Source organism: Halalkalibacter nanhaiisediminis (assembly GCF_007830185.1).
In the GTDB taxonomy this organism is placed as follows: Bacteria; Bacillota; Bacilli; order Bacillales; family Bacillaceae_D; genus Halalkalibacter; species Halalkalibacter nanhaiisediminis.
Window position 1 is genome coordinate 269,396 of record NZ_VLKZ01000004.1, and the last position, 57,671, is coordinate 327,066.

A 57,671-nucleotide genomic window follows, 5' to 3' on the forward strand; every position below is an offset into this window, starting at 1 on the left:
GAGGAGCATTCCATTTCAGTTTTTTTAAATGGAAAAGAACAGCGTGTAAGAGAAGTGAAAAATGAGATTGCTTCGACACGGGATGAGAAGTTACAAGAGGAGATTGTTGTTCCGCAACCAAGTAATGTCATTGATTTTGGCAAGTTACAAGAAGAACGGAAACGAAATGGACAACCTTTTTGGGATGACGGAAACCGTGAAAAAAGTCCAAAGCTTCCTTTCAAAAGAAAGAAAAAATCGTTTAGTGGAGTGAAAAAACCTCGTATCCCGATGATGCTAGTGGCCGCACTGCTTTCGGCAATAGGTATTGGATTACTCTTTGGATTCACCGTATTAACGATATTCACTGGGGATTCTAGAGGGATTGCAGATAGTGGTGAGCCTGTGAATGGAACGGTTCCAACCTTTTCGGCTGTAGAGACAGGTCTACCTATTCTTTCAGTAGAGGTTGTACAGGGAGGAGCGTTTTCTGATGAGGGGAAAGGAGCAGAAGTAGCTAGGAATCTACAGGAGCAGGGACTGGCGGCGACATTAACAAAGACAACAGAACCGATCTATATGTTTATTGGTGTTGGTGGAGATCGTGCTCAGGCTAATAAGATTGCAGATCTCTATGAAGGGTATCGGCAAGAGACATATCTTAAATCATATCGAATTGATGGGCAATTTCTAACGGAACAAGATGAGAAAGTATCAAATTGGTTTGCGAATGCAGTTGCTCTTTATAAAGAAATCCTACAATTATCAGTTGATGGTTTAGATGGAGGGACAATGATTACAGCTGAAAGAGTGAAGCAGTTAGATCAGTCATTACAGGCGCTCCAAGTAGAAAGAGAACAGGCATTTATGAGGTTACCTACAGAGGCTCAGCCTCATGCTCTTGCAATGGGAGATTCGCTTTTGAATGCGACTGAGAAACTTAGACTTTATGTTGAATCCCCTACGGAAGAAGAATTATGGCAGACACAGCAAGCAATACTTGATGCCCTCGTTCATTATGAACAGGTCATTCAATCATTATCTTGAAAATACCTGGTGAAAATCCAGGTATTTATTTTTGTCATTTTCTTGAATTTAATTGTAGGTATGAAAAGAATTTGGTATTCTTAAGGTGAGCCTGTACAATGAAAGTAAATTTATTGTAGAGGTGACCCTTCATGAACCCTTTCATTTTGGCCTCAGGTTCCCCGAGGCGCAAAGAACTCCTAAAACAAGCACGTTATTCATTTGAGATTCAAACCAGCACAATTGAAGAGAAGATAGAAGTGGGACTGTCCCCAGCAAATGTTGTCGAGCAGTTGGCGCAGCAAAAAGCAGAAGACGTATGGGCTGGTAACCAACAAGCAGTCGTCCTCGGTGCGGATACAGTGGTTGTATTTGGAAATGCCATTCTTGGTAAACCGTCGGATGCTACAGAAGCAAGATCAATGCTTCGCAAATTATCAGGTAACGTTCATCATGTTTATACAGGTGTCGCTATTTGCTCAAAAAAGGGCATAACGACCTTTTCTGAAAAAACGGAGGTAGAATTTTATCCATTATCAGAAGAAGACATAGAAATGTACATTCGTAGTGGTGAATCATTTGATAAAGCAGGAGCTTATGGCATCCAAGGATTTGGCGCATATTTAATCAAACAAATGATTGGTGATTACTTTACTGTAGTTGGTTTGCCGTTAGCCAAAACAATGAGAGCATTAAAAGACGTCGGGATTAGTCCAAAGGTTTAAATGTACGATTTAATTATTGACGTGTGTTTTAAATGCAACACATGAAATTCCTCATATTCGCACAGATTAGAAAGGAGAGTTTCCTTTGCCTCAACATTCACTCCTCATTCGTGATGTTCCCATGCGTGAGAGACCGCGTGAGCGTATGCTTAAAGAAGGTTCTCAGGCTCTAACCAATCAGGAAATTTTAGCTATTTTACTTCGAACAGGTACAAAGGAAGAATCAGTGTTACAACTTTCTCAACGTGTGCTAGCAACCTTTGAAGGGCTGGCTCTATTAAAGGATGCAGCAATTGAAGAACTATGTAATATTAAAGGGATTGGTGAAGCAAAAGCCGTTGAAATATCAGCTGCCATTGAGCTAGGAAGACGTATTCATTGCATGCAAACAGATGAAAGATATGTGATTCGTTCTCCTGAAGATGTTTCAAAGTATGTAATGGAAGATATGCGATTTTTGCAACAAGAACATTTTGACTGTTTATACCTAAACACAAAGAACCAAGTGATGCATCGCAAAACAGTCTTTATTGGAAGCTTAAATGCAAGTATTGTGCATCCTCGTGAAGTCTTCAAGGAGGCGTTTCGTCGTTCGGCTGCGTCTATTATTTGCTTACACAATCACCCATCAGGTGATCCAACTCCGAGCCATGAAGATATTGAAGTGACAAAGAGATTAAATGAATCTGGAAAGGTTTTGGGTATTGATCTACTTGACCATGTTATTATTGGTGACAGGAAATTTGTTAGTTTAAAGGAACAGGGTTATATTGTGTGATTTTATCATTCCTTTGACCCCTAGCAATTTGAGGATAGCCGCATAATGATTAGAATGGTAACATGTAACATAAGGGTAGTATGAGAAAGTATAGGTTAAATTTAATGGATGATTCGATCAAAGTATTAGTTGTCTTCATTTAGACGATTTTCAAGATTATAGGCTTGTTTTTTAAAAATTAAGGTGCTCACCTGAAAAATTTATTGTTTTAGGGATAACTTTGGGGAACTTAAGGCTATGTTTTTGATCAATTATTCGATATAATAAAGGTTATGATTTCGGTTCAGGATGAAGGGAGATACATAGATGTTTGGTGGGTTCTCAAAAGATATAGGAATTGATTTAGGAACAGCGAATACGCTTGTTTATGTAAAAGGTAAGGGTATCGTTGTTCGTGAACCATCGGTTGTGGCACTTAGAACAGATACAGGATCAATCGAAGCAGTTGGAAACGATGCGAAGAATATGATTGGGCGTACGCCAGGAAATATTGTTGCGGTTCGCCCAATGAAAGACGGTGTGATTGCTGACTTTGATACGACAGCAACGATGTTAAAATATTTTATTCGTCAAGCTCAAAAAAATCGTTCTATTTTTACTCGCAAGCCTTCTGTTATGGTATGCGTACCAACAGGAATTACAGCTGTTGAGAAAAGAGCGGTTGAAGATGCAACTAAGCAAGCAGGCGCAAAAGAGGCTTACACATTGGAGGAGCCATTTGCAGCAGCAATTGGGGCTGAACTACCTGTATGGGAACCAACGGGGAGCATGGTCGTTGATATTGGTGGTGGAACAACAGAAGTAGCGATTATTTCACTTGGTGGGATCGTTACAAGCCAATCGATTCGTGTTGCTGGTGATGAGATGGATGAAGCGATCATTTCATATGTGAAAAAGAACTATAATTTAATGATTGGTGAAAGGACAGCAGAGGCACTAAAGCTGGAAATTGGTTCTGCTGGTGCACCAGATGGCGTTGATGATATGGACATCCGTGGTCGTGACCTGGTAACTGGCTTACCAAAGACTCTTACAGTGACTGCTGAGGAGATTGCTGGTGCTCTAGCTGATACGGTTACAACGATTGTTGAAGCGGTGAAGAATACACTTGAACAATCACCTCCTGAGCTTGCAGCAGACATTATGGATCGTGGAATTGTCTTAACAGGTGGAGGAGCTCTTCTACGCAACTTAGATCGTGTTTTAAGTGATGAAACAAATATGCCCGTGCTTGTAGCTGAAAATCCACTTGATTGTGTAGCAATTGGAACAGGAAGAGCGCTTGAAAATCTTCATCTCTTCCGTTCGAAGGCTGGGATTACTTCGCGCTCGGATAGAAAAATGTAAGTAGGTGTAAGCATGCCATCCTTCTTTTCAAACAAAAAATTAATTATACTTCTCGTCAGCATTATTATTTTGATGGCACTAATTGGCTACTCACTTAATGATCGTGAGCGAGTAACTGGGCCAGAACAAGTCGTCAGAGATGCTGTTGGATGGGTGCAAACTATTTTCATGAAACCCGCATACGTCGTTGCGGGTTTCTTTGAAAATGTCCAAGATATTCAACATGTGTACGAGGAGAATAAGCTACTAAAATCTCGACTTGAAGAATATGCACAAATTTCGGTAGAACGTACTACGCTACGAAACGAAAATGAAACTTTAAAAGATATGCTTGAACTTGAAGAAAGTTTAAATGATTATCTGATTCGAACGGCTGTTGTTATTCACCGAAGTCCAGACCGTTGGACAGAGTATATTGGCTTAAATAAAGGGTCGGAGCATGGTGTAGAGCCGAATATGGGAATTGTTGATTCACAAGGTGGCCTCGTTGGAAAAGTAAAGCAAGTGAGTGAGTTTTCCTCTGTTGTTCAGCTTCTATCCGATAATGATCGTACAAATAGAGTTTCGGCGATGGTCTCAATGGACCAGCCAGAGTACGGTTTTATTGAAGGGTATGATGAGGATAGAGGCTTACTGATTATGAGAAAGCTTAATATTGAAGCAGAGATTGAAGAAGGGCAAATGGTTACAACATCTGGGAAGGGTGGCGTATACCCAAGTGGTTTGCTTATCGGGGAAATTGTTCAAATTGAACCAGACGAATATGGTTTAACATTAAATGCTTACATTGAGCCGACTGCTGACTTTCAGGCGTTGGATTATGTATACATTATTGAACGAACGAGTACATCACTCGATCCAGCATTGCTTGAGGAGGATGCGTCGTGAGCCGGATCTATATTCCAGCAGCCGTATTCATCTTGCTTGTTCTTGAAGGAACCCTTTTTCAAATTTTAATCTCGTTTAATCATACAATTGAGATGACCCTTGTACCGCGTTTTCTTGTCGTAATGATTATTTTGATCGGAATTCACTTTGGTCGTCAGAGTAGTATCGTGTATGGCATGATATTTGGTTTCTTCTATGATGTTGTCTATACGCAATTGCTTGGGGTATATACATTTGGTATAGCATTCATTGGCTATGTGTTTGTTTATTATCACAAGCGTATTCAAGACTCGCTTTTGATTCAACTGCTGATCATCGTCGGCGCTATTACGTTCTTTGAATATTATCAATTTGGTTTATACCGATTAATTGGTATAACGGAAATGGCTGCACCGTTATTTGTGCTAGAGCGTTTAGTACCTAGCATTGTCTTAAATAGTGTATTTGCGATCTTGATTTATTACCCAACGAAAAAACTGTTCGATTATGTGAAAAGGCAAGAAAACCTTCGTGAACGTTAAAGGTATGGAACTAGACCGTTGATCAATATTGAGAAGCAATTGAATTTTTTTATCTTTGTTCTTGTCGTTAAAAAAGGGTTTGTACAACATTTTGTTGAATAAACGTATTATGACTGTTTTCTCGTATGACTCAGGTCTCATTAGAAAATGGACAAGCAACGAGCAACAGAGTGAGTGAGGCTGAGGTGAACACACTTATGGCGCAGAAAAAGCAATATGTCACAATAAAAGGCACGAAGGAAGGGCTTATCTTTCTATTAGATGATCGCTGCTCTTACGAAAGTTTAGTTGAAGAGCTGATGGAGAAGCTCTCTTCTAAACACTATCAAGATTCAGAAGGACGGGATATTCTAGTTAAGGTAGATGTGGGATATCGTTATCTTCAAAAGAATCAGAGAGAAGAGCTTGAGCACATTATAACAGATGGTCGTAACCTCGCTGTGGATCAGTTTGAGTCTCATGTTCTTTCCAAAAAAGAAGCAGAGCAAATGCGTCAGGAATCACAAACAGTGACCTTAACACGTATTATTCGGTCTGGACAAATTATTAAAGTGAATGGGGACGTCTTACTCATTGGTGATGTTAACCCTGGTGGGGCCATAATGGCAACAGGAAACATCTGTGTATTAGGGGCTCTGCGGGGCATTGCTCATGCAGGGTTTCAAGGCAATGAACGTGCGGTTATTACTGCTTCTCTTATGGCGCCAGCCCAGCTAAGAATTGCTGAGATTATAAAGCAATTTGATGCAGATCAAGATAGTGAGCAGTTGATGGCAAGTGCTTATTTAGATGAACGGGTTTCCTTGCAGATAGGACGAGTTCAACAGCTTGTGCAAACACATCCAGAGCTGGCGAAGTTTGAGGAACAATTGCTAGACTAAGAAAGTGATAGAAAGGGGTCATCAATGTGGGAGAGGCAATCGTCATTACAAGTGGAAAGGGTGGCGTTGGGAAAACAACAACGTCAGCTAATATTGGCACTGCCCTTGCGCTGTCGGGGAAGAAAGTATGCTTAGTGGACACAGACATCGGACTCCGTAATCTTGATGTTGTCATGGGTTTGGAAAATAGAATCATATATGACCTCGTTGATGTAGTAGAAGGACGCTGTAAGCTAAAACAAGCTCTTATTAAAGATAAGCGATTTGACTGTTTGTATTTACTTCCAGCTGCACAAACAAAAGATAAGTCAGCAGTCGAACCAGATCAGATGAAGGAAGTCATAGATGAATTGAAGCAAGATTATGACTACGTGCTTATTGATTGTCCTGCTGGTATTGAACAAGGTTTCAAAAATGCAATAGCAGGTGCAGATAAAGCCATCGTTGTCACCACACCTGAAGTTCCTGCTGTGCGCGATGCTGACCGTATTATCGGTTTATTAGAACAGAAAGATATTGAGTCGCCAAAATTGATTGTAAACCGCATACGAGGCCATATGATGAAAAATGGTGAAATGCTTGATGTGGATGAAATTGCATCTATTTTAGCAATTGATCTACTTGGAATTGTCGTTGACGATGAAGAAGTCATTAAGCATTCTAATAAAGGCGAACCAATTGCCCTTCATACAACGAGTAAAGCTTCGATTGCATATCGTAATATTGCTCGTCGGATTCTTGGTGAAACAGTTCCGCTGATGTCTTTTGAAGAACAAAAAGGAATGTTTGCAAAGATCAAGCAATTTTTCAGTGTAAGATAAGGATACTATTTAGCAGTGAAAAAGCTCCTAATCTCTGACTCTATCAGAGAATTAGGAGCTTTTTTTCTGTGTGAAAGTTGGTTCGTTTCTAGTTAGATAGAAAAAGAATCATGCTTTTTCATTCTAGGTTTAGAGTGAAGCACATGAAAGTTTTATTATTTTAAACTGATAAATTATATAGTGATCAATGTATCATCTAAAAATGCTGAGACGGACTGACGAAATTTATGTATAGAAAAAGGCTTATGCAAGTACTCGATGGTTATAGTTGTTGTTTGAACTCGTTCTTGACGGCCAGTCGTCATAATTAGCATAGGCACTGAGCTTCGTTTTTCGAGTTCACTGACAAAGTCTGTAATCTGCTCAGCATAAATTTGATCACTAATGATAACTAGCTGATTTGAAAAAGTATCCATTTCTTGGAGGTAAGCCTGTCCACTTGTATATAAGTGGACAGTGACACCGATTTGCTTCAAGTGATAGTCCATTAATGTCGCATGACTTGGTTCATCTTCAATTAATGCAACCGTTAATGAGTTCATGATGTCCCCCGTTCTTGTAAACTAAGTGTAAATTCTATTTTTTATAGTAAATTTTTATTTGAATCATTGCAAGGGATTTACTATCTATTTGTGTTGATTGTTTGAATGATAGTAATCGTCTGGATAACAGCAAGGCCTTTTGATGAGAGAAATCGTTAAAGATAAATAGAGTATGAGAAAGAAGAGAGGTTTACCTGATGTAGGTTTCCCTCTCATTTTCATTAGCTTCGATGTTGTTCGTATTTATTTGGCTTGGACACGCGTGCTAACCATTCTTGCTCGTTTTCTGTTAACGGTTCGTCGTTAACAGCTTCTATGCTTTCTTCAATTTGCTGCGGATTACTTGCCCCAGCTACAACCGATGCAATAACGGAAGAGGATAGACAGTACTTTAGAGCGGCTGATTGGAGGGTACGTTTGCCCTCTAGTCCTTCTTCTAATTGGTTGCGGAGGGTGATTAGCTCATCAAACGAATAATCAAGATAGCCATTTGCAGCAATCGCTTTAGATAGTTGAGTAAGTGGACGTTCGGTTAGTATTCCTTTAGCAAGTGGACCACGTGCGACGACACTTACCTTATGCTGCTCTAGCAATGGAAACAGCTCTTCTGGTCTGCGATCAAGAAGGCTATATTGCATCATAATACTAATAATGGATGAACGTTTTACGTATTCTTTGATCACATTTGGACGAATGGAAGAAATACCGTAGTAGCGAATAATGCCTTCTTGCTTCAATTCTTCAAACGCTTCAATTGTTTCGTCGATATTATCTTCAATGGTTCCGCCGTGAAGCTGATACAAATCAATGTAATCGGTTTTCAAGCGTTGTAGGCTATCTTTAACAGCTGCTTGAATATGTTTTTTTGAAGGATCCCATGTCCAACCTTCATTTCCTTTTTCAAAACGATTCCCAGCTTTAGTCGCAATAATTAATTCTTTTCTCTTGGATTTAATGATGTCCCCGATCATTTCCTCGTTCATACCTTGATCATATAAATCAGCCGTATCGAGATAGTTGATTCCTCCGTCAAGTGCAGTATCAATGATTTTGGCCGCTTCATTTTTATTTGTCCCAATACTCATGCAACCTAAACCAATTTCACTAACATATAAATCAGACTGGCCTAATTGGCGTTTTTTCATCTCATTATCTCCTCTCAAGTATTATCTCTTCCTCAATCCCTATTATGTCATATAGAAAACGGACAAGTCATATAGTGAAACAAATGAGCTCGTAAAAAGGGTGGGGATCTAATGTCCAAGCGATTAAATAAGGTGCGTAAAGAATTAGAAATGAGAAGAAGACAAATTGATTATAACGTAAAAAAGCGTGAGAGACCGGCTCCGCTGCTTATGAATCGTCACGAAGAGGATAGAGGAGAATTTGATTTTCTTGATCAGAAAGAAGACCATCGTTTTGATGCACCAAATGTTAAATCACATGATTTCTTTTTGTTCCGTATGTTGGCATCCGTTTGCCTGTTTCTAATAATCGCCATTTTATTTAGATCGAACGTACCTCAGCTAGACGGGGTCAAACAGTTTGTTGTGCAATCATATGAGCAAGAGTTTCAATTTGCTGAAATTGCTAATTGGTATGAAGAACAATTCGGTCGTCCGTTAGCTTTGGTTCCAATTCAACAAGATGTAGCACAAGGTGATCCAAACGAACAAGTTGAAATGGCCTATGCTATGCCGGCAGCTGGAGTGATTCGTGAAGGGTTTGAAAAAACGGGACGAGGTATCTTGGTTGAGACAGGGATGGAGGTGGAAGTGGAAGCTGTAAAAGGAGGTTATGTCATAGCGGTTGGGGGAGGAGATGAAGAAAGCCTAGGTAAAACAGTGACTGTGCAACATTATGATGGGACAGAATCCCTCTATGGCATGCTAGATGAGATAACGGTTAATATCTATGATCATATTCAAGCTGGCAATAAAATTGGCACGGTTTCAACGAATCAAGAAGCTGGGAAAGGTATCTTTTACTTCGCTTTGAAAAAAGACGACGATTATATTAACCCAAGCGAAGTTCTACCATTTGATTGATATGCAAGCACTCCTTTCTAAAATCAAAATCAATCCGTTGTTCTGGTTCGTTATGGGAATTGGGGTTGTGACTGGTTATTTTCGAGAGGTCTTGATGGTTTTTACCATTGTTTTTATTCACGAAATGGGGCATGCGTTTGCTGCTCATTTTTTCAAATGGAGAATCCATAAAATCGAGCTTCTACCTTTTGGTGGTGTAGCTGAAGTTGAAGATGGAGGGTGCCGTCCTTTTCATGAAGAGTTAATTGTCATTATTTCAGGACCACTTCAACATATCTGGTTAATTCTACTTTCCTATTTGTGTATGCAACTCCCTTTTTGGTCGTTAAGTGATCATCAGTTATTTGTTTGGCACAATCTCATGATTTTAGGATTTAATATGATACCAGTTCTGCCTCTTGATGGTGGACGTCTCATTCAATTATGGTTCACGTATCGATTCTCCTATGTACTAGCATTAACGTATTCTCGCTGGATATCATCAGTTATTCTCGGTGTTCTTCTATTACTAAGTGTAAAATTCTTTCCCTTTCATCTGAATCTATGGGTTGTCCTCTCATTTCTCATTATTGCAAACTATTTGGAATGGAAGCAGCGCCATTACCGCTTTATTCGTTTTCTAATGACTCGTCGTCATGCACAGTCTCATCAACTCGAACACTCTATTATAGTAGTAAGAGATTCAATGCCGTTGCGTGAGGTCATGAAGAAATGTCGTAGAGGACATCAGCATTTATTTACCATTTTTCAGTTAGAAGAAGGAACCTCTCTGACTGTAAAGGAAGAAGAATTATTAGATGTCTTTTTTACTGAAAAGCATCCACAAACTCCCCTTTCTCTTTTAAATCTTGCAGGAATCAGGAAGTAATTAGAGAGCATTGAAGAAGAGAATCATGTACAATAAAGAAAAGATCGGTTGAAAAAGGGGCTAGTCTCAGTGAAAAAGATTTATTTTAATATGGCAACAAGGGAGCGACGTGCTGCTGTTGTGGAACATGAGCGAGTGGTTGAGCTAATGGTCGAGCGTGCGCTACAAAATCGGATCGTTAGTAACGTCTACCGGGGACGGGTTGTAAATGTCCTACCAGGAATGCAAGCCGCATTTGTAGATATTGGGAGAGAAAAGAATGGGTTTCTTTATCGAGATGATTTGCTTTCGTTTCATTTATTAGATGAAGATGAGAATAAAAAGAAGCAACGGAGTATCTCGGAATTTGTGAAGCAAGGTGAGGAAGTCATCGTTCAAGTGACGAAAGAAGGATTTGGAACAAAAGGTCCGCGTCTTTCTGGGGTAGTCTCTTTCCCAGGTCAATTTATTGTGTACATGCCTGAAGGAGGATACGTTGGAGTTTCACGCCGTTTCTCATCAGAAAGGGAACGGGAGCGCTGGCGGAAAATTGGAGATGAGTTAATCGAGGGGAAAGAGGGACTCATTATCCGAACTTCTTGCGAGGGACAAGCAAAAGAGGAGATTGAACGAGAGCTGAAATTTTTGCGGAAATGCTGGCAAGAGCTCTGGAAAAAAGAAAAAAGCAGCAAGGCACCAGCCCTTATTCACCAAGATTCTGGGCTAATTGAGCGGATGATTCGAGATTTTTCTTATGATGATATTGCGGAAATTGTCGTGGATAACATTGATGAATACCAATTATTAAAAGAATTATTAGAACCCTATCCAGCGTTACAAGAGACTCTACGTTTATACAGAGAAAAGGAAAATATTTTTAGTGCGTACGGGATTGAAAAAGAGCTCGAACGTGCGCTTCGCAGACAAGTTTGGTTAAAAAACGGTGCCTATTTAATGATTGATCAAACTGAAGCTCTTACAGTCATCGATGTGAATACAGGTAAATTTACAGGAAAGACTGATTTACATGACACCGTTCGTAAGACAAATAGTGAAGCGGCAAAGGAAATCGCTAGACAACTGAGGTTACGCGATATTTCAGGTATTATTGTGATCGATTTTATCGATATGAAACGGGAAGGGGACCGAGAACATGTTCTTACGGTATTTGAAAAGGCGTTAAAAAATGATCGAACGAAGACGAATGTTCTGGGTATCACTGGTCTTGGCCTTGTAGAAATGACGAGAAAGAAAGTCCGTCAAAATTTACAAGCGAGCCTTTCTAAAAGCTGCCCAACATGTGCAGGCAAAGGTGTTGTCCTCTCAGATGAAGCACAAGCCTTTAAAATCGAAAGGCAGCTATGGGAGCATCGTGGGATGGATGAGGATGCACTAGTACTTGAGCTACCATCGTCAGTTTCGACCGTTCTTTTTGGAGTAAAGGGCGAGCATCTAAAGAGATTAGAAGAAGTACTTGGTTTTCGAATTCTTGTTTATCCAAATAAAAAATTAACAGAAGAAAGCTATGCTATTCGTTATGTTGGTGAATTGAGCGAAGCGACTGCTCAGCTTGAACGATTGAAGGCCAATTAAGCGTTCGATCATCATTGACATTAATGATAAAAACATGCTACAATATCGCTTGTTAGTTATTTGGTCGCACCCAAACGACTACAACCGCACAGAGCAGGTTTTAAAAGGCAATGCCTTACCTAGGATGGCGAGTCTGAGTATATGAGGAGGTGCAAGTATGTACGCAATTATTGAAACTGGTGGTAAACAAATCAAGGTTGAAGAAGGCCAAGAAATCTACATCGAAAAATTAGATGTTGAAGCTGGTGAAACAGTTAGCTTCGCTAACGTTTTATTCGTAGGTGGCGATGAGGTGAAGGTTGGTGCTCCATTTGTTGAGGGCGCAACTGTAACGGCTAAGGTTGAAAAGCATGGTCGTCAAAAGAAAATCATCGTTTGGAAGATGAAGGCTAAGAAGAACTACCGTCGTAAGCAAGGTCACCGTCAACCATACACAAAAGTGGTAATCGAAAAGATTAACGCTTAAGCTGTCTGATGATTACGGTCGACGTTAAACGAAATAGTAAAAATGAGCTTGTCTCATTTACGATGAGTGGACATGCAGACTCTGGTCCGTATGGCTATGATCTCGTGTGTGCTGGTGCTTCAGCAGTATCAATTGGTGCTGTCAACGCTATCGCTTCACTCTGTCAAGTCGAGCTTGACATTGAGATGAAGGAAGATGGCGGCTTTCTCCGCTGTGATGTGCCAACTGGTTTGGATTCCATAACATTTGAGAAAGTACAGCTTCTTCTTGAAGGGATGCTTGTATCTCTCGAGTCGATCGCTGAAGAATACAGCAGTCATATTGAAATCAAAGATAAATATGGGAGGTGAATTCCATGTTAAAAATGAATCTTCAATTTTTCGCATCGAAAAAAGGAGTAGGTAGTACAAAGAACGGTCGTGACTCTCAGTCTAAGCGACTTGGTGCTAAGCGTGCTGACGGTCAAACAGTAACAGGCGGTTCTATCCTTGTACGCCAACGCGGAACACGCGTATATCCTGGTACGAATGTAGGTAAAGGTGGAGACGATACACTATTTGCGAAAGTAGACGGCGTTGTGAAATACGAGCGTGTTGGTCGTGATCGTAAACAAGTGAGCGTATACCCTGCATAATGTTTAAAAAACTTCTAAGTTGCTCAGGCAATTTAGAAGTTTTTTTTACTATGAGAATCAATGATTTAGTTATAACTGATCACTTCGTAAGGAAGAGGAAACTTGGCTAAAAACGCCCACGTCGTGTGGGCAAAATACATACAAAGGGTGAGGATGATGAAAGTAACCGTTGTTGGTTATTGGCACGGATATCCAGAAAAAGGAGAAGCGACATCTGGTTATTTACTTCAACATGATCATTACAACCTTCTACTCGATTGTGGAAGTGGGGTCCTTTCACAATTGCAGAAATATTGTTCTGTAAATGAGCTTAATGCGATTGTGTTATCTCATTATCATCATGATCATCAAGCAGACATTGGCCCATTTCAATATGCGCGTATTATGAATAAAGGAATGGGAAAAGAAATGAATGATCTGACCATATATGGACATCGTGACGAAGAGGCATTTGTAAAACTTGCATATCACGACGTTGTGAAAGCAATGTCGTATGACGATCAAGCACCAATAACGATTGGACCTTTTACGTTCCATTTTTTTAAAACACAACATCCTGTTCCTTGCTATGCAATGCGCATTGAATGTCAAAACCAAACAGTCGTTTACACGGCTGATTCTAGTTATTTTGATGAACTTGCTGATTTTGCAAAAGACGCAGATCTTTTAATAACTGAATGTAGTGGCTATGCGAGCGACCCGATTACACAATTTGGTCATATGACAAGTACATGTGTGGGAAAGCTTGCTGCAAAAGCGAAGCCCACGCATCTTCTCTTAAGTCACCTTCCTCATCACGGTGATCACGAACAACTACGTCAAGAGGTAGCTGAATCTTTTAATGGAACGATTTCACTCGCTAAATCAGGATTAGGAATACGACTTTTATGATAAAGTTTAAAGCTCTACATTTTTTGTGTAGAGCTTTTTTACTGAAAGCTTTGGATTTCTGCTAACTTTTTATCATTTGTATTCATATTTCCACAATTAACATTAGTAAAGAGAAATATGATTATTTTATTAAAAGTATAAGAATCGTTTAGAAAACAAAAGAAAAAGATAGATAAATCACAATGATTGACGCTTACATGAGAGTTTATAATTATTATAGATGGTGTTAAGATACGTTTGTTAATAACGGACCCCGACTTTTGTGAGAGTCAAAAGTCGATTTATACTAATTTAATAGGAAAGAGGTGTTAGGTTGAACATTCAATCTATCAAAGGAGAATGGTTTGGAAATGTGAGAGCCGACGTATTGGCTGGCATTGTTGTTGCTCTTGCTTTGATTCCAGAGGCGATTGCGTTCTCTATTATTGCAGGTGTCGATCCGATGGTCGGGCTATATGCATCCTTCTGTATTGCTGTTGTCATCGCATTTGTGGGAGGACGTCCAGGGATGATTTCAGCAGCAACGGGAGCGATGGCACTTCTCATGGTAACACTCGTTGCAGATCACGGGTTACAGTATTTGTTCGCTGCAACCATTTTAACAGGGATACTGCAAATTTTGTTTGGTGTATTTAAGCTTGCTCGTATGATGAAGTTCGTTCCGCGCTCAGTTATGGTAGGCTTTGTCAATGCATTAGCGATTTTAATTTTTATGACCCAGCTTGAACAGTTTGAAGGAGCTACATGGGTGATGTATGCACTAGTAGCTGCGACCCTATTTATTATTTACGGACTTCCAAGAATCACAAAAGCAGTTCCATCAGCATTAGCTGCAATTGTTGCTATTACGGCTATTGTTATTTTTATGGGTATTGATATCCGCACAGTAGGTGATATGGGTAACTTAACTCAGGCACTACCTATGTTTTTAATCCCTGAAATTCCTTTGAATCTAGAAACATTAATGATTATTTTCCCTTACTCACTTGCACTAGCGATTGTCGGCCTTCTCGAATCGCTCTTAACAGCGAATATCGTCGATGATATGACAAATACTGAAAGTGATAAGAACAAAGAAAGTCGCGGACAAGGTATTGCAAATATTGTTTCTGGTTTCTTTGGAGGAATGGCAGGTTGTGCGATGATTGGTCAATCTGTTATTAATGTGAAATCGGGAGGAAGAGGAAGACTTTCTGCTTTAGTAGCTGGTGTATTTCTCATGTTCCTGATCCTTGTTTTAGGAAATATAGTTGTTCAAATTCCGATGGCAGCACTCGTAGGTGTCATGATTATGGTATCAATTAGTACATTTGATTGGGGTTCAGTTCGTAATATTCATAAGCTACCTCGCACAGATGCACTTGTTATGATTGTAACAGTTGCAAGCGTCGTAATTACGCACAACTTGGCAATTGGTGTATTTGCTGGAGTGCTACTAAGTATGGTTTTCTTTGCAGCGAAGATTTCCAAGGTCCATGTTGACAAAACATATATTAACCACTTAGATAAACAAGTTTATAAAGTCACTGGTCAAATTTTCTTTGCATCTGTTACAGATTTTGTACATCAATTTGACTATAAGCTTGATGTGAAATACGTTGAAATCGATTTGACTAATGCTCATCTTTGGGATGATTCTGCCATAGGTGCAATTGATAAAATTGAGCATAAATATGAGCAGGCAGGCATTACGGTTGAGTTTGTTGGATTAAATGCTGAAAGCGAAAAATTAAAACAACAAATGGGCAGACTTTCAAAGGCGTCAGGACATTAATTAATTTTATTAGAGGACGGTCCACTAAATTTTTTAGTGGACCGTTCTTTTATGTTTTAAGAAAGATCATTCGTATCGTGTCATTTAAGTTTAATGAAATAAACGCTTTACAAGTTGAGACTGCTTAACTACGATGAGAATTAATCAGTAAAAAGAACAAAGGAGGGGTATGATGTTTAAAAATCTTTTGCTTGCGTCAGATGGATCGGATCATTCCTATCGTTCTGCATTAAAAGCAGTTGAACTAGCCAAGCTCTATAAAGGGAAGATCGATGTCATTTATGTGATCGATGAAACAACATCGAAATCAGATGTTCTTATAAACAATAGTAAATATGAAGTTGTGAAGAAACGAAAAGAAAAGCTGGCTGATATTGTAGCGTTATTGGAAAAGGAACACATTGAGTATGAGATTTTTTTTCGCCATGGTGAACCAGGGCCTACGATTGTTCAATTTGCTAATAAGGGGCATTATGATTGTGTGATTGTTGGCAGCCGTGGGTTAAATAATTTGCAAACGATGGTTCTTGGGAGTGTAAGTCATAAGATTGCTAAGCGCGTAGAAGTTCCTGTATTAATTGTAAAATAAACAAAGCTCTCTTAAAAAGTAAAAGATATACTGTAAAAACGCATGTGATTTCTTTACGTAGAACCTCATGCGTTTTTTTGTTTGTAAAAGGACTTTAGAACCTAAGTATGTTCATAAGTGTAAAGTCTATGTTTTACTTTGACCACATGATCGTAAACATCACCCTTTGTATTTACAAAACCTTTACATGAGGATTAAACGTCCTTAATATTAGCATACTATAGTAGAAATTGTGAGAGGGAGAGTACTTTTACACTAACTATTTTCCTACAGAAAAGGGAGGACAATTCATTGAACTCGAAAAAGCTTTTATTGTTTTTAGTCATGGCGGCATTGATGGTATTTGTCGCAGCATGTGGAAGCGGTACTGGAGAAGAACCTGTAGAAAACACAGATGGAAATGGAGAAGAAGCAGCTGAACTAGAAGGTAGTGTTGTTGTAGATGGTTCAGGTACTGTTTATCCATTAATGTCAGTGGTAGCTGAAGAATATATGATTAATGAACAACCAAATGTATCTGTTGAAGTAAGTCGTTCTGGAACTAGTGCTGGTTTTGGGAAATTCCTTGTAGAAAATGGAACGGACTTTAACAATGCTTCACGTGAAATTAAAGAAGAAGAACTAGCAACTGCAGAAGAACTTGGTATTGAAGTAAAAGAAATGAAAGTTGCATTAGATGGACTAACATTTGTTATTAACAAAGAAAACGATTGGGCTACAGATCTAACTCAAGAAGAATTAGTTAAAATCTTTAGTGCTGATGGTGGTGTGACGAAATGGTCAGATATTCGTCCTGAATTCCCAGATGAAGAAATTCATCCAATGGGTCCAAACGAAAACCATGGTACGTATGAGTTCTTTTATGAAAACATTCTTAATGAAGCAGATTTAGTTGAAGGTGTTAACCTTCAACAAGAATACTCTACACTTGTTAATTTGGTATCAGAAGATGTCAACGCTATTGCATTCTTTGGATTTGGTTACTATGTAAACAATCAAGATACTATGCAAGCTGTAAATGTTGATTTTGGTAACGGGCCAGTTGCACCTTCTCTTGATACAATTGCTGAGGATGGTGACTATGCTCCGTTCACTCGTCCAGTATTCACATATTTAAATGTTAATATGGCGAAAGAAAAGCCTCAGGTAAAAGATTTTGCTCTGTATATTGCAAATAATGTGAACGAATTTGCTGGTGAGACAGGCTTCGCTCCATTACCAGAAGAAGAACTTCAATCATATGTTGATTTTCTAGAAGGACTATAATAAGTGAATGATTGAATGCGATAAGATGAGAGCTTCTTGTTAGTTCTCATCTTATTGCTTCTATAAGTTATAAGGGGTTGAAAGGGATGCGCAATGTAACGGAACCAACCAGCGCTAGTAATAAGGGGAACGAGATTAACGTAAGAGAGATGATTAATCAAAAAAAGAACTCTCGAAACATGATAAATGTTTTAGAGAAGATCATGCCTAAAGTTCTTTTGGCTGTTGCTACGATTTCGATCCTTACGACAATTGGTATCTTATATACGCTATTGAGTGAAACGTTCGAGTTTTTTAAAAGAGTACCTATTATTGATTTCTTTACTGGAACAGTACTTAGACCATTAAGTCAAAATCCAGAATTTGGAGTTTTGCCACTATTGACGGGTACGATTATTTCATCCGTTATTGCTATGTTTGTCGCAATTCCAATTGGTCTTATGACCGCAATTTATTTAAGTGAATATGCATCAGATAAAGTTAGAAGAACATTAAAACCACTATTGGAAATACTTGCTGGTATTCCTACTATTGTTTATGGATTTTTTGCTTTTACCTTTGTTACTCCGATTTTAAGAGAAATTATTCCAGGACTTCAAGCAACAAATATTCTTAGTCCGGGAATTGTGATGGGAATTATGATTATACCAATGGTAGCATCCTTGTCAGAAGATGCAATGAGTTCTGTTCCCAATTCGATGAGAGAAGGAGCTTTAGCATTAGGATCAACAAGATTGGAAGTTACTAGGAAAGTTATTATTCCTGCAGCTATTTCTGGAATTATCGCTTCATTTGTTTTAGGCATTTCGCGTGCGATCGGTGAGACAATGATCGTAACAATTGCAAGTGGTAGCTCCAAGAATTTCACTTTCGACATTACACAATCTATGCAAACAATGACTGCATATATTGTTGAAGTAACTGGTGGCGATGCTGCTGCTGGTTCTACTATATATTACAGCTTATATGCTGTTGCCATGACACTATTTGTGTTTACTTTTTTAATGAATTTACTTGCAAGGTATATCTCTCGTCGCTTTAGGGAGGAATATTAATAATGAAATATGTTGATGCAGAAACTGTTCAAAAGAAAATGAATACGCGGTTATTTATAAATAACTTTGCGAAAACTATATTTTTACTATCAACCATCTTTGGCCTTGTCGTTTTAGCCGTACTTGTCTTTCGTGTATTGTCACAAGGAGCTGGATGGATTAACGTAGACTTTTTAACAGGAAGGTTATCGACTAGTGCTGATAGAGCTGGGATTTTTGGTGCGGTACTGGGGACATTATGGTTAATGCTAGTTGTAGCTCCAGTAACGATGATTATAGGAGTAGGTACGGCGATTTATTTGGAAGCCTATGCAAAAAAAGGACGCCTACAATCATTTATCCAAGCTAATATTTCCAACCTAGCTGGAGTACCTTCAATTGTATTTGGGATTTTAGGTCTTACGATTTTTGTGAGAGCGTTAGATCTTGGAAGTGTCGTCTTAGCTGGTGGTTTAACGATGTCACTATTAGTTTTGCCAATCGTTGTTGTTGCAAGCCAAGAAGCGATTCGTGCAGTGCCAGCGCATTTAAGTGAAGCTTCATATGGGATGGGAGCAACAAAGTGGCAAACCATTAAAAATGTCATATTACCTGCAGCCTTACCAGGTATTTTAACGGGTGCTATCTTGTCTTTATCTCGTGCGATTGGAGAAACAGCACCCCTTGTTGTTATAGGGATTCCTGCTTTGTTAATACCGTTTCCTGGTGGACTTATGGATCGATTTACGGTGTTACCTATGCAAATCTACTATTGGACAATTGATTCAGCACTAGTAGCAGAATATGCTAACTTAGCTGCGGCAACGATTATCGTTTTGCTTTTTGTTCTATTTATGCTAAATTCAATTGCTGTGATCATTAGAAATAAATTTCAAAAAAGATATTAATTTTATAGGGGGTAAAATTGATGGGGCTTTTAACAGTTAGTGAAAAAAAGGGTTTGGAATTTAAATCAGATGAGGTAACTTCAACTAATTCTCAGACAGAAGAAAATATTGTCTATGATACGAAAGATTTAAATCTTTGGTACGGTAAAGATCACGCCTTAAAAAACATCAACCTTTCCATTTATGAAAAAGAAGTTACAGCAATCATTGGACCTTCAGGTTGTGGAAAATCGACTTATATAAAGACGTTAAATCGAATGGTTCAATTGGTTCCTATTGTACGAATTTCAGGGGATATTCGTTATCGTGGCAGAAATATTCTTGATAAGTCATTTCAAGTAGAGGATTTAAGAACTCGTGTTGGAATGGTATTTCAGAAGCCTAATCCATTTCCAAAGTCTATCTATGATAATGTTGCGTACGGGCCAAGAATTCATGGGATACGTAATAAAAAAATATTAGATGAAATTGTTGAACGTAGTCTGCGTGGTGCAGCTATTTGGGATGAAGTAAAAGATCGCCTAACTGAAAATGCTTATGGATTATCTGGTGGACAGCAACAACGTCTTTGTATTGCTCGTTGTTTAGCTATTGAACCAGATGTGATCTTAATGGATGAGCCGACATCCGCACTTGATCCAAAGTCAACGCTTAAGGTAGAAGAATTAATTCAAGAATTAAAAAAAGATTACTCAATTATTATTGTCACTCATAATATGCAACAAGCAGCACGTATTTCAGATAAGACTGCATTCTTTTTAAATGGTGAAGTAGTCGAGTTTGATCATACAGATACTATTTTCTCTAATCCGTCCGATAAGCGTACGGAAGATTATATTACAGGACGATTTGGATAAGAAAGGAATTGTGTTGATATGGTAGTAAGAAGTTTTCACTTCCAGCTTGAGAATGTCAAACAAGAACTTTTAGAAATGGGCGGGCAAGTTGAAGCAGTGCTAAATGAAATGATGAGTGGATTTACTTCATCCAATACAGCCCTGATGGAGAACATTATAAAAAATGATTATAAAATTAATCAAGCAGAGCTTACGCTGCATGATAAAGTCACACTTCTAATCTCGAAGCAGCAACCTGTTGCAACTGATTTACGTAAACTAATCGTTGTATTAAAAATATCGAGTGATCTGGAAAGAGTTGCTGATTTAGCAGTTGATATGGCAAAGCAATCGAGCCGACTTAAAAATCATTCTCTTATTCCGTTTAAAGATCGACTCGTAACGATGTTTACTTTGGCTCAAGAGATGATTCGAAAATCATTAGAGTCATTTGAACAGTCAGATATCATGTTGGCCCAAAAAATCGCATCAATGGATGATAAAGTGGATACTATGTATGGCGATTTAATTCGAGATCTTTTTAAAAGTAATCCAGATCAAATTGAAGTTGATCAAGTTACACAACTTGCCTTTATAGGCCGATATATTGAGAGAATTGCAGACTATGCAACAAACATTGCAGAGTGGGTTGTTTATGAAGTGAATGGAAAGCATTTTGATTTAAATTAAATAAAGTATTTTAAGTTACCCTTTGATAAGGTTCAAGTTACCCATAGTTGAGGTAATTTGATACTGAAAGGGTGATTTTATTTTCCCTTAAATAATTATCAGTTGTGAATGAAGTACGTAAGCTTGCAGAACAATCATCTAAAGCTACTGAAAAAATGACACAATCTATTTCTAATATGTTCCTAAGCTGCTATAAGAAATGAAAGAAAGGGTATATCCTAATTAATAGGATGTACTCTTTTTTAGATTATGAAATGGTTTAAGGTTTGAACATGAATACATGATTAAAAGTGGTACAAAGCGAGAATCAGTTCATAATTGCCCTTGATTTTGCATTATGTATAGATAACGAGATCATAAGGGGGGATTTATATGTCAGTTCCGTATAAGCATGAACCGTTTACAGATTTCACGGTCGAAGCAAATAGAGAAGCATTTGAGATGGCTTTGGATAAGGTTGCAAAAGAGTTAGGACAGGATTTTCCGCTTCGCATTGGTGAAGAACGAATTTTCACCGATGATAAAATCATTTCGATTAACCCAGCAAAAAAAGAGCAGATTGTTGGAACAGTAGGAAAAGCAACGAGGGAACATGTAAAAAAAGCAATGCAAGTCGCATTACATGCATTTGAAGATTGGAAACAGTGGGACCCTGAAGCAAGGGCCGATATCCTTTTCAAGGCAGCAGCGATTGTCCGTCGGCGTAAACATGAATTTGCTGCATATCTTGTATATGAAGCTGGAAAGCCGTGGAAAGAAGCCGATGCTGATACAGCGGAAGCAATTGATTTCCTTGAATACTACGGCAGGCAGATGGTTGAACTAAAAAATGGGGTCCCTGTTTTAAGTCGTGAAATGGAGAAAAATCGATATCATTATATTCCGCTTGGTGTAGGGGTTGTGATCTCTCCATGGAATTTCGCATTTGCGATTATGGCAGGAACGACAGTCGCTTCAGTGGTTACGGGGAACACTGTACTATTAAAGCCTGCGAGTACGACCCCTGTTGTAGCAGCAAAATTTATGGAAGTACTTGAGGAAGCAGGTATGCCAGACGGAGTGATTAATTTTATTCCTGGAAGTGGTTCGGAGATAGGAGATTACTTAGTCGATCATCCAAAGACACGATTTATTAGTTTCACAGGATCTCGTGAAGTAGGGGAGCGAATTTATGAAAGAGCTGCAAAGGTGAATAAAGGCCAGTATTGGTTAAAGAGAGTGGTAGCTGAAATGGGAGGGAAAGACACGATTGTTGTCGATAAAGATGCGGATATCGAGCTTGCGGCTAAATCGATTGTGCAATCAGCATTTGGTTTCTCTGGTCAAAAGTGTTCAGCTTGCTCTAGGGTAGTCATTCTTGAAGATGTCTATGATGAAGTGCTTAAGAAGGCTGTAGCGTTGACGAAGGGAGTATCAGTTGGAGAAACAGTCAACGATATGGATATGGGACCTGTTAATGATCAAGCTGCGTTTGATAAGGTCATGAGCTATATTGAGGTCGCCAAGGAGGAAGGTAGAATTGTGACTGGTGGAACAGGAGATGATAGCGACGGATACTTTATACAGCCAACGATAGTAGCAGATGTTGCACCGAATGCAAGATTAATGCAGGAAGAAATTTTCGGTCCAGTTGTTGCATTCTCGAGGGCCAAAGACTTTTCGGAAGCACTTGAAATTGCTAATAACACAGAATATGGCTTAACAGGGGCAGTGATCTCACGTAATCGTAGGCATATTGAGCAGGCAAAGGCAGAATTTCATGTTGGCAACCTATATATTAATCGTGGCTGCACTGGAGCGATTGTTGGCTATCATCCGTTTGGAGGATTTAATATGTCAGGAACCGATTCAAAAGCTGGAGGGCCAGATTATTTACAACTCTTCCTACAAGCAAAAACAATATCTGAGCAATTATAGAAGAGATGAAGGTGGCTCAAGTCATAAGTCACTCTCACTCATCATATCGAACCGAGACTAGGAAGGATGTGATGAAGATGGTTTTAAGGCCAATGTTCCTCTATTTATCTAAAAATAAAGTACTTAATCGAAGTGCCAAACGCTGGGGTCTTAGAATGGGTGCAAAGCAGATTGTTGCTGGTGTGACGATTGATGATGCAATGACCGCTGTCAAGAAGTTAAATGAGTTTGGACTCGTTGCAACGGTTGATCACTTGGGAGAGTTTATTACATCAAAAGAAGAAGCAATAGAATCGACAACATATTGTATTAAGACATTAGAAGCGATTGCTGATACAGGAGTGACATGTAATCTTTCTTTAAAACTCACTCAATTAGGTCTCGATGTTGAACGTGAGCTCTGTTATGAAAATATGAGAAAAATTGTTGGCAGAGCAGCGGAGCTTGGAAATTTTGTGCGGATCGACATGGAGGATTTTGCGCACTGTCAGCAAACTTTAGACATTCTTTCTACGTTGCGTCGGGAGTTCCCTAGATCGGTAGGGACAGTTATTCAAGCCTATTTGTATCGTGCAAAACAGGATATTTATGATCTTAAGGGAGTGAATCTAAGACTGGTGAAAGGAGCTTATAAGGAATCTCCTCAAGTAGCAATACAATCAAAAAAGCAAATTGATGAGAATTACCTCTCCATTATTAAGCAGCATTTAAAAAGTGGAAGTTACACCGCCATCGCCACTCATGATCATGTCATTATCCAGAAAGTAAAAGCATTTTGTCGAGTTGAAAAGATCCCAAGATCACAATTTGAGTTTCAAATGTTATATGGTTTTCGGAAAGAATTGCAAGAAAAAATCGCAGCTGAAGGGTATACAATGCGTATCTATGTTCCATATGGCACAGATTGGTACGGCTATTTCATGCGTCGATTAGCAGAGCGTCCACAAAATGTTAGCTTTGCCCTTAGAGGGTTGCTTTCTAAATAACGAGATCATTTCATCATTTAAATTATCCTCTCCAGCATTTTTTTGTCATAGTTGTCTTCTTATCCCCTATCCTTTTTCATTCCTTTCATTATGAAAATAGCAGCATGTTTGTAGGTGTCCTGGTTAACTTAAAGTAACTTGAGAGGGAAGGAGAGTTATGTTGATGAAATCTCGTGATATTATTCAAAAAACAGAGCAATTAGGAGCAAAGAACTATCATCCTCTAACAGTAGTAATTGTAAAGGCAGAAGGAGTCTGGGTAGAAGATCCCGAGGGCAATCGCTATATTGATATGCTAAGTGCGTACTCTGCTTTGAATCAAGGGCATCGTCATCCGAAAATCATTCAAGCATTAAAAACTCAAGCAGATCGCATTACGCTAACGTCACGGGCTTTTCACAACGATCAGCTGGCGCCTTTTTACGAAAAAGTTGCTGCGATTACACGTAAAGAAATGGTTTTGCCAATGAATACTGGTGCTGAAGCCGTTGAAACGGCTATTAAAGCGGCACGACGATGGGCATACGATGTGAAAAAAATAGAGAAAAACAAAGCAGAGATCATTGTATGCGAGAATAACTTCCATGGGCGCACAATGTCAGCCGTGTCATTATCTTCGAACGAAGCCTATAAACGTGGATTTGGTCCTATGCTTCCAGGAATAAAGGTTATTCCGTATGGAGACATCAACGCACTACATGAAGGGATAACTGAAAATACGGCCGCTTTTCTCGTTGAACCAATTCAAGGAGAAGCAGGTATCATCATTCCGCCTGATGGTTATTTACGTGATGTGCGTGCTCTTTGCACGCAAGAAAATATATTATTCATTTCTGATGAAATTCAAACAGGTCTTGCTCGAACGGGTAGGATGTTTGCTTGTGATTGGGAAGGTGTAGAGCCTGATATGTATATACTTGGTAAAGCACTTGGGGGAGGAGTTATGCCGATTTCATGTGTTGCTGCAAATAAAAATATCCTAAGTGTATTTGATCCAGGTTCTCATGGGTCGACCTTTGGTGGAAATCCGCTTGCTTGTGCAACGTCCATTGCGGCCCTTGAAGTCATTGAGGAAGAAGGATTAGTTGAGCGCTCTAATCAGCTCGGTCAATATGCAATGGGAGAGCTCAAAAAAATTGTTCATCCTGCTGTTAAAGAAATTCGTGGAAGAGGTCTTTTCATTGGAATTGAATTACATGTTGCAGCCAGACCTTACTGTGAGCGTTTAATGAAGCTTGGATTGCTATGCAAGGAAACGCATGAGAATGTGATTCGTCTTGCACCACCACTCATCATTTCAAAGGAGAATCTTAATTTTGCATTAGAGAAAATTAGGCAGGTGTTTGTAGATTGATAGATAAAAAAATAAGATGCATGATAAAGACAATGGAAAACGTTGACCACAATGAATTTGTCATAGTGGTCAACATTTTCCTTTTTCAAGTAGAGGGATTTGTGAAATTGTGTCGAAGTAAGACTTTAATAATTAGATTATTCTGTAATTTTAAATATATGAAGGGCAGGTGATCAAATGGGAATTAATAAGTTTGTTATGCCTGAAGTTATATTTGGCAATGGCTCCATTAGCCAAATTGGAGAAAGTTGCTTAAGGTTAGGTGCGAAAAAGGTGTTTATCGTTAGTGATCCAAATGTCATTCAAACGAATTGGTATAACGAGATCACGAAAAGCATCGAACAAGCAGGTCTTCACTATGTAAACTACAATGAACTGACAATTAACCCAAAAGATTTTGAAGTTGAAAAAGGTACTCAAAGCTACCTTGAAAACGAATGTGATGCTGTGATAGGGGTAGGTGGTGGAAGTACCATTGACGTTGCGAAAGGAATTGCTATTTTATCGACAAACGAAGGCACGATTCAATCGTTTGAAGGAATTGATAAAATTACGACACCACTTCCCCCGCAAATCATGATCCCAACTACGGCTGGGTCTGGTTCTGAAGTATCACAATTCACCATTCTCGTTGACTCAACAAGAAAAATAAAGATGACAATTGTCTCTAAGTCTCTTGTTCCTGACATCGCCATTATTGATCCGTCGGTCCTTTCAACGAAGGATGCACAATTGACGGCATCAACAGGATTAGATGTGTTGACACATGCGATAGAAGCTTTTGTAAGCGTTGCCTCTACGCCATTAACAGATGTGCATGCTCAAAATGCCATCTCGTTAGTAGCCGACTATCTGCGCCCATCTGTAGCCTCAAAATTAAATATTGAAGCCAAAACGAAAATGGCAATGGCTAGCCTCCAAGCTGGATTAGCCTTTTCTAACGCAATACTAGGGGCAGTTCATGCCATGTCACATGCTGTTGGTGGTCGATTTGATATGCTTCATGGCGAAGTGAATGCAGTCTTATTACCTTATGTAATGGAATATAATTTACTTGCATGCCCTGATAAATTTGCTCACATTGCTCAATTGCTTGGGGAGGACATTCAAGGGTTGACTTCTATTGAAGCTGGTAGAACAGCAGTTGCTTTTGTTAGAGACCTTTCTATCGATATTGGTGCTCCTCAAAGATTATCGGATATGGGGTTAAAGGAAGACTTAGAAGCATATATTCCAGAATTAAGTCAAGTTGCTCTAAACGATGCATGTATGATCACAAATCCTCGTGATATTTTCTTAAAGGATGTAGATTCTCTATTTAGACAAGCACTGTAGGTGATGAAATGAATAATAAGTTAGAAATGATTGATCTATTAACAGGAGTAAAATCTTCAAAGCGAAATTATTATATGGAATTAAAGAAAACGATTAGTGAATTACAAAAGAAAAACATGCAACTAGAAATTATTAATGATGTGATGAAAAGCTTTAATGTTGATATGTCAATGGATGATATGCTTGGAAACACGTTAGAAAAATTAAAACAAATATTTAGATTAGAAAGACTATGCTTGTCTATCGTTGAAAACGAGCAACTTATCGTCTCAAATGTTTATCCTAGCTATCCAAAGAGTTTGCAAAAAGGGAACTCGATTCCTAAAGAACATTCTCTTTTTTGGACAGTTATGACAACAAGGAGTGCTTGCACGCATACGTTTTCCAAGCAAAATAGGATGAATATGGCTGAGAGTAAGTTCTTTTATGAATTAGGGATCAGACAAATCTTATTATTCCCTCTTATTAGCAAAGATAAGGTAATTGGTATTTTAAGTGTAGAAAGTAAACAATTAATCGAATATGAAGAAGAGGATTACTCTTTTTTTCAACAACTTTCAGATCAATTAGCTGTATGTACAGAGAATGCACGACTTTATAATAGAGTGTTAGCGAGTAAGAAAGAATGGGAGGAAACCTTTCGAGCTGTTCCGAATATGATCTTTCTCATTGATTTAAAAGGGAACATCCTTCTCTTTAATGATGCTGTGAAAGATTTTTTTCCATATGAAGAGAAAGTGATTTATGAAAAGACATGGAATGAATTGTTATCTCAACATTTGGTAGATGAAAGTGAAAATCTATTAACAGAAACAATACGAACAAAAAAATTAGCATATCGACAATTGACGATACAAGATCGAATATGTGAATTACACTCCTATCCTTCCTTGAATGAAAATGAAGAGTTAACAGGGGTGATTATCTATATGAATGATGTGACTGACAAACTACAAATTGAAGCACAACTCATTCATTCTGGGAAGCTAGCAGCGATTGGTGAAATGGCAGCTGGTGTCGCGCATGAGCTTAACAATCCTCTTACGGCTATTCTTGGACACTCGCAATTATTGTTAAGATCAGCTAATAAAGAGACAAGTACGTATGAAATGTTATCAGACATTAAAAATTGTGGCGAGCGCTGCAAGCATATTATTAGAAGCTTATTAACATTTTCAAGACAGGATGAATACGTGTTTGAAAAGTGTTCAGTTAATAAGGCGGTAGAACAAGTTTTAAATTTAATCCGTTATCAAATTGAACATCAACATATTTCGATTGAGCTAAAGTTAATGGACGAATTACCTTATATTGATGGAAGTCTACAGCAAATTGAACAAATCGTCATTAATCTATTATTAAATGCAAAGCATGCACTAGAAGAGAGGGAAGATGTACATAGAAAAATAGTAATCGAAACATCCCTAAACATAAAAGACGGAGAAGAAATGATTTCTCTTTCTGTAACGGATAATGGTACTGGAATTGCAGAGGAGAATTTGCAAGAGATCTTTAATCCATTTTTTACGACAAAAAAAGCAATAAAAGGATCTGGGTTAGGGCTTTCCGTTAGTTTAGGTATTGCAAAGGTCCATGGCGGAACAATTGAAGTCATAAGTCAAGTTGAGATAGGAAGTACATTTACCTTGTATTTACCCCGCAATCAATATAAAAACGATTAAAAAAGGAGGAAGAAATGACAAACATTCTAATTATAGATGATGAAAGAGAAGTGGGAAATTTTTTAACTCATTTATTATCAGGGAGCGATTGTCATGTTTTTGTCGGCTATAGTGGAGAAGATGCAAAACGTCTTATCATACAAAGACAATATCAGCTTGCTATGATTGATGTGATGCTTCCTGATACAAGTGGTTTGAAAATATTGAGGAAGATCAAAGAACAAATGCCGCAATGTAAAACGATTATTATGACGGGGTATAGCACAGTTAAAACAGCGGTTGAAGCAATTAAACTTGGCGCAAATGATTATATTGAAAAGCCTTTTGATGACATTGATCAACTGGAGAAGTTAATTAAGCAATTGTTTGAAAATACAACGCCTTCAAATCAAAGCACGATGTTTGAGCTTGCGGAAAGAACGGGATTTATCGTAGGTGAAAATCAATCAATGAAACAACTCGTTACGATGGCTCATAAAATGGCATCTAAAAATATTAATGTATTGATTGAGGGTGAGACAGGTACAGGAAAGGAAGTGTTAGCAACTTATATTCATCATGCAAGCCAACGAAAAGATCAACCTTTCATTGCTGTCAATTGTGGAGCTCTATCGGAAACGTTACTTGAGAGCGAACTTTTCGGACATGAGAAAGGAGCATTTACAGGGGCAGTGAAAGAAAAGAAGGGAATCTTTGAACTAGCAAGTAAGGGGACGTTATTCCTTGATGAAATTGGAGAAGCTTCACTTTCTATTCAAGTAAAATTGCTCCGAGTTTTGGAGACAGGTGAATTTTTTAGGGTAGGTGGTGAATCAGTTAAGAGAACTCATACAAGAATTTTAGCTGCATCTCACGTTAATCTTGCCGAAGCGGTGCAGGAAAAGAAGTTTAGAGAAGATTTATTATATCGTTTGGACGTGGTGAAACTGACCATTCCTCCTTTACGTGAGCGAATGGAGGACATTCCTTTGCTTATTTCGTTTCTATTAAAGAAGTATCAATCAGATCTCACCTTTTCAACAGAAGCACTGAGACTCATTCAACGCTATAAATGGTTTGGGAACATACGTGAGCTTAGTAATATGGTGAAGCGAGCGATTACTCTTGCTGAAGATGAAGGGTCTTTGATTACACCAGCATTTTTACCAGAGAAATTACTAAGTAATGAAACAATATCCATTTCCGAAACTAGTAAAGATTTGCAAGCTAGTAGTGTTAATGACTTTGAAACGTATTTAAGAGAGTGGAACAAGCGTCTCTTATCGTTATGGCAAGAAGAAAAAGAAGTTGATCTTGAGATTGTGCTTAATGATGTTAAGGAACTAGAGGCTCAAATTGGCAAAGCCTTTGTTACAAAGATGCTTAGAGAAACGATTGGAGATAGACGAGAGGCAGCAAAACGATTAAATATTAGTATGCGAAAGCTTCGTTACTTATTAAATGAAAAAAAGCAGCAGTCTCCTATCAAGATCAAGTAGGAGACTGCTGTCCAGAAGGCGTTTACATAATTAAGTGAATGAAATGAACGTTTTAATTCATTGTTAAAACGATGCGTCCATTTATTTGACCGTTTTCCATTCTTTCAAATACTTCATTCACATCTTCCAAAGAAGCTGTTTCGATCATACATTTTACTTTCCCTTGTGCCGCAAAGTCAAGAGCTTCCTGCATATCCTTTCTTGTTCCTACGATTGAGCCTCTGACCGTTACACCATTTAAAACAGTGTTAAAAATAGGAATTGGAAGATCTGCATTTGGAAGGCCGACAACAACCAATGTACCTCCACGTTTAACGGACTGATAAGCTTGCTCAAAGGCTTTTTTTGTAACAGCTACACTAACCGCAGCCTGTACCCCACCAACTTCTTCTTGAATCGCTTGGGCAGGATCGACGTTCATTCCATTAACAGTTAGATCAGCTCCTAATTTTTTCGCTAAATCTAATTTTTCATCTTGAATATCAACAGCTACGACATTAAATCCCATTGCCTTTGCATACTGGAGAGCAACATGTCCCAATCCTCCAATACCATAGATGGCGACCCAATCACCTGGCTTTGCTTCTGAAACCTTCAATGCTTTATACGTCGTAACACCAGCGCATAAAATGGGTGCAATCTCGACTGGGTCAACATTATCAGGAATTTTCGCCACATACTTAGCAGGAGCCTTACAATATTCTGCGTATCCGCCATCTGCAGAATACCCACCATTCAATTGCTCGTGACAAAGCGTTTCTCGTCCAGATAGACAGTATTCACATTCTCCACAAGCGGAATATAGCCATGGAATGCCAACTCGATCGCCTACTTTTAGATTTGTCACACCATCACCAATTTTCTCAACAATGCCAACCCCCTCATGACCAGGAATTAGAGGTAGCTTTGGTTTTACAGGCCAATCTCCATGAAAAGCATGAAGATCAGTATGACATACACCACAAGCTTCAATTTTTACTAAGATTTCATCATAATTAATTGTTGGCTTATCCAATTCTTTAACTTCAATTCTTTTACTAAATTCGTCAATAACAGCTGCTCTCATCATACCAACCCCCCTAAAATATCTTTCAATGTTTTTAAATGCAAATATTGTGCCAAAATTTAAGAGCTTCTGTAACAGGCAGTTTACAGGCACATGAAAAGAAACGAGCCGTTATTTCGGCATATTTATCAAAAATAACGGCTTGTTTTGTCTATTTTTTGTCATGTAATGAGTTAAAACCTTCTTTCACTCTTTTGTCATACTTAAGCTTTTAGGATTGTTATATTCTTTTACAATTACATCGAAGTCATATAAAATATAGACATCATGATGTTTTAATAAGAGGAGGATTTTGTTCGTGTCACAGCAGCTATTAAATATTTTTTATCAATCGCATATTGGGTCTTGGGCGATCTTAGTTCTGTTGTTCTTAGTCAGCTATTTCTTGCTGAAGGGCGGTATTAACAAAGGGGCAAAAATTGTACATATGATTTTGCGTTTGTTCTATGTGATTCAAATTGTTTCAGGAATCGGGTTATTAATTGGTTACGGTTTTCCAGCTGTCTATATCATTAAAGGGATTTTAGCCATTGTCTTAATTTATGCGATGGAAATGTTGCTTGTTCGTACACAGAAAGGGACAATTGGTTCAAAGGCTCCAATGTACTGGGGAATTTTTGTTGTTACACTTGTTCTCGTGGTCCTAATGGGATTTGGAGTATTGTCGTTCTAATCAACTTAATATGAAGTCAAAAACACAGCTAAAGTTGGCTGTGTTTTTGTTTGTGTTTTGTAAAAGAAGAAATCGCCTTAAAGGAAGGAAAAATGGTAAACTTGAACCATTAGATATGAGCGGGAGTGAGTATGGATGGAATGGTCGTTGATGAAGTTTGAGGATTTTACGATCGATGAGCTTTATGAGGTTATTCGTTTTCGAATTGATGTATTTGTTGTGGAGCAGAGCTGTCCATATCATGAGTTAGATGGTCTTGATCAGAACGCATTTCATCTACTTGGCTATGAAGAGGGAGAATTAGCTGCGTATAGTCGACTATTTTCGCGTGGAATAGTGGCTGATGAGGCTTCAATTGGACGAGTGATTGTAAAAGAGAGCTTTCGTGGCCAAGGATATGGTCAGAGATTACTGAGTGAATCAATTCGGCAAATGGAAGAGACGTTAAAGGAAAGCGAGATTGTCATACATGCGCAACTTCATTTACAACAGTTTTACGAGTCTTTTCGGTTTGAAAAGATATCTGAGAGCTATGATTTAGATGGTATTCCTCACATTGATATGATACGAAGACAGTAGGAGGGGATGAAACATGAGTCAGCAGATCGTTTATGGCACTCATCTAAAAGACATTGCAAACAAGGAACGTTTGGCTAATGTGTTCTCTGTACAAAAAGAAATGAAGAAGCCAGCTTTCTATGTATTGCCCTCACATATGTGGCTACAAGCCGCACGACAAAAGCAGCCTGGTTTGCTTGTTACAACGTTTGATGATATTGCACAGTATCTCTTAAAGCAAGCGGGGTATACGTATATATCCTTATCAGAGCAGGAGAGGTCGTTATTTTTTCAACAATTTATGAGGGAAGAAGGAGTCATTTTTGGCGACGATATTCATATAGGGAAAGCACAAGGCTATGCGGATACATATGGACAGGTGAAGCGTCTTGGATTAGCGCTTAATGACCTCCCCGCCTCTCTTCAGTCATTATATTCTCTATTTGCAAACTACGAGAAAAAAGTCGTTCAGGAGCGAAATTTATTAGATCCTGAAAATATTATTTTACGTGCGATAAGTTATTTACAAGAAACGACTGACCCAATCAATGTATCGATCATCACCATTGATGGCTACTATGATTTCAGTCCACTTCAAGCACTGCTTATTGAAGCTTTGAAAAAAGCTAATATTTCTGTAGAGGTTTATGTTCCGACTCATACACAATTAAATATTATCGATAGGACTGTGGCAGAGCTGGTGTCCATGGGTTTTTCAGACCAGCGACAAGAGGTAAGTGACGTTACTGCCTCGATTGAAATGGAGTTGGTAGCAGCGACAACAAATGAGGAACAGTGGAGAGGTGTGATGGAAGAAATCACTCTTGGTACGCTTCCATTGAATGACGTTGGAGTGGTTGTTGTTGATGAAAAAAACGGAATGAAAGAGCTTGAACGCTATGCTTCCATGTATGATGTTCCTGTTAATAAATCGAAAAAACGACCGCTTTCAGCTACTTCGATCCATGCGTTTCTTTTAACAATTATCCAACAAACAGGTGCAATAAAAACAAAATGGGAACAGCTTCCGCTTGTTGAGCATATTCTTAGGCTCTATCAAGTTGGAGGGCTTGTTTACGCAAAACAGAAGCAAACCTTTTTACAGACAGGGCAGTGGAATGATCCAGATCATGAGCAACTATTTGAAGCCGTTTTTCAATTATCCTGGAAGAAAAGCGATCGCTTTGTTGCATACTTACGAAAGCTCGCAAGCTGGGCTGAGCAGTTATCAGTTGGTTCTTATTGGCAAGGCCGATTTGAAGTAGAAACAGACGTACATAAATTAAAAGAGCTTGCTGATGAGTACAAAGCGTGGACACAGCTTGTTAACCAACTGAAGGAATATGAAAAGCTGTTAACGGAAAAAGGGTTAGAAGACCTTGAGCTAACGCTTGATTTATTTGCTGATTGGTTTAAAGAACTTGGTGAACGAACACATTTGTTTGAGCAGCGTGCAACGAAGAGTGGTTTGGCTGTTCATACATGGCGTGATGTCGGTCTATTTAAGGGAAAGAAGCTGTATGTTGTTGGAATGAATGAAGGTGTATTTCCTGCATTGCATCATTTAAGTGGTTATCTTCATGAGAGAGATCTGATCGATAGCAAGGTGCTTTTCAGCCCACCGACACAAGCTCATTTTCGTGAAAAGCAGCAGGCGTATTTTGAGCAGCTTCCTTATTTAAGTGATTCAATTACATTCTCATATGTAAAAGGGATTGATCCTAGTCATCCGTTGCTTGCTTCCCCTTTGCTTGAGAGCTTGGAACAAGCAAAACGTCAGTGGTCATGGGATACGCGTATGCAGCAGGAATACGTGTTAACAGATAGGGATGAAAAAGAGAAGATTACGTTTCATATTGGAAGAGGGTTTGAAGTCGAAGAGGTTCCTAGTGATGTTGAAAATGTGGTTGCGAGACTTAGACGGTTAGAAGAAGGACAGGAGCCAGTTTCCTTGCCGATAGATCAAGTTAAACCAGTCGTTTCAGTGACTGCACTAGAGAGTTATGTGCGATGTCCGTTTCGTTATGCAATGGAGAGAGTCCTTGAAGTTAGTGAAGCAGGAGCTGCCAAGGAGCAAGTGTCTCCGCTTGATATTGGTCAAATGGTCCATGCAATTATCGAAGAAATGTATAAAAAGCTTGATTTGATCGGAGTCCCTTTTGGGGAAGGATCAGACAAGTTAGCCAGTGTTCCTAATTTGTTAAATGAATTGTTTGAGGAGAAGTGGGAGCTTGTAGAAGAGCAAAGCCACGAATTATCACGTCTTGATTTATTACTAACAAAGCAGGATTGGCAAAAACGCCTGCAAAGATGGTGGCAGGCGGAGAGAAAGCATTTCTGGGATAATCCAGCGTTATCACACATGTCAATTATGGCTCTTGAAAAAGCCATTCGCTTTGAATTTTTACTTAAAAATGGACAAATGCTTATTTTAGTTGGAAAAGCCGATCGAGTTGATCTAGCGAATGATGCCTTTGTCGTTTATGACTACAAAACGGGGAAGGCGAGTGTGAATAGCGAAGAGGTTCGGGCTGGCTTGAAGCTGCAGCTACCTTTATATGCGTTCGCGATTCGGGCAGAATTAGAACAACAACAGGGGAGGACGATCACAGCAGATGGCGCTACGTATATTTCGTTGAAAGAACCAAGCAAGCGTGCGGGAAATGGCATGTGGCGTCCAGAGCAAGTTGAGAAAGGCTCGAAGTATTTCGTTTCTTCTTTTTGTAAAAATCGTGAGGAGACACTTGGAACAGAGGCTTTTTTAGAACAGTATGAGTTAAAGGAACGTATTGAGCAAATCTGGAACGGCATGCAGACTAATTTTCCTGTCCAACCCCTAGATTGTGCAAGTCACTGTCCATTTCGTTCAGTCTGTCGTGTAACGGACGAGAAAAAAGAAGAACATGCACTATAAATATAGTTTATTAAAATAACCGAGATAGAAAGCAGGTGAGTCTCATGCAATTCAATGATGCCCAACGACAAGCGATTACGAGTGTGCAGCCACTCGTTCTTGTCTCTGCTGGTGCTGGATCTGGAAAGACGAGAATTTTAACAGAACGTTTTGTTCATTTATGTGAGCTAAGATTAGAGGATAAAGATAATGCGGCAGGAGCAACCGTGGATGAGATGGTCGCCATCACTTTTACGGAGAAAGCTGCTCGGGAAATGAAGGATCGGATACGTAAGCGATTGGCTGAAAAGGAAGCGGAGGCTAGTGAGGAAAGAGCACGCGCATTTTGGCAGGAGCAAAAGGAAGCGGTCGAGCGTGCTCATATTTCGACGTTTCACAGCTTTTGTCAGCGCCTATTAAGTCAGCATGCGATGGCAGCTAACCTTCCTCCTAAAACACGTGTCCTTGATGATATGGAAGCAAGAAGGGCAAAAAGAACGATCATGAAATCGTTGCTTGAGGAACGCCACTTTCTTGAGCGAGCGACTCCTCTATTAGAAGTGATGAGTAAGCAGCAGTTAATGGAATCTATTGAGCAGATTCATGATGATATTCGTGAATTTGTCATTGGTGAGGAAGCGATTTCCTATTTACATGTTACGGACATGCTAAAAACTCAGTCCGCTGCTAAAAAGCAAAAACAGCTTGAATCGGTGCAGGTGTTTCATCAACAAGCACTTCGCTGTGTGGCTGCTTTTCCTCCTTCAGATGAATTAACGAAAGCTCAACAAAATCATGTCGATCGAATTAAAGATGCATTTTCAACATTATCTGAACCAAGTGAACCTGAGTCTTACATCACATTTCTAAATGAGATTATGCCGAGTAGGTCTGATAAAAAATGGAATGAGAAAGCTCCAGCTTTATATGAGCTGTATGTTGATTATTGGAAGCCTTTAAAGGATAGCTGGAAGGATATTGGTGGAGATATATCAATTGATGAGCAAATAACCGTTTACGTTCAGTCTATCGTAGATCTTCTGCAAGAATTTGCGGTCAGATATGCGCGTGAAAAAGAACAAGTAGGAGCACTTGATTTTACTGACCTTCAGCAAAAAGCGGTGGCGTTGCTTACTAATCCAATGATTAAAGAAGCATGTCAGCGCCAATTTCGCCATATGATGGTTGATGAATTTCAAGATACAAATCGCCTTCAGCTGGCGATGTTAGAGAGAATTGAGCCAATGTTTCAATTTATTGTAGGCGATCAAAAACAATCGATTTATCGGTTCCGTGGTGCAAACGTTGCCTTAATGAACGAGAGGGAAGATATTGCAGTAAAAGAAGAGTGGGCTGAAGCCATCTTAATGAATACGAATTACAGAACGTCCGCTCCAATTATTGAGGCTGTCAATAAACTGTTTGCCCATGCGATGACATCTGTGCGAACGAAGGCATATGAGACTGTTTATACGCCTCTAACAGCTGGTCGAAATGGAGAAAGAGAAAATGAAAAACGTGTTGAATTGACTGTTCTTCCAAAAGATGAGGAAAGAGAGACAAACACCTACCAAGCACTGGCTAATAGAATGAGTGAAATGATTCAATTAGGGCTTCCTCATGTTCAAAAAGGAGATGTGTGGGTTCGACCGACTTGGGGAGATATCGCGATTCTCATACCAGCTCGTTCTCATCTTCTTACCCTTGAAAAGGCTCTAAATAATCTAGGCATTCCTTATGTCGTAAGCGGTGGGATCGGATTTTACCAACGACAAGAAATTATCGATTTTGTCACGCTTCTGCGTTGGTTGAATCGTCCGTTTGAAGATGTTCATCTACTTGCGATTTTACGAAGCCCACTGTGCGGGTTAACTGTCGCTGACTTTTTAGCGATGAAAGAGGGCTTAGATGAAACGGAAGCTTTTTATCAGTTAATGTATGAAGAAGAACACTCGTCATTTGATCGTCTTCCAAGTGCGATTAAAGAAGCGAGCCAGTTGGTGAAGGGCTGGCTTGAGAGATGGACACCATTTCGCTTTCACCAATCGCTTAAGGATATCTTAATGGAGTTGTTTTCAGATACTGGTCTTAGATCGTCGCTATTGCTTCAAACAAATGGTTTACAAAAAGTGAGAAACGTGGAGAAGCTGATTGAGGTCATAGTAAGTAGTAATCACATGGAGCTTGAAACAATATTAGCTGAATTAGATGAAAGAATGCTTTTGAGTGAAAAGGAAGGAGAATCAGAGGTTGAACGAATAGATGGGGATGTTGTCCAAATTATGACTGTCCATGCTTCAAAAGGTCTTGAATTTCCGATTGTCTGTCTTCCTCATTTAGATCGTAACATTCGCGGAGATAAAGGGAGGATTCGCTTCCATCCTGAACTTGGAATCGTATTCAATCTTGAGAAAGAGGGAGAAGAGTTAGATGACAAGTTAATCCCCTATCAAACTCCAGGTTATTCAATTGTAAAGGATTTGGCTGATGCTGAAGCGAGAGAAGAATCAAAACGTTTATTTTATGTGGCGATGACGCGAGCGCGTGATTATTTGTATATGATTGGTGAGGAATCAAATGCTTATGATACATGGCTTAAACTTGTCGAAACAGCAATGGAGGAAACAGAGCTAGAATCGAAGGTGATAAAGTCTGAAGAGAGCCAAGCGCAATCTCGCTTTGAGAAGGTATCTGAGAGTTACTCTTTACCGAAACGAGTTCAAAAGCAAGAAATGCCATTATCACTATCTGTTTCAGAGGTTTTGACCTTTATCAAGGATCCACTTGAGTATTTCAACCGTTTTGTTGTTGGTTTGCCTTTTGCCGAATCAAAAGAAGATTTAGATCATACGCTTAAAGAAAAATCTATTGTTGATCCTTCGCGTCTTGGAACACTTGTCCATCGTGCATGTGAACTACGAGATTATGGTTTATCCATAGAAGGAGCAATCACAGCGGCATTGAGTGAAGAGGAAGAGATCATTGATAGTGCTACATATGAGATAGAGATGAGCAGATTGATGGGAAATTACACAGACGAACAACGCGAACAGCTCGGAAATGTCATTGCTAATGAGTGGTCCTTTATTGTGAATATTGAAGGAGTAGAATTAATCGGTGAAATCGATAAAGTTGTTGTGAAAAATGGGAAGCTAGCCATTATTGATTTTAAAACAAATAAGATCAAATCTTCTGGTGAGGAGCTGCTTGAATTTTACCGCCCTCAGCTTTATTTATACAAAATGGCGTACGAAGAACAGACAGGTGAAAAAATTGATTCGACATCTTTATATGTCCTTAGAGATGCAATACAGCCGCTTCATACAGTCGTTGTAAAACAAGGAGAAGAGGATGCTGTTAGGGTAGCGATTCAAACGATCAAATCATTACGAATTAGTCGAGCTAGGAAAGAAGCATATCAAGCACTTAAGAAACAGCATGGATGAAGGTAGAAGATATAGTATAATTAACTAAAAAAAGATGGTCTTTTGTGTCTGATCTGTTGAAAATTTATCGTAAGAAAGTGATGGAGTATAATGAATCAATCTGAGATCGAGAAAAGACTGAGAGAAAGTGAAGAGCAATATCGTTCTCTTTTCCGTTACAGTACAAATGCAATGTTTGTGTTAAATCGATTAGGTCAGTTTGAACAAGTGAATCCAGCCACTTCAAGAATGACAGGATATGTAGAAGATGAGTTGGTGATGATGCATTTTAACGAGCTCGTCTTTGAGCAGGGTCACAAATTAGCTCAGGATTTTGTGCAACGTGCTTTGAAAGGATCTTCTGAGACGTTCGATATTGAACTAAGACACCGCTTGAAACAAAAATTATTCGTTCATCTAACACTAGTGCCTAACGAGATAAATGGAGAGATTAAAGGTGTTATTGGGGTTGCTGAAGACATAACAAAACGTAAACAAGATGAGCAAAAAATAAAAAGGATGGCAAATGAAGATGAGTTAACAGGATTGCCAAATCGTCGCTCTTTAACTGAGCATCTTGCTACTGCTATCACCTTAGCAGATCGCAATAATGAGCAACTTGCTGTCTTGTTTATTGATTTGGATCGTTTTAAGTTAGTCAATGATACACTGGGTCATATTTTGGGTGACAAAGCGTTAAAGGAAATGGGTAAACGAATTAATGAAGGGTTACAAGAAGAGGCAATCTTGGCAAGAATGGATGGGGATGAATTTATTGCTCTCATACCTCGTTTATCCTCACTGGAACAAGCGACGGAGGTAGCTTCTCAACTATTAGAATGGATAAAACAACCACTACTTATTGATGGATATGAGTTTACATTGACAGGAAGTATAGGGATTGCGATGTATCCTGATAGTGGGGACAATGTTGAATTACTTATAAAATGTGCTGATGCTGCCATGTACTCTGCAAAGACAAAGGGAGGCGATGTATTCGAAAAGTATGAGGAGAATATGCGTTACAAATTCTTTGAACGATTTCATGTCGAAAATGACCTACGTCGAGCACTTGAAAAAGGAGAGTTCTTTCTCTATTTTCAACCGCAATTTGATGCAGTGACAAACGAGTTGTGTGGGGAAGAAGTTTTAGTAAGATGGTTTCATCCCGAGGAGGGGGTAACAAGCCCTAATAAATTTATTGCAATAGCAGAGGAAACGGGTTTAATCATTCCTATTGGTAAATGGATTTTACGACAAGCGTGTTTGCAGAAAAAAAAGTGGATTGATTTAGGTTATCCTCATGTGTCGATGTCAGTGAACTTATCGTTAAGACAATTTCTCCAGCAAAATATTGTAGAAACAGTAAAAGATATTTTAGAGGAATCACAACTTCCTCCTCATTTACTTGAAATCGAAGTGACGGAAAGTGTGACGATTGATATCGAGCGGACGATTGATATATTGAAGCGATTAACAGCTCTCGGTATTAAGATCAGCCTTGATGACTTCGGTACAGGATATAGTTCATTGCAGTATGTGAGTCAATTGCCTATCCAAGAGTTGAAAATTGATCAGTCCTTTGTTCGAAACATTGGTAAAGGACAAAATAGTGAAGGCATTATTGCAATGATTATTAATTTGGCCCATTTTTTAAATTTAAAAGTCATTGCAGAGGGTGTGGAAACCGAAGCTCAGCTTTCATACTTAGTGAAGCAACGATGTGATAAGGTTCAAGGCTATTTCCATTCAAGACCTTTATCTGTTGAGGAGTATGAGTTATTTTTGCAGCAAATTTGATGCAAGGCGAACTCAACCCCTTAAACAACGTAGAGAATGTTTTTGTTTCTGCTTTAAACTATATAGTCAGTAAATAGTACAAAAAATGATAATTCTTTAAAACTATTTCCTATTTCCTACACAGAATCAGCTTATTTCTATTTAAAATATGCTATCATTATAAAAAAGCTCCGCATGTCGTTTGCAAATTACGAAGTGAACCTCATCGGCAAAAAAGTGAACATCGAGGTGAATAGAATCTTGGTTAACTCAGAGTATCTAGATGTCTTTCTTGACGAGAGTCAGGAACATCTTCAAGCGATTAACGACAATCTATTAAAATTGGAGCAAGCGCCTGATGATTTATCGATTGTAGGGGAAGTATTTCGTTCTGCCCACACTCTTAAAGGGATGGCGGCTACAATGGGATTTGAGGACCTTGCTCATTTAACTCATAACATGGAAAACGTCTTGGATCTAATACGTAATCAAAAGTTACATGCGACTTCAGAAGTACTTGATGTTGTTTTTGCAGCAGTTGATGATCTTGAAGCAATGGTGACTGATATTGCAGGTGGTGGCGATGGAAAGCGTGATGTATCTGAAGTAGTAGCTCTGCTTGAAATTATTGAAAAGGGAGAATCGCCAGCTGCTGCTACAGTAGAGGCAACAGGAGTAGAGGTCGAAGCTGTAGACATTTTAGAAGAAACGTATGATGAGTTCGAACGTACGGTTATCCAGCAATCCGCTGAGCAAGGTTATGTTACTTATCAAATTAGAGTAACATTAGACGAACGAGCGATGTTAAAAGCAGCTCGTGTCTTTATGGTGTTTGAGATACTTGAACAAATTGGTGAAGTGATTAAATCAACCCCATCTACTGAATATTTGGAAGAGGAAAAATTTGATCAAGATTTTCTCGTTACGCTTGTTTCAAAAGTTGAGGGTGAGGAAATCAAGCAACGTATTTTAAAAGTATCAGAGATTACAAATGTAGCTGTTCATCAAGTGGACATTGAGAAGCTTTCTTTAAGGATAGAAGCAGAAAAAAAAGAAGCGACTTCTGAAATGAACGATGAAAAACAAGTGAGCAGTACTAAAGCACCTGTTAATCAGAAGGAATCTACCTCTGTTCAGCCAAAGAAATCTCAAGGGGATTCTAATAAGACGATTCGTGTAAACATTGAGCGTTTGGATGTTTTAATGAATTTATTTGAAGAGCTTGTCATTGATCGTGGACGCCTAGAGCAAATTGCGAGTGAGCTTCGTAATAGTGAATTGAATGAAACCGTTGAAAGAATGTCACGAATTTCAGGAGATTTACAAGAGATTATTCTGAATATGCGGATGATGCCTGTTGAACAAGTGTTTAATCGCTTCCCACGTATGGTCAGAAGCTTATCAAAAGACTTGAATAAAAAGGTTAATCTTGAAATTAGTGGTGCAGAAACAGAACTTGATCGAACCATTATCGATGAAATTGGAGATCCACTTGTTCATCTGCTACGAAATTCAATTGATCATGGTATTGAAACGCCAGATAAGCGCCGTGAGCTTGGTAAACCAGAAGAAGGTACCGTTCGATTAAAAGCATATCATAGCGGCAACAACGTCTTCATTGAAATTGAGGATGATGGTGCTGGGATTGACCGTGAAAAAGTACTTAGAAAAGCTCTTACAAATGGGATTGTAACAGAAGAAGAGGCAGAGAAATTAACAGATCAACAAGTTTTTGGTTTGCTATTTGCCTCTGGATTTAGTACAGCAGAGAAAATTACTGATGTTTCTGGGCGTGGGGTTGGTCTTGATGTCGTTCGGAATACTTTTGAGTCATTAGGTGGAATTGTTACTGTAAATTCGGTTCTTGGAAAAGGATCTATTTTCTCCATACAATTGCCGCTTACGCTTTCCATTATCGATGTCATGCTTGTTGAAGTGAAGGAGGAAAAATACGCAATTCCGTTATCCTCCATCGTGGAAACAGCTATTGTCAATAAACAGGATGTGTATAGTGCGCATAATCAAAAGGTCATTGATTTCCGTGGGAAGGTCGTTCCGCTTGTTTTCTTAAAGGAAATATTCCAAATACCAGGTGATCAACCAGAAGACGAATTCTACTCACTTGTTATTGTTCATAAAGGTGATAAAGTAGCAGGACTTGTAGTCGATTCTTTAATCGGCCAGCATGATATAGTGCTAAAATCGCTCGGTAATTATTTAAAAGACGTTTTTGCGATTTCTGGAGCAACTATTTTAGGCAATGGTCAGGTTGCACTTATCGTCGATTCCAATGCATTAATCAAGTAACTTTATCAGAGGGAGGCCTCTCACGTTGTCCAATGAATTAGCTACAAAAAAAGAGTTAAAAGTCATTGTGTTTCAATTGAAGGACGAAGAGTATGCCATTGAAGTAGATTATATTCAGTCGATTGAGCGAATGCAGCCTGTAACAAGAATCCCGCGTACATTTCCTTTTATAACAGGAGTAATGAATTTACGTGGAGTGATTACGCCAATCATTAACTTACGAAAGCGTTTTGGGATAGAAGAAAAACCTTTCGATGATGCAACTAGAATTCTTGTCATTTCTAAAGAAGGCCTTGAGATTGGTTTTATCGTTGATGGCGCAAATGACGTTATTGATATTCCTGTTGAAAAAATAGAACCAACTCCTGAAGTAGTAGGGGGAGTAGAGGCTGAGTATTTAAGAGGAGTCGTGAAGTTAGATAAACGTCTATTCACTCTCTTAAACCTAGAAAAAGTAATCCAAGAATCATAAAAAAATTAAACGAATTAGAAACTATTAATGAGGTGATCGAATGGCATCAGTACTTATTGTTGATGATGCGGCATTTATGCGCATGATGATTAAAGATATTCTTTCAAAAAATGGATTTGAGATTGCAGGTGAAGCAGCTAACGGTGCAGAAGCAGTTGAAAAATTCAAAGAGTTAAGTCCGGATCTTGTTACAATGGATATCACTATGCCAGAAATGGATGGTATACAAGCTCTTAAAGAGATTAAACAAGTTGATGGTGGAGCAAAGGTTATTATGTGTTCAGCAATGGGACAGCAATCAATGGTTATTGATGCTATTCAATCTGGCGCAAAAGACTTTATTGTTAAACCGTTTCAAGCAGATCGAGTGCTTGAGGCAATTAAGAAAGTATTAGGATAAATAATATGATGCCCCCAGTTGCCGTTAGATAGGTAGTTGGGGGTTTTGCTATGATAGGTGGTAGAAACGAATATGAAAAAACTTAGTATTATAATGGTGTTTTTTGCGTTGGTTATTAGTGGATGTATGATTGAGGAAACGGTGTTACCTTCTACGGGAAATGTAGAGATTAGTGATGAATTAAAGGTAACATTTTTTGATGTTGGACAAGGGGATGCAACCCTTTTTCAAACAGAAGATGCGACGATTTTAATTGATGCAGGTCGTCATGATCGTGATGACGTCGTTTCATTACTTGAGTCAGCGAACGTGGATACGATTGACCTTTTTGTTGCAACGCATCCTCATGCTGATCATATTGGACAAGCAGATAAGGTTCTACAGACATTTAATGTAGAGGAAGTCTGGATGTCTGGGGACGTCCATGACACAAGAACGTTTGAACGCACAATTGCGGCCATTAGTGCTGCGGATATTGATTATTATGAACCACGAGCAGGTGAAGAATTTAATATTGGTTCGATGGAGGTTGAAGTTCTGAATCCAGAGGAATTGACAGGGGACTTTAACAACGGTTCAATTGCCATACGTCTACAATATGATCATATTTCATTTATTATGATGGGCGATGTTGAAGTTGAAAACGAAATCGAGATACTCAAACGTGGACATCAGCTCAAAGCAAACATTCTTCGTTTAGGTCATCACGGTTCATCCACATCGACTTCAAAGGAATTATTAGATGCGGTTAACCCAGAAGTTGCGATTTATTCTGCTGGGGAGGATAATGAATACGGACATCCACATAGGGAAGTTGTTAGTTTGATTGAGAGTAGAAATATTGATTTTTATGGAACCGATAAGAATGGTCATATTGTAGTAACGACAAATGGAGAGACTTACGAAGTAGTAACAGAATATGATAATGAAGTAGCGACTTCTTCATGCGTTGATTTGAACAAGGCGTCAGTAGATGAGTTAGAGCAAATTGTCCATCTCGGTGAAGAACGAGCCGAGGAGGTTATGAAGCTACGTCCGATTACAGCAGCGAATCAATTAACCGATATAAATGGTATAGGTGATGGTCGTTTAGCTGACATTATAGCAGAAGGAAAAGCCTGTCTAGATGGGGTGGTGTTACGATGAGAGCAATTGTTGATCGGATTGTTGATGGCATTCATATTGTCCTCTTAGTAGGGGAAGAAGAGGTAGAAATGATTCTTTTAAAAGAACAGTTATCTATCGATGTGAAGGAAGGTACTATCCTGGATGTCAATTTTGTTAATGGTCAACTGCAAGGAGTAAAACTAATGGAAGATTCCACGCATAATCGTATAGACGAGCAGTTGAAGCAGCTTCGTAAACGCCAACGAAGTAAATATAACCGTAATGGTTAAGCGGTATGAAGCGTAAACGTAATAATGATTTATTTTTACTAATAACAAAAGGAGTTAAAAAGATGAAGAAGCAATTTGCCGTTATTGGGCTAGGCCGTTTCGGAAGTAGTGTATGTAGAGAACTCTATAAGCTAGGACATGAAGTGTTAGCAATCGATTTAAAAGAAGAGAGAGTGAATGACATTACTCGTCATTCCACTCATAGTGTCATTGCAGATACGACAGATGAGAATGCGCTTCAGTCACTAGGCATTCGAAACTTTGATTATGTGATTGTGGCGATTGGTGATGATATCCAATCAAGTATTCTCTCGACCCTTTTACTCAAAGAGCTGGGTGTGAAAAACGTTTGGGTGAAAGCACAAAGCTATTATCATCAACGAGTACTTGAGAAAATTGGAGCAGATCGAATCGTCCATCCTGAGCAAGACATGGGAATACGTATTGCGCAACATTTAACATCAGAAAAAATAGTTGATTACATTGAATTGTCAGCTGATTATAGTATCGTTGAGCTCATTGCAACGGATAAGGTAGCAAATAAGTCCCTCGTTGAGCTTGATGTACGAGCGAAGTATGGATGTACGATTCTTGGAATCAAACGAGGTGAAGATATTAACATTGCTCCGATGCCGACGGATCATATATTTCAGGACGATATTTTGATTGTCATTGGTCACAAAAATGATTTAAAACGGTTTGAAGATGAGGGAATGTAAGAATAAGGTGAAAGTGTCTGGCTACTTAGAGGTCAGACACTTTTATTTTTCATTAGATTAACTGTTGTAAAGCACGATGTAATATAATCAAATACCTGTTTTTTTAAATGAGCATTCAATATTCGCATACTCCCATGATAGCCACGACACATGTAGGTGAATTCGGTAAATAAGCCATCATTTTGCTTCTTTTCTACTATCATGTTCAATTTAGTCATCTCTTTTTTTACAGGAGCTAGCTCTTTACTAATTTGATTTAGTAGCGAGATGGTCATCTCAGTAAAAGTAGTTTGTAAGCGAAGTTTCGTTTTCTCTAATTGAAGTAAATCGCTTTCTAATGCTTTTCTAGCAATGATAAGGAGAATATAGTGTCTCATTATTTGTTGCTCATCATTCGTTAGATTCACCATTTGTACCACCTATCCATAAAGGGAACTTATGTTCTTATTATATGGAGAGATCCTTAGAAATACAACAACAAAATATTAGGAAAGAATTAGCTTCATCATAAGAGATCATTAGAAGTTAAAAGCTTTGTTTAAATGATGAAAAATCAGATAATTTGTTATTGGAACTGGGTATAATAAAGGTAGCATCTATGTAAGGGAGAGTAAAAAAATGGAGAGTAAGTTCCCGTTACAAGAATGGATTGAACGAAAGCAATTAGTTAAAATCGTAGCGGTGAAACAAAAAGTTGGTCGAAGAGTAATCATGGGGAGAATACTTTCCTATGATAAAGAGATGGGTGCGATCTTACTTTATGATGATGATCAGAAAGAAGTTGTCCATTTGCTTCAAAATGAAATTGATAGTATTGAAAAAACGTATATATAAAGGCGACTGTTTAAAAGAACAGTCGCCTTTATAAAGTGTATTAATTTGGCTGTAACATAACCTTTACTTTACGAATACGACGATTTTCTGTTTCTTCGACTTTCAAAGTAATATGTTCATACGTAAATTCATCGCCCTTTGCAGGGATACGTTGAAACTCTTCAACGAGCCACCCACCAAGCGTGTGGTAAGAGGTGTCAGGAAGCTCAACGTTTGTAAATCGAACAAAATCATCGAGAGAGTATTCAGCATAAAAGAGATATGTCTCTGTATCAATTTGTTTGACAAGTTTTACTTTCTCATCATGCTCATCCCAAATTTCACCGACAATTTCCTCAAGAATGTCCTCCATCGTAATCAAACCAGATGTTCCACCAAATTCATCAATGACGATCGCCATATGCATTTTATGTTTTTGAAGTTCAGGTAATAACGCAGAGACTTTCATTGATTCAACAACGAGAAGTGGATCACGGATTAGCTTTTGAAGATCAACTTCTTCATCTTTAATCAAAGAAGTTAAAAAATCACGCTCTGATAAGATACCAATAATATTGTCAATGCTTCCATCATAGATTGGAACACGAGAATACCGTTCTTGGAAAAAGATATTTTTGATCTCTTCAATTGATTGATTAATATCAACAGCGATAATATCAATACGTGGTTTTAAAATTTCACCAACAAGAATATCGTCAAAGTCTAGAGAACGATGGACAAGTTCTTTTTCATTTTTATTTAATACTCCTTCCTCTTCGCTAAGCTCAACCATGACTTTTAATTCTTCCTCTGTAAAGGAAGGAGACTGTTCCTTGTTTCGAACGAGTAACAACATTCCTTTTTTAATCTGAAGAAAGACCCAAGTTACTGGTGTTGCAATCATAATCAAGAAAAGCAAGACTGTAGAGATTCGCAGAGCAAATGGTTCTGCATACTCTTTAGCGAAAGATTTCGGCAGAATTTCTCCAAAGATAAGAACGAGGATTGTCACAACAAATGTACTAATAAACACACCCGTACTAGGGCCGAAGATATCTGTTGCAAGCTGTGCAGAAATCGTTGCCGCAGCAATGTTAACAAGATTATTACCGACAAGAATAGTCGACAATGTCTTATCAAAATGTTCGACTATATGGAGCGCTTTTTTTGCACCCCGACGACCTTCATCGGCATAGCTTTTTAAGCGAATCTTGTTTGCACTTGAATACGCAGTCTCAGCAGAAGAGAAAAATGCAGATAAGAGTAGTAACAAAATGAATAAGCTAATCATACTTAATGGTATATCGTCCAAAGACTATCACACTCCTAGAAGTTTATTCTTTAATTATAAATAAAAACTTCTTATTGCTGTTAAATATATTTTGAACAAATAAGAAAATAATACAATCTCGTTAATATTATTTGAGGGAAAAGTGCCAAAAAAACAAAATTATCGGTAAGGTTTGATTTGTTTGTTATACTAATGATAAGAATGAGAATCACTATCATAAAAGAGGTGGAAATACATGTTGGATCATACAATAATTGATATCCTTCAAGAACAGTTTTTTGTTAATGGACAAAAAGTCGATCAAAGTGGTGTACCTTACAGACAACTGTTAGATGAAAAGGTGATGCAACAACTCATTACAAGTAGAACGACTCAATTTAGTGGCACGGATCATCGGGTTGGCGGAGCAAACATAATGAAGTGGTTTGGTAACTTTATTACCGCGCATGCGTATTTGTATTCGATTCATGACAGTTGGCTTAGCTATGATGACTTTAGCTTTGTTGAAAAAGGAAAAAAAGCAGAAATTCAACTAATAGAACCACACTTAGTAGCCCTTGATGAAACAAATCGTGAAAACATGTTGATAGAAAGACTAGAAGCGTTATTTAAAATGCTTCAACCGATATTTGAAAGAGTTGCAAGCACATCAGGATTGCCGATTCAACAAGTGTGTGGGCTCTTATCTAACCCTTTTTATAATCAATATCAAGCATGGATGAACATATCAGAAGCTGATGAACAATTAAAGTTAAATGATGACCTTCAACTAATGAGAAAATTAGATCCTACGGTATTTGGTTTAAATCGTAATCCGTTTGATGTAACGTTTCGCTATGTTGATAGCTGGTGGGAGCCAGTGGAACCTGTGCGCATTAAAGCAGCGTGCTGCATGAGCTATTTAAAAGGTGAAGGAAATTATTGCTTTGCTTGTCCCAAAATGAATAAAAAAGAGCGAGTAAAAAGAGCAGAGCAATTACGTCGAGAGCAACAACAATCGTGATACGGTATAATTCCTTCTTTAGAAAAGACAATGGAGGAAATTTATACTTGCTAAAAAGAATAATTAATAGTTTAATGATACCTATACACATTAAAACAATATACATTTAATCATTAAAAGTGCTCAAGGTCTTAAACTTGGGATAATAGGGAAATCAGTTAAAGTCTGATGCAGCCCCCGCTACTGTAAGTGTTGATGAAATTGTCAAAACCACTAGAGATGATCTGGGAAGGGACAAAAGTAAGCTCGAAACACAAGCCAGGAAACCTGCTTTTAATGTATTAGTCCAATTTTCGGAGGGAAAGTTTTGGGTGAACATATCTATAGAATCTATTTTATTTAATAGTTCTGTAGTTTGGACATACCTTTAAACCTTACCTTTTGAGAAATGGGTAAGGTTTTTTTGAATAGATAAAACAAAGGTGCATAATATTTCGGTTATGCTTAAAAGGGAAGCACGGTGTAAATCCGTTACGGTCCCGCCACTGTAATGAATCATTTTATTGTCTAGGGCGGCATAATGATTCTAAGTCAGAGACCTGCCTTTGTTTTGCCTTCAATGCCTACGGGTCATAGGTAGAAGTGTAGAATTAAGATGCAACTTACGTATTTCGTATGTAAGCCATTTTATTTGCACCTCTACTTGTTAGAGGTGCATTTTATTTTCTCTAATAATCGTAATGGAAAGAGAAATGAGGAGGAACGACGGATGACTACTTGGAATTTAAATGGTACAAAGAAACATGTCTTCATTTGTAATGGATCTAGCTGTATGAGAAAAGAAGGGGAAGAAATCACTTTAGCTATTCGCGAAGAGATTGCACAGCTTGAGCTAGATCATCAAATCCATACGACCCGCACTAGATGTAATGGGAGATGTAAGGATGCTTGTGTTGTTGTCGTATACCCTGAAGGAAAATGGTATTCGGCAACCTCAACTGATATAGGTCGTTCCATTATTAAAAGTCACGTTGATCCATCCATTAATCTAGAAGATGCTCTTATTTATGATTTTAATAGTGAAGAAATGATGGCTGTTAATACAGATGCTAGAGTAAAGGGCATCGAAAAAGGTGAAAAGGAAAAGGCGAAAGCATAGAAAGTCATTTTCCCCTAAACCGTAGTAGGTGGTGTTCCTGTTACCGCTTACTTTTTATATATTTAAATAAATAGAGTTTACAAAAGGAGGAATGTCGGATGAAAGGGACATTACTAGTTATCGGTTTTGGACCTGGAAGTTTTGAACATATAACGAAGAGGGCGCAAGAAGCAATTCAAGAAAGTGATTGCATTATTGGCTATAAGACATATGTTGAACTTATTTCTGATTTATTAACCGATCAAGAAATTATTAGTACAGGCATGTCAGAAGAAGTAAGTCGTGCTCAAGCGGCTGTTCGTCTTGCAGAAGAAGGAAAAAAAGTCGCTGTAATTTCCAGTGGAGATGCTGGAGTGTATGGTATGGCTGGTCTTGTGTATGAAGTATTGATTGAACAAGGATGGACAGAAGAAACGGGTGTAGGTGTTGAGGTTATTCCAGGTGTATCTGCGATTAACTCTTGCGGATCGTTACTTGGCGCCCCGATCATGCATGATTCTTGTACAATTAGTTTAAGTGATCATTTAACTCCGTGGGAATTAATTGAAAAGAGAATTGATGCAGCAGCTCAAGCAGATTTTGTCATTGCTTTGTATAACCCGAAAAGTGGGCGTAGAACGAGACAGATTCAAGAAGCACAACGAATCTTATTAGAACATCGTTCGCCAAGTACACCAGTAGGACTTGTGAAAAGTGCTTATCGTGACCGTGAGCACATTGTAATTACCGACCTTGAACATATGCTAGATCATGATATTGGAATGTTGACAACGGTAATCATTGGGAACTCATCTACGTTTCTTTATGATAATAAAATCATTACACCACGAGGATATCAACGTAAATATACGCTCAATTCCACTACTCAAAGATTAAGACCACACGAACGCCTAAGACATGAGAATGAACCATGGGCTCTTCACAAAGGAAAGAGTGAGGAGGAAGTTCAGGTTGAACCGAAGGCAGAGAAAACAGCAGCTGTTGCAACGTTAGTGAAGCCTGAGGTAAAGGTTGATACGACATTGGAATTAGCTCTAGAGGCTCTTGATAAAGTAGGGTTTCAAGAAGAAGTTAAGGACGTGCCAAATCGTGTTTCTGAGACGAACAAGACGGTAAACAATCCAATTGTTTCTATTTTTGAATTAGCTGTTAGTCCTGGTGTTGCCAATAAGCATTTTACACCAGCTCAAATGATCACTCTTACTGAAGTCGTAGGAGACGAAGGAACGATGGAATACACTCCTCATCACCAAATTTATTTAAAAATTCCGACTGCAGATCCTGAGACAATTACTGAAAAATTGCAAGCGGTTGGATTTTTACTAGAGCCAATTGGCGATGTGTTTCAACTAAAGGCTTGTGATTTTTGTGAGGGTGAGAAAAAGGATTCCATTCCCCATGCAGAAGAGTTACACGAAAAGCTAAGTGGCCTTGAGTTACCTAAAGAGTTGAAAGTTGGCTTCAATGGTTGTGGGATGGCTTGTTTTGGTGCTGTTAACGAAGACATTGGAATTGTATTTAGAAAAGGCAAGTTTGATCTGTTTTTAGGTGCAAAAACGGTTGGACGGACAGCTCATGCTGGACAGCCTGTAGCAGAAGGTATTGAACCAGATAACATCGTCCAAGTGATTGAAAATATTATCTACGAGTATAAAGAAAAAGGGCATCCGAATGAAAGATTTTATAAATTCTTTAAACGCGTTGGCAGTGTTCAAGGCTATACATATAAGGATATTGCACCGAAGATTGAAATTGAGCCTGCGCCGTGTGGAGACTAATGAAAGCAAAGGGGAGAATTAAATGAAAGCTGTTTTACTAGTTGGACACGGAAGTAGAGATCCTGAAGGAAATGAGCAGGTTAGACAAAGTATCGAGGAATTAAAGCCGAAGTTAGATGCTTCTTTGTTAGTTGAAACTTGTTTCCTAGAGTTTGAAACACCAACCATTCAGCAAGGGATTGCAACCTGTGTTGAAAAAGGTGCTACAAGTGTGTATGTTATTCCGATTATGTTACTTGCTGCTGGTCATTCTAAGATTCATATTCCTGCTGCGATCGATGAAGCAAAAGAACGCTATCCCTATGTTCAGTTTACGTACGGGAGACCATTTGGGATTCATGAGGAGACAATGGAGATTTGTAAAAGTCGCTTAGAAGAAGTCGGCGAAAGTATAAACGAAAAAGATCCTGATACTGCTGTGATCTTATTAGGCCGCGGTGGTAGTGACCCTGATGCGAACAGTGATCTATATAAAATCACTCGTTTATTATGGGAAAAATTAAATTATAAATTTGTTGAACCAGCCTTTATGGGTGTGACAGATCCTCTTATAAAAGAAGGGGTTGAACGCTGTATTAAATTAGGCGCTAAAAAAATTGTTATTTTACCTTATTTCTTATTCACTGGAATTTTAATTAAACGTCTTGAGAAACTGATTATAGAATTTGAAGAAGAGTTTCCAGAAATTGAGTTCAAATTAGCTGGATATTTCGGGTTTCATTCAAGATTACAAACAATTATCAAGGACCGTATTGAGGAAGCATTACAAGGCGATGTGAAAATGAATTGTGATACGTGCCAATACCGCATCGAGGCAATGGAGCATATTGATCATCACCACCATCACGACCACGACCACGATCATCATCACCACCATCATGATCACGAGCATGAGGCTCAAAAACTATGATTCTCTTTTTAGCTGGAACCAGTGATGCAAGAGAGTTAGCCATTAAGCTAAAAGAAGAAGGCTATCAATTGCTTACGACTGTTGTCACGGACAATGCAGCGATTGAACTGAAAAAAGCGGGATTAGATGTTTATGTTGGTCGTTTAACGAGTGAAGATTTTTTACAGTTTATTAACGAACGTGGCTTTGAGGCCATTGTCGATGCGAGTCATCCTTTTGCAGAAGAAGCGAGTAAAAATGCTCAATCTAGCGCAAAGGAAGCAAATATTCCCTATATCCGCTATGAACGCGAGTCGCAATCTTTTGAACAAGAAGGAATCACATTGGTTGATACGTACGGAGAAGCAGCAGAATTAGCATTTGAGAAAAAAGGTGTTGTGATGCTGACGACAGGAAGTAAAACGTTGCAAACATTTACGAGTAAATTACTTAACCAGCCTGACATTCGTGTGATCGCGCGTATGCTTCCTCGAAAAGATAATATGGAAAAATGCGAACAACTCGGCTTTCCGCAAAAAGACATCGTTGCCATACAAGGACCTTTTACAAGAGAGTTTGATCAAGCACTGTATAAGCAATACGGAGTTACAGTCATGATTACGAAGGAAAGCGGAAAAGTGGGATCGGTTGATGAAAAAGTAGAGGCAGCAAGGGAGCTTGGCATTGAAACAATTATGATCAAGCGGCCAAAAATAAAGTACGAAAATGCCTATTCTAGTTTTTTAGGTGTTATTAATCATATAAATGACCTATTCAAAACAGCAAACAAATGATGAATTGGAGGAGAGCATAATGGATTTTGGAACAGAATTTAAGCCATTAACGGTACAACCACAGGAAATTGAGGGATTGAGCTTTAAAATGATCGATGAGGAATTCGGTGAGCATCCATTCTCTCAGGATGAATATAAAGTTGTTCAGCGTGTCATTCATGCGTCGGCGGATTTTGATTTAGGACGTAGCATGCAATTTTACCCTGGAGCAGTTGAGGCTGGTATTCGTGCAATTAGAAACGGTGAACAAGTATATGCGGATGTGCAAATGATCGAAAGCGGTGTTAGTAAAGGAAGAATTGAAAAGCATGGTGGAAGCGTCAATGTCTTTATTTCTGACAAGGATGTCATGGAAGAGGCTAAGCGTTTAAATACGACGCGTGCGATTATTTCCGTTCGTAAAGCATTAAAGCAGTTTGATGGCGGTATTTATGCAATCGGAAATGCACCAACAGCTTTACTTGAGTTAATTAGATTAATTAAAGCAGGAGAAGCAAAGCCGAGCTTAGTCATTGGTCTTCCTGTTGGATTCGTTTCTGCTCCAGAATCAAAGGAAGAGTTAGCAAAATTAGATGTTCCATTTATTACGAATATAGGTAGAAAAGGCGGTAGTACAATCACGGTTGCAGCATTAAATGCAATTTCACTTTTAGCAGAAAAGGCATAGAAAAATGAACGGTACAACAAAAAAGAAAGACAAAAAGGAGATGCGCTCGGGTTTTACAACGGGCGCATGTGCCACAGCAACGACAAAGGCTGCCTTGGTCGCGCTTATTACTGGGGAAACCCAAACAGAAGCGACGATTTACTTGCCAGTCGGGAAATTTGCCACGTTTGAAATGGACAGTTGCAAAGTCGAAACTGATTTTGCTGAAGCAGGAACGATTAAAGATGCTGGTGATGATCCAGATGCAACTCACGGTGCATTAATTATTGCAACTGTCAGTTGGTGCGATACACCTGGGATTACGCTTGATGGTGGTGTTGGGGTTGGTCGTGTAACGAAGGAAGGTCTCCCTGTAGCTGTAGGAGAAGCAGCTATCAATCCCGTTCCACGTAAAATGATTCTTGAAACTGCGGAAGAAGTGCTTAAGTCATACGGAATAGACCGAGGCATTAAAGTCGTCATTTCTGTACCTGAAGGCGAAAAAATGGCAGAAAAAACACTGAATAAGCGTCTAGGCATCATTGGTGGAATATCGATACTCGGAACAAGAGGAACCGTTATTCCATTTTCCAGTTCTGCCTATATGGCGAGTATTGTTCAGGCAATTAGTGTCGCACGAGCAAGTAACTGTGAACATGTTGTGATTTCAACAGGAGGACGAAGTGAAAAATATGGTATCCAGCAGTATCCTGAGCTTCCTGAAGAAGCCTTTATTGAAATGGGCGATTTTGTTGGATTTACTTTAAAGCAATGTAAGAAACAAGGAATCAAAAAGGTATCCTTAGTTGGAATGATGGGGAAATTCTCAAAGGTTGCACAAGGTGTGATGATGGTTCACTCCAAAAGTGCACCAGTAGATTTTAATTTCTTAGAGAATGTAGCACGTGAAGCAGGTGTAGAGGATGAAGAATTACTTGAATCAGTCCGAAATGCCAATACAGCCTCACAAGTAGGAGATCTTATGCATGAACATGGATATAGCGACTTTTTTACGATTCTTTGTAAGTATTGCTGTGCTTCGGGTTTAAATGAAATTGACGGCGGAATTGCTATTGAAACAAGCTTGTATTCAATGAAGGGCGCGTTTCTTGGAAAGGCAGGTCAAAATGACAGAGAAAATTAAGTTAATTGGAATCGGTGATGATGGAAAACAGAGTATTTTGCCGATCTATGAAAAATGGATTAATGAAAGTGATGTTTTGGTAGGGGGAGAAAGACAATTAGCTTTTTTCCCAGAGTATAAAGGTGAGAAGGTTGTCATTAAAGGAGAACTGCCAAAGCTCGTTACATATTTAAGTCAGGAAACAAGAAGGATTGTCGTTTTGGCATCAGGCGATCCTTTGTTTTATGGGATTGGCAGCTACTTGTCAAAAAAACTAGACATTGAGATATATCCATATTTAAGCTCAATTCAACTTGCATTTGCAAGAATGAATGAACGTTGGCAAGACGCCTATATAACAAGTGTTCATGGTAGAAGCATGAAAGGACTAGCTCAACGCATCAACGGACGTGAGAAAATTGCCTTGCTGACAGATGCTGAAAATAATCCTTCTGCAATTGCTCGTTATCTTCGTTCTTTTGAGATGAATGAGTACCGAGCATTTGTTGCTGAAAATCTTGGTGGCGAAAATGAACGCACAGGATTTTATGAGCTTGAAGAAATGGCGAACAAGGAATTTTCCCCATTGAACGTCGTCATTTTACAAAAGGGTTCTGAGGGGAAAACGTGGAGTCCAAATATTGATGATGAGGAATTTCATCAAAGGAAGCCTGAAAAAGGATTAATAACCAAAAAGGAAATCCGTACGTTAAGTATCGCCCAATTAAATCTTCGAAAAGACAGTACAATTTGGGATATCGGCACATGTACAGGCTCTGTTGCAATTGAGGCTTGCCTAACTGCGACAGAAGGTCAGGTGTTTGCCATCGAAAAAAATGAACATGACCTGGAAAATTGTCGCTTGAATATGGTGAAATTCCGTACCGATTTTACAACTGTTCAAGGAAAGGCACCTGAACATCTCGATCAATTTCCAGACCCAAATGCGATTTTTATTGGTGGTACAGCAGGGAGTATGGAAGATATTTTAGAAGTTTGTTGCACTCGCTTGGAAAAAGGTGGAAGAATTGTCTTAAATGCGGTCACGATTGAAAATTTAGTACAGGCTGTCGATGAATTTAAGAAAAATGGCTTTGATACAACCATTACACTTGCACAAATATCGAGAAGTAAACCAATTTTAAATTTAACTAGGTTTGATGCCTTAAATCCGATTTACATTATCACGGCAAAGCATAAGGAGGAAGAAGAAGCATGATTGGAACATTATACGGATTAGGTGTAGGCCCAGGAGATCCTGAATTACTGACAGTAAAAGCATTTCGCAAGCTAAAAGAATCTCCCGTAATCGCGTACCCTAAAAAAAGAAAAGGTAGTAAAAGTTATGCTCAGAAAATTATTGATGTGTATGTAGATCCAACTGAAAAAGAGATGCTAGGTCTTGTGTTTCCTATGACAAAGGATCCGACTATTTTAGAACGTGAGTGGTCTAATACCGTTGATATCGTGTGGGAGAAGCTAAAAACAGGAAAAGATGTAGCGTTTGTGACAGAAGGGGACCCTCTTTTGTATAGTACGTTCATCCATATGATGAATCTTGTAAAGGAGCGTCATCCAGAGGTTAAAATCCAAACAGTTCCTGGAATATCATCCATTAATGGTGCTGCTTCAAGACTTGGGATTGCTCTTGCAGAAGGTGATGATCATGTGGCGATCGTTCCAGCGCGAGATGACTATGAAGCTATGAAAAAAGTCATTGTCGAAAATGATTGTGTCATTTTCATCAAAGTAGCAAAAGTCATTGATTTGATGCTTGAGATCTTGCGTGAATTAGATTTAACAGATCGTGCTTCTGTCGTGACAAAAGTAACGTCAGATGAGGAAATTGTGTGGGACATGAAAGAGTTAGAGAGAGCAGAATTAGAATATTTAACATTAATGGTGGTGAGAAAATAATGAAGATAACAATTATCGGAGCAGGGCCAGGAGATCCAGATTTAATCACGGTTAAAGGTCTAAAACTACTTCAAGAAGCGGATGTTGTGTTATATGCTGATTCATTAGTGAGCTCAGAATTAATCGAACGAGCTAAGCCAGAGGCAGAAATTATTAAAACAGCAGGAATGCACCTTGAGGAAATGGTTCAAGTTATGGTTGACCGTGTCCAAGAAGGGAAAAAGGTCGTCCGTGTTCATACTGGTGATCCAGCCGTTTACGGAGCGATTATGGAGCAAATTGCGATTTTAAATAAGCGAGATGTGACAGTGGATATTATTCCAGGTGTTAGTTCAGTATTTGCTTCTGCTGCAGCACTTGGGGCGGAGTTGACAATTCCAGAATTAACGCAAACAGTAATTTTAACAAGAGCGGAAGGGCGTACACCTGTACCAGATGCAGAAAAACTTCGCGATTTAGCAAAACACCATTGTACGGTTGCTTTATTTTTAAGCGCAACATTAACGAAGAAAATTGTGAAAGAATTTTTAGATGCTGGTTGGAGCAAAGATACACCTGTTGGCGTGGTATACAAAGCAACGTGGCCTGATCAAAAAGTTGTTCGTTCTACACTTGAAAACCTTGATGAAGATATGCGAGTAAATGGGATCCGTAAGCAAGCAATGATTTTGGCAGGCTGGGCTTTAGATAAAGATATTCATGAGAAAGACTTTAAGTCAAAGCTCTATGACAAAGCATTCACGCACGGTTACCGGAAAGGGGTCAAGGAATGACATTAATCTTAGAGGAAGGA

The 57,671-nt window shown here is 38.7% G+C and carries 56 protein-coding genes, 2 riboswitches and 1 other annotated feature (2 of these 59 running past the window's edge); of the genes, 51 read left to right on the forward strand and 5 right to left on the reverse strand.

Annotation, left to right across the window (positions count from 1 at the left end; translation table 11 throughout):
• The 8 genes from IQ10_RS08805 to minD form a co-directional block, all read left to right on the forward strand.
• A protein-coding gene (locus IQ10_RS08805) for a hypothetical protein (RefSeq protein WP_144450121.1) crosses the window boundary here: on the forward strand, window positions 1–1,026 show its 3' portion. Its footprint begins 9 nt before the window's first position; the window shows 1,026 of its 1,035 coding nt (coding positions 10–1,035); its start codon lies beyond the left edge, outside the window; the stop codon is at window positions 1,024–1,026.
• A 131-nt stretch (window positions 1,027–1,157) separates the two neighbouring features.
• On the forward strand, window positions 1,158–1,730 hold the full coding sequence (locus tag IQ10_RS08810; protein ID WP_144450122.1) for a Maf family protein: 573 nt from the start codon (window positions 1,158–1,160) through the stop codon (window positions 1,728–1,730).
• A gap of 85 nt (window positions 1,731–1,815) precedes the next feature.
• Window positions 1,816–2,508, forward strand: a complete 693-nt coding sequence (gene radC / locus IQ10_RS08815) for a RadC family protein (protein WP_277877954.1) — start codon at window positions 1,816–1,818, stop codon at window positions 2,506–2,508.
• 306 nt (window positions 2,509–2,814) lie between these two features.
• Window positions 2,815–3,855 carry a rod shape-determining protein gene (locus IQ10_RS08820; RefSeq protein ID WP_144450123.1) on the forward strand — a complete coding sequence of 347 codons (1,041 nt, stop codon included), beginning with the start codon at window positions 2,815–2,817 and terminating at the stop codon, window positions 3,853–3,855.
• Window positions 3,856–3,867: 12 nt separating this feature from the next.
• Window positions 3,868–4,743: a rod shape-determining protein MreC gene (gene mreC / locus IQ10_RS08825; RefSeq protein ID WP_144450124.1), complete on the forward strand. Its 876-nt coding sequence runs from the start codon at window positions 3,868–3,870 to the stop codon at window positions 4,741–4,743.
• On the forward strand, window positions 4,740–5,264 hold the full coding sequence (gene mreD, locus IQ10_RS08830) for a rod shape-determining protein MreD (protein WP_144450125.1): 525 nt from the start codon (window positions 4,740–4,742) through the stop codon (window positions 5,262–5,264). The genes mreC and mreD overlap by 4 nt, the downstream gene beginning before the upstream one ends.
• Before the next feature lie 197 nt (window positions 5,265–5,461).
• Window positions 5,462–6,145: a septum site-determining protein MinC gene (gene minC / locus IQ10_RS08835; protein WP_144450126.1), complete on the forward strand. Its 684-nt coding sequence runs from the start codon at window positions 5,462–5,464 to the stop codon at window positions 6,143–6,145.
• 26 nt (window positions 6,146–6,171) lie between these two features.
• On the forward strand, window positions 6,172–6,966 hold the full coding sequence (gene minD / locus IQ10_RS08840) for a septum site-determining protein MinD (protein WP_144450127.1): 795 nt from the start codon (window positions 6,172–6,174) through the stop codon (window positions 6,964–6,966).
• Window positions 6,967–7,139: 173 nt separating this feature from the next.
• Here the strand turns inward: minD and IQ10_RS08845 are convergent, their stop codons facing one another.
• Entirely contained in the window at window positions 7,140–7,508 is a 369-nt protein-coding gene (locus tag IQ10_RS08845; RefSeq protein WP_144450128.1) for a response regulator, read from the reverse strand.
• Window positions 7,509–7,729: 221 nt separating this feature from the next.
• Complete coding sequence (locus IQ10_RS08850) at window positions 7,730–8,653, reverse strand: aldo/keto reductase (RefSeq protein ID WP_144450129.1); 924 nt, start codon at window positions 8,651–8,653, stop codon at window positions 7,730–7,732.
• Between the two features lie 111 nt (window positions 8,654–8,764).
• Here IQ10_RS08850 and IQ10_RS08855 point away from each other — a divergent pair, with 111 nt between their 5' ends.
• The 20 genes from IQ10_RS08855 to IQ10_RS08950 all read left to right on the forward strand — a co-directional run bounded on the left by IQ10_RS08855 (window position 8,765) and on the right by IQ10_RS08950 (window position 29,836).
• Entirely contained in the window at window positions 8,765–9,556 is a 792-nt protein-coding gene (locus IQ10_RS08855) for a M23 family metallopeptidase (RefSeq protein WP_144450130.1), read from the forward strand.
• A gap of 1 nt (window position 9,557) precedes the next feature.
• Complete coding sequence (locus IQ10_RS08860) at window positions 9,558–10,424, forward strand: M50 family metallopeptidase (protein WP_144450268.1); 867 nt, start codon at window positions 9,558–9,560, stop codon at window positions 10,422–10,424.
• Between the two features lie 69 nt (window positions 10,425–10,493).
• Entirely contained in the window at window positions 10,494–11,996 is a 1,503-nt protein-coding gene (locus IQ10_RS08865) for an Rne/Rng family ribonuclease (protein ID WP_242009796.1), read from the forward strand.
• 72 nt (window positions 11,997–12,068) lie between these two features.
• Window positions 12,069–12,141: a sequence feature (ribosomal protein L21 leader region), on the forward strand.
• Between the two features lie 12 nt (window positions 12,142–12,153).
• Window positions 12,154–12,462, forward strand: coding sequence for a 50S ribosomal protein L21 (gene rplU / locus IQ10_RS08870; protein WP_144450131.1), 309 nt, complete (start codon window positions 12,154–12,156; stop codon window positions 12,460–12,462).
• 8 nt (window positions 12,463–12,470) lie between these two features.
• Window positions 12,471–12,812: a ribosomal-processing cysteine protease Prp gene (locus IQ10_RS08875; protein WP_144450132.1), complete on the forward strand. Its 342-nt coding sequence runs from the start codon at window positions 12,471–12,473 to the stop codon at window positions 12,810–12,812.
• A gap of 5 nt (window positions 12,813–12,817) precedes the next feature.
• Window positions 12,818–13,096 (forward strand): 50S ribosomal protein L27, encoded by a 279-nt coding sequence (rpmA, locus tag IQ10_RS08880; protein ID WP_144450133.1) that lies wholly within the window; start codon window positions 12,818–12,820, stop codon window positions 13,094–13,096.
• Between the two features lie 156 nt (window positions 13,097–13,252).
• Complete coding sequence (locus IQ10_RS08885) at window positions 13,253–13,987, forward strand: MBL fold metallo-hydrolase (protein WP_144450134.1); 735 nt, start codon at window positions 13,253–13,255, stop codon at window positions 13,985–13,987.
• Window positions 13,988–14,300: 313 nt separating this feature from the next.
• The gene (locus IQ10_RS08890) at window positions 14,301–15,761 is read left to right on the forward strand and encodes a SulP family inorganic anion transporter (RefSeq protein WP_144450135.1); all 1,461 of its coding nucleotides are present in this window, start codon (window positions 14,301–14,303) and stop codon (window positions 15,759–15,761) included.
• Between the two features lie 172 nt (window positions 15,762–15,933).
• Entirely contained in the window at window positions 15,934–16,350 is a 417-nt protein-coding gene (locus tag IQ10_RS08895) for a universal stress protein (protein WP_144450136.1), read from the forward strand.
• 291 nt (window positions 16,351–16,641) lie between these two features.
• Complete coding sequence (locus tag IQ10_RS08900) at window positions 16,642–17,616, forward strand: PstS family phosphate ABC transporter substrate-binding protein (RefSeq protein ID WP_144450137.1); 975 nt, start codon at window positions 16,642–16,644, stop codon at window positions 17,614–17,616.
• 86 nt (window positions 17,617–17,702) lie between these two features.
• Complete coding sequence (pstC, locus tag IQ10_RS08905; RefSeq protein ID WP_144450138.1) at window positions 17,703–18,671, forward strand: phosphate ABC transporter permease subunit PstC; 969 nt, start codon at window positions 17,703–17,705, stop codon at window positions 18,669–18,671.
• A gap of 2 nt (window positions 18,672–18,673) precedes the next feature.
• Window positions 18,674–19,558, forward strand: coding sequence for a phosphate ABC transporter permease PstA (pstA, locus tag IQ10_RS08910; RefSeq protein WP_144450139.1), 885 nt, complete (start codon window positions 18,674–18,676; stop codon window positions 19,556–19,558).
• A gap of 20 nt (window positions 19,559–19,578) precedes the next feature.
• Complete coding sequence (gene pstB / locus IQ10_RS08915) at window positions 19,579–20,415, forward strand: phosphate ABC transporter ATP-binding protein PstB (protein WP_144450140.1); 837 nt, start codon at window positions 19,579–19,581, stop codon at window positions 20,413–20,415.
• 18 nt (window positions 20,416–20,433) lie between these two features.
• Entirely contained in the window at window positions 20,434–21,084 is a 651-nt protein-coding gene (phoU, locus tag IQ10_RS08920; protein WP_144450141.1) for a phosphate signaling complex protein PhoU, read from the forward strand.
• A 372-nt stretch (window positions 21,085–21,456) separates the two neighbouring features.
• The gene (gene pruA, locus IQ10_RS08925; RefSeq protein WP_144450142.1) at window positions 21,457–23,001 is read left to right on the forward strand and encodes an L-glutamate gamma-semialdehyde dehydrogenase; all 1,545 of its coding nucleotides are present in this window, start codon (window positions 21,457–21,459) and stop codon (window positions 22,999–23,001) included.
• 77 nt (window positions 23,002–23,078) lie between these two features.
• The gene (locus tag IQ10_RS08930; protein WP_206751987.1) at window positions 23,079–23,987 is read left to right on the forward strand and encodes a proline dehydrogenase family protein; all 909 of its coding nucleotides are present in this window, start codon (window positions 23,079–23,081) and stop codon (window positions 23,985–23,987) included.
• A gap of 160 nt (window positions 23,988–24,147) precedes the next feature.
• The gene (locus IQ10_RS08935) at window positions 24,148–25,341 is read left to right on the forward strand and encodes an ornithine--oxo-acid transaminase (protein ID WP_144450143.1); all 1,194 of its coding nucleotides are present in this window, start codon (window positions 24,148–24,150) and stop codon (window positions 25,339–25,341) included.
• Window positions 25,342–25,518: 177 nt separating this feature from the next.
• The gene (locus IQ10_RS08940) at window positions 25,519–26,676 is read left to right on the forward strand and encodes an iron-containing alcohol dehydrogenase (RefSeq protein ID WP_144450144.1); all 1,158 of its coding nucleotides are present in this window, start codon (window positions 25,519–25,521) and stop codon (window positions 26,674–26,676) included.
• Window positions 26,677–26,684: 8 nt separating this feature from the next.
• Window positions 26,685–28,358 carry a GAF domain-containing sensor histidine kinase gene (locus IQ10_RS08945; protein ID WP_144450145.1) on the forward strand — a complete coding sequence of 558 codons (1,674 nt, stop codon included), beginning with the start codon at window positions 26,685–26,687 and terminating at the stop codon, window positions 28,356–28,358.
• A gap of 14 nt (window positions 28,359–28,372) precedes the next feature.
• The gene (locus tag IQ10_RS08950; RefSeq protein ID WP_144450146.1) at window positions 28,373–29,836 is read left to right on the forward strand and encodes a sigma-54-dependent transcriptional regulator; all 1,464 of its coding nucleotides are present in this window, start codon (window positions 28,373–28,375) and stop codon (window positions 29,834–29,836) included.
• Window positions 29,837–29,888: 52 nt separating this feature from the next.
• Here IQ10_RS08950 and adhP read toward each other — a convergent pair whose 3' ends face one another.
• Entirely contained in the window at window positions 29,889–30,902 is a 1,014-nt protein-coding gene (adhP, locus tag IQ10_RS08955) for an alcohol dehydrogenase AdhP (RefSeq protein ID WP_144450271.1), read from the reverse strand.
• Between the two features lie 298 nt (window positions 30,903–31,200).
• On the opposite strand from adhP, the gene IQ10_RS08960 reads away from it, so the two are divergent.
• The 11 genes from IQ10_RS08960 to IQ10_RS09010 all read left to right on the forward strand — a co-directional run bounded on the left by IQ10_RS08960 (window position 31,201) and on the right by IQ10_RS09010 (window position 45,525).
• Window positions 31,201–31,575: a DUF1516 family protein gene (locus IQ10_RS08960; protein ID WP_144450147.1), complete on the forward strand. Its 375-nt coding sequence runs from the start codon at window positions 31,201–31,203 to the stop codon at window positions 31,573–31,575.
• A gap of 135 nt (window positions 31,576–31,710) precedes the next feature.
• Window positions 31,711–32,154: a GNAT family N-acetyltransferase gene (locus IQ10_RS08965; RefSeq protein ID WP_144450148.1), complete on the forward strand. Its 444-nt coding sequence runs from the start codon at window positions 31,711–31,713 to the stop codon at window positions 32,152–32,154.
• A gap of 13 nt (window positions 32,155–32,167) precedes the next feature.
• Window positions 32,168–35,047, forward strand: coding sequence for a PD-(D/E)XK nuclease family protein (locus tag IQ10_RS08970; protein ID WP_144450149.1), 2,880 nt, complete (start codon window positions 32,168–32,170; stop codon window positions 35,045–35,047).
• 44 nt (window positions 35,048–35,091) lie between these two features.
• Window positions 35,092–38,472 (forward strand): UvrD-helicase domain-containing protein, encoded by a 3,381-nt coding sequence (locus IQ10_RS08975; protein WP_144450150.1) that lies wholly within the window; start codon window positions 35,092–35,094, stop codon window positions 38,470–38,472.
• Between the two features lie 90 nt (window positions 38,473–38,562).
• Window positions 38,563–40,251 carry a putative bifunctional diguanylate cyclase/phosphodiesterase gene (locus IQ10_RS08980; RefSeq protein ID WP_144450151.1) on the forward strand — a complete coding sequence of 563 codons (1,689 nt, stop codon included), beginning with the start codon at window positions 38,563–38,565 and terminating at the stop codon, window positions 40,249–40,251.
• Window positions 40,252–40,491: 240 nt separating this feature from the next.
• The gene (locus IQ10_RS08985; protein ID WP_144450152.1) at window positions 40,492–42,537 is read left to right on the forward strand and encodes a chemotaxis protein CheA; all 2,046 of its coding nucleotides are present in this window, start codon (window positions 40,492–40,494) and stop codon (window positions 42,535–42,537) included.
• Window positions 42,538–42,562: 25 nt separating this feature from the next.
• Window positions 42,563–43,009 carry a chemotaxis protein CheW gene (locus tag IQ10_RS08990; protein WP_144450153.1) on the forward strand — a complete coding sequence of 149 codons (447 nt, stop codon included), beginning with the start codon at window positions 42,563–42,565 and terminating at the stop codon, window positions 43,007–43,009.
• Window positions 43,010–43,049: 40 nt separating this feature from the next.
• A complete protein-coding gene (locus IQ10_RS08995; RefSeq protein ID WP_144450154.1) occupies window positions 43,050–43,409 on the forward strand; it encodes a response regulator in 360 nt (119 codons plus the stop codon).
• Window positions 43,410–43,481: 72 nt separating this feature from the next.
• Complete coding sequence (locus tag IQ10_RS09000; RefSeq protein ID WP_144450155.1) at window positions 43,482–44,555, forward strand: MBL fold metallo-hydrolase; 1,074 nt, start codon at window positions 43,482–43,484, stop codon at window positions 44,553–44,555.
• Window positions 44,552–44,806, forward strand: coding sequence for a DUF3006 family protein (locus tag IQ10_RS09005; RefSeq protein WP_144450156.1), 255 nt, complete (start codon window positions 44,552–44,554; stop codon window positions 44,804–44,806). Before IQ10_RS09000 ends, IQ10_RS09005 begins: the two co-directional genes overlap by 4 nt.
• Window positions 44,807–44,868: 62 nt before the next feature.
• Window positions 44,869–45,525 carry a potassium channel family protein gene (locus IQ10_RS09010; protein WP_144450157.1) on the forward strand — a complete coding sequence of 219 codons (657 nt, stop codon included), beginning with the start codon at window positions 44,869–44,871 and terminating at the stop codon, window positions 45,523–45,525.
• A 32-nt stretch (window positions 45,526–45,557) separates the two neighbouring features.
• Here IQ10_RS09010 and IQ10_RS09015 read toward each other — a convergent pair whose 3' ends face one another.
• Complete coding sequence (locus tag IQ10_RS09015) at window positions 45,558–45,932, reverse strand: YhjD family protein (protein ID WP_144450158.1); 375 nt, start codon at window positions 45,930–45,932, stop codon at window positions 45,558–45,560.
• A 211-nt stretch (window positions 45,933–46,143) separates the two neighbouring features.
• On the opposite strand from IQ10_RS09015, the gene IQ10_RS09020 reads away from it, so the two are divergent.
• Window positions 46,144–46,359 (forward strand): hypothetical protein, encoded by a 216-nt coding sequence (locus tag IQ10_RS09020; protein ID WP_144450159.1) that lies wholly within the window; start codon window positions 46,144–46,146, stop codon window positions 46,357–46,359.
• A 40-nt stretch (window positions 46,360–46,399) separates the two neighbouring features.
• Here the strand turns inward: IQ10_RS09020 and IQ10_RS09025 are convergent, their stop codons facing one another.
• Window positions 46,400–47,650: a hemolysin family protein gene (locus IQ10_RS09025; protein ID WP_144450160.1), complete on the reverse strand. Its 1,251-nt coding sequence runs from the start codon at window positions 47,648–47,650 to the stop codon at window positions 46,400–46,402.
• A 217-nt stretch (window positions 47,651–47,867) separates the two neighbouring features.
• Between IQ10_RS09025 and IQ10_RS09030 the strand changes: the two genes are divergently transcribed.
• The 11 genes from IQ10_RS09030 to IQ10_RS09080 all read left to right on the forward strand — a co-directional run.
• Window positions 47,868–48,632 carry a hypothetical protein gene (locus IQ10_RS09030; RefSeq protein ID WP_144450161.1) on the forward strand — a complete coding sequence of 255 codons (765 nt, stop codon included), beginning with the start codon at window positions 47,868–47,870 and terminating at the stop codon, window positions 48,630–48,632.
• A 100-nt stretch (window positions 48,633–48,732) separates the two neighbouring features.
• Window positions 48,733–48,921: riboswitch (cobalamin riboswitch) on the forward strand.
• Window positions 48,922–49,035: 114 nt separating this feature from the next.
• Window positions 49,036–49,193: riboswitch (cobalamin riboswitch) on the forward strand.
• A gap of 148 nt (window positions 49,194–49,341) precedes the next feature.
• Complete coding sequence (locus IQ10_RS09035; RefSeq protein WP_144450162.1) at window positions 49,342–49,731, forward strand: (2Fe-2S) ferredoxin domain-containing protein; 390 nt, start codon at window positions 49,342–49,344, stop codon at window positions 49,729–49,731.
• A 98-nt stretch (window positions 49,732–49,829) separates the two neighbouring features.
• A complete protein-coding gene (gene cobJ, locus IQ10_RS09040) occupies window positions 49,830–51,509 on the forward strand; it encodes a precorrin-3B C(17)-methyltransferase (protein ID WP_144450163.1) in 1,680 nt (559 codons plus the stop codon).
• 22 nt (window positions 51,510–51,531) lie between these two features.
• Complete coding sequence (locus IQ10_RS09045) at window positions 51,532–52,419, forward strand: sirohydrochlorin chelatase (protein ID WP_144450164.1); 888 nt, start codon at window positions 51,532–51,534, stop codon at window positions 52,417–52,419.
• Window positions 52,416–53,192 carry a precorrin-6A reductase gene (gene cobK, locus IQ10_RS09050; RefSeq protein ID WP_144450165.1) on the forward strand — a complete coding sequence of 259 codons (777 nt, stop codon included), beginning with the start codon at window positions 52,416–52,418 and terminating at the stop codon, window positions 53,190–53,192. The genes IQ10_RS09045 and cobK overlap by 4 nt, the downstream gene beginning before the upstream one ends.
• A gap of 19 nt (window positions 53,193–53,211) precedes the next feature.
• Entirely contained in the window at window positions 53,212–53,859 is a 648-nt protein-coding gene (locus IQ10_RS09055) for a precorrin-8X methylmutase (RefSeq protein ID WP_144450166.1), read from the forward strand.
• A gap of 4 nt (window positions 53,860–53,863) precedes the next feature.
• Window positions 53,864–54,982: a cobalt-precorrin-5B (C(1))-methyltransferase gene (locus IQ10_RS09060; RefSeq protein WP_144450167.1), complete on the forward strand. Its 1,119-nt coding sequence runs from the start codon at window positions 53,864–53,866 to the stop codon at window positions 54,980–54,982.
• Complete coding sequence (gene cbiE, locus IQ10_RS09065; RefSeq protein ID WP_144450168.1) at window positions 54,966–56,180, forward strand: precorrin-6y C5,15-methyltransferase (decarboxylating) subunit CbiE; 1,215 nt, start codon at window positions 54,966–54,968, stop codon at window positions 56,178–56,180. Before IQ10_RS09060 ends, cbiE begins: the two co-directional genes overlap by 17 nt.
• Window positions 56,177–56,878 carry a precorrin-2 C(20)-methyltransferase gene (gene cobI / locus IQ10_RS09070; protein WP_144450169.1) on the forward strand — a complete coding sequence of 234 codons (702 nt, stop codon included), beginning with the start codon at window positions 56,177–56,179 and terminating at the stop codon, window positions 56,876–56,878. Before cbiE ends, cobI begins: the two co-directional genes overlap by 4 nt.
• Window positions 56,878–57,651, forward strand: coding sequence for a precorrin-4 C(11)-methyltransferase (gene cobM, locus IQ10_RS09075; protein WP_144450170.1), 774 nt, complete (start codon window positions 56,878–56,880; stop codon window positions 57,649–57,651). The genes cobI and cobM overlap by 1 nt, the downstream gene beginning before the upstream one ends.
• Window positions 57,648–57,671: the 5' end (the start) of a cobalt-precorrin 5A hydrolase gene (locus tag IQ10_RS09080; RefSeq protein WP_144450171.1), read on the forward strand. It continues 1,101 nt past the right edge of the window; only the first 24 of its 1,125 coding nucleotides appear in the window; the start codon lies at window positions 57,648–57,650; its stop codon lies beyond the right edge, outside the window. The genes cobM and IQ10_RS09080 overlap by 4 nt, the downstream gene beginning before the upstream one ends.

What these genes read in the sequence shown, in the direction of transcription:
- IQ10_RS08810 (WP_144450122.1), top strand. Translation starts at nt 1,158, where the DNA reads ATGAACCCTTTCATTTTGGCCTCAGGTTCCCCGAGGCGCAAAGAACTC.
- IQ10_RS08820 (WP_144450123.1), top strand. Translation starts at nt 2,815, where the DNA reads ATGTTTGGTGGGTTCTCAAAAGATATAGGAATTGATTTAGGAACAGCG.
- mreC (WP_144450124.1), top strand. Translation starts at nt 3,868, where the DNA reads ATGCCATCCTTCTTTTCAAACAAAAAATTAATTATACTTCTCGTCAGC.
- minC (WP_144450126.1), top strand. Translation starts at nt 5,462, where the DNA reads ATGGCGCAGAAAAAGCAATATGTCACAATAAAAGGCACGAAGGAAGGG.
- IQ10_RS08845 (WP_144450128.1), bottom strand. Translation starts at nt 7,508, where the DNA reads ATGAACTCATTAACGGTTGCATTAATTGAAGATGAACCAAGTCATGCG.
- IQ10_RS08850 (WP_144450129.1), bottom strand. Translation starts at nt 8,653, where the DNA reads ATGAAAAAACGCCAATTAGGCCAGTCTGATTTATATGTTAGTGAAATT.
- IQ10_RS08855 (WP_144450130.1), top strand. Translation starts at nt 8,765, where the DNA reads ATGTCCAAGCGATTAAATAAGGTGCGTAAAGAATTAGAAATGAGAAGA.
- IQ10_RS08860 (WP_144450268.1), top strand. Translation starts at nt 9,558, where the DNA reads ATGCAAGCACTCCTTTCTAAAATCAAAATCAATCCGTTGTTCTGGTTC.
- rplU (WP_144450131.1), top strand. Translation starts at nt 12,154, where the DNA reads ATGTACGCAATTATTGAAACTGGTGGTAAACAAATCAAGGTTGAAGAA.
- IQ10_RS08875 (WP_144450132.1), top strand. Translation starts at nt 12,471, where the DNA reads ATGATTACGGTCGACGTTAAACGAAATAGTAAAAATGAGCTTGTCTCA.
- rpmA (WP_144450133.1), top strand. Translation starts at nt 12,818, where the DNA reads ATGTTAAAAATGAATCTTCAATTTTTCGCATCGAAAAAAGGAGTAGGT.
- IQ10_RS08885 (WP_144450134.1), top strand. Translation starts at nt 13,253, where the DNA reads ATGAAAGTAACCGTTGTTGGTTATTGGCACGGATATCCAGAAAAAGGA.
- IQ10_RS08895 (WP_144450136.1), top strand. Translation starts at nt 15,934, where the DNA reads ATGTTTAAAAATCTTTTGCTTGCGTCAGATGGATCGGATCATTCCTAT.
- pstC (WP_144450138.1), top strand. Translation starts at nt 17,703, where the DNA reads ATGCGCAATGTAACGGAACCAACCAGCGCTAGTAATAAGGGGAACGAG.
- pstA (WP_144450139.1), top strand. Translation starts at nt 18,674, where the DNA reads ATGAAATATGTTGATGCAGAAACTGTTCAAAAGAAAATGAATACGCGG.
- pstB (WP_144450140.1), top strand. Translation starts at nt 19,579, where the DNA reads ATGGGGCTTTTAACAGTTAGTGAAAAAAAGGGTTTGGAATTTAAATCA.
- phoU (WP_144450141.1), top strand. Translation starts at nt 20,434, where the DNA reads ATGGTAGTAAGAAGTTTTCACTTCCAGCTTGAGAATGTCAAACAAGAA.
- pruA (WP_144450142.1), top strand. Translation starts at nt 21,457, where the DNA reads ATGTCAGTTCCGTATAAGCATGAACCGTTTACAGATTTCACGGTCGAA.
- IQ10_RS08930 (WP_206751987.1), top strand. Translation starts at nt 23,079, where the DNA reads ATGGTTTTAAGGCCAATGTTCCTCTATTTATCTAAAAATAAAGTACTT.
- IQ10_RS08940 (WP_144450144.1), top strand. Translation starts at nt 25,519, where the DNA reads ATGGGAATTAATAAGTTTGTTATGCCTGAAGTTATATTTGGCAATGGC.
- IQ10_RS08945 (WP_144450145.1), top strand. Translation starts at nt 26,685, where the DNA reads ATGAATAATAAGTTAGAAATGATTGATCTATTAACAGGAGTAAAATCT.
- IQ10_RS08950 (WP_144450146.1), top strand. Translation starts at nt 28,373, where the DNA reads ATGACAAACATTCTAATTATAGATGATGAAAGAGAAGTGGGAAATTTT.
- adhP (WP_144450271.1), bottom strand. Translation starts at nt 30,902, where the DNA reads ATGAGAGCAGCTGTTATTGACGAATTTAGTAAAAGAATTGAAGTTAAA.
- IQ10_RS08965 (WP_144450148.1), top strand. Translation starts at nt 31,711, where the DNA reads ATGGAATGGTCGTTGATGAAGTTTGAGGATTTTACGATCGATGAGCTT.
- IQ10_RS08970 (WP_144450149.1), top strand. Translation starts at nt 32,168, where the DNA reads ATGAGTCAGCAGATCGTTTATGGCACTCATCTAAAAGACATTGCAAAC.
- IQ10_RS08975 (WP_144450150.1), top strand. Translation starts at nt 35,092, where the DNA reads ATGCAATTCAATGATGCCCAACGACAAGCGATTACGAGTGTGCAGCCA.
- IQ10_RS08980 (WP_144450151.1), top strand. Translation starts at nt 38,563, where the DNA reads ATGAATCAATCTGAGATCGAGAAAAGACTGAGAGAAAGTGAAGAGCAA.
- IQ10_RS08995 (WP_144450154.1), top strand. Translation starts at nt 43,050, where the DNA reads ATGGCATCAGTACTTATTGTTGATGATGCGGCATTTATGCGCATGATG.
- IQ10_RS09000 (WP_144450155.1), top strand. Translation starts at nt 43,482, where the DNA reads ATGAAAAAACTTAGTATTATAATGGTGTTTTTTGCGTTGGTTATTAGT.
- IQ10_RS09005 (WP_144450156.1), top strand. Translation starts at nt 44,552, where the DNA reads ATGAGAGCAATTGTTGATCGGATTGTTGATGGCATTCATATTGTCCTC.
- IQ10_RS09010 (WP_144450157.1), top strand. Translation starts at nt 44,869, where the DNA reads ATGAAGAAGCAATTTGCCGTTATTGGGCTAGGCCGTTTCGGAAGTAGT.
- IQ10_RS09020 (WP_144450159.1), top strand. Translation starts at nt 46,144, where the DNA reads ATGGAGAGTAAGTTCCCGTTACAAGAATGGATTGAACGAAAGCAATTA.
- IQ10_RS09035 (WP_144450162.1), top strand. Translation starts at nt 49,342, where the DNA reads ATGACTACTTGGAATTTAAATGGTACAAAGAAACATGTCTTCATTTGT.
- cobJ (WP_144450163.1), top strand. Translation starts at nt 49,830, where the DNA reads ATGAAAGGGACATTACTAGTTATCGGTTTTGGACCTGGAAGTTTTGAA.
- IQ10_RS09045 (WP_144450164.1), top strand. Translation starts at nt 51,532, where the DNA reads ATGAAAGCTGTTTTACTAGTTGGACACGGAAGTAGAGATCCTGAAGGA.
- cobK (WP_144450165.1), top strand. Translation starts at nt 52,416, where the DNA reads ATGATTCTCTTTTTAGCTGGAACCAGTGATGCAAGAGAGTTAGCCATT.
- IQ10_RS09055 (WP_144450166.1), top strand. Translation starts at nt 53,212, where the DNA reads ATGGATTTTGGAACAGAATTTAAGCCATTAACGGTACAACCACAGGAA.
- IQ10_RS09060 (WP_144450167.1), top strand. Translation starts at nt 53,864, where the DNA reads ATGAACGGTACAACAAAAAAGAAAGACAAAAAGGAGATGCGCTCGGGT.
- cbiE (WP_144450168.1), top strand. Translation starts at nt 54,966, where the DNA reads ATGACAGAGAAAATTAAGTTAATTGGAATCGGTGATGATGGAAAACAG.
- cobI (WP_144450169.1), top strand. Translation starts at nt 56,177, where the DNA reads ATGATTGGAACATTATACGGATTAGGTGTAGGCCCAGGAGATCCTGAA.
- cobM (WP_144450170.1), top strand. Translation starts at nt 56,878, where the DNA reads ATGAAGATAACAATTATCGGAGCAGGGCCAGGAGATCCAGATTTAATC.